The sequence below is a fragment of the Streptomyces sp. NPDC001002 genome, from assembly GCF_053599215.1.
In genome coordinates this window covers 1-55,672 of record NZ_JBSFLV010000033.1, presented here as the reverse complement: position 1 = coordinate 55,672, position 55,672 = coordinate 1, and the positions used below count along the sequence as shown (strand labels likewise).

Annotated in this window: 51 protein-coding genes and 1 riboswitch (1 of these 52 cut by a window edge); of the genes, 22 read left to right on the top strand and 29 right to left on the bottom strand. The window is 71.0% G+C overall.

Annotated features, from left to right (window positions below; translation table 11 throughout):
* A protein-coding gene (locus ACWDR3_RS17425) for a sulfite oxidase (protein ID WP_450353355.1) crosses the window boundary here: on the bottom strand, positions 1-612 show its 5' portion. It extends 525 nt beyond the left edge of the window; the window shows 612 of its 1,137 coding nt (coding positions 1-612); the start codon lies at positions 610-612; its stop codon lies off the left edge, out of view.
* Between the two features lie 165 nt (positions 613-777).
* On the opposite strand from ACWDR3_RS17425, the gene sthA reads away from it, so the two are divergent.
* The 3 genes from sthA (at position 778) to ACWDR3_RS17410 (ending at position 4,937) form a co-directional block, all read left to right on the top strand.
* Complete coding sequence (gene sthA, locus ACWDR3_RS17420; protein WP_450353354.1) at positions 778-2,181, top strand: Si-specific NAD(P)(+) transhydrogenase; 1,404 nt, start codon at positions 778-780, stop codon at positions 2,179-2,181.
* Positions 2,182-2,491: 310 nt separating this feature from the next.
* Positions 2,492-3,964: an APC family permease gene (locus ACWDR3_RS17415; RefSeq protein ID WP_450353353.1), complete on the top strand. Its 1,473-nt coding sequence runs from the start codon at positions 2,492-2,494 to the stop codon at positions 3,962-3,964.
* Between the two features lie 10 nt (positions 3,965-3,974).
* The gene (locus ACWDR3_RS17410; protein WP_450353352.1) at positions 3,975-4,937 is read left to right on the top strand and encodes a hypothetical protein; all 963 of its coding nucleotides are present in this window, start codon (positions 3,975-3,977) and stop codon (positions 4,935-4,937) included.
* A gap of 42 nt (positions 4,938-4,979) precedes the next feature.
* On the opposite strand, the gene ACWDR3_RS17405 is transcribed toward ACWDR3_RS17410, so the two are convergent.
* From ACWDR3_RS17405 to ACWDR3_RS17390, 4 genes are all read right to left on the bottom strand, one after another.
* On the bottom strand, positions 4,980-6,140 hold the full coding sequence (locus ACWDR3_RS17405; protein WP_450353351.1) for a HoxN/HupN/NixA family nickel/cobalt transporter: 1,161 nt from the start codon (positions 6,138-6,140) through the stop codon (positions 4,980-4,982).
* Positions 6,141-6,273: 133 nt separating this feature from the next.
* Positions 6,274-7,128, bottom strand: coding sequence for a proteasome subunit beta (prcB, locus tag ACWDR3_RS17400; protein WP_450353350.1), 855 nt, complete (start codon positions 7,126-7,128; stop codon positions 6,274-6,276).
* Positions 7,129-7,207: 79 nt separating this feature from the next.
* Positions 7,208-8,158 (bottom strand): lysylphosphatidylglycerol synthase domain-containing protein, encoded by a 951-nt coding sequence (locus ACWDR3_RS17395; RefSeq protein ID WP_450353349.1) that lies wholly within the window; start codon positions 8,156-8,158, stop codon positions 7,208-7,210.
* A 129-nt stretch (positions 8,159-8,287) separates the two neighbouring features.
* Positions 8,288-8,683, bottom strand: coding sequence for a YybH family protein (locus ACWDR3_RS17390; RefSeq protein WP_450353348.1), 396 nt, complete (start codon positions 8,681-8,683; stop codon positions 8,288-8,290).
* 104 nt (positions 8,684-8,787) lie between these two features.
* On the opposite strand from ACWDR3_RS17390, the gene ACWDR3_RS17385 reads away from it, so the two are divergent.
* Positions 8,788-9,468: a nucleoside/nucleotide kinase family protein gene (locus ACWDR3_RS17385; RefSeq protein ID WP_450353347.1), complete on the top strand. Its 681-nt coding sequence runs from the start codon at positions 8,788-8,790 to the stop codon at positions 9,466-9,468.
* 6 nt (positions 9,469-9,474) lie between these two features.
* Here ACWDR3_RS17385 and ACWDR3_RS17380 read toward each other — a convergent pair whose 3' ends face one another.
* The 6 genes from ACWDR3_RS17380 to ACWDR3_RS17355 form a co-directional block, all read right to left on the bottom strand.
* Complete coding sequence (locus ACWDR3_RS17380; RefSeq protein WP_450353346.1) at positions 9,475-11,304, bottom strand: hypothetical protein; 1,830 nt, start codon at positions 11,302-11,304, stop codon at positions 9,475-9,477.
* A gap of 51 nt (positions 11,305-11,355) precedes the next feature.
* A complete protein-coding gene (locus tag ACWDR3_RS17375) occupies positions 11,356-13,074 on the bottom strand; it encodes a hypothetical protein (protein WP_450353345.1) in 1,719 nt (572 codons plus the stop codon).
* A 7-nt stretch (positions 13,075-13,081) separates the two neighbouring features.
* Entirely contained in the window at positions 13,082-13,984 is a 903-nt protein-coding gene (locus ACWDR3_RS17370; protein WP_450353344.1) for a carbohydrate ABC transporter permease, read from the bottom strand.
* The gene (locus ACWDR3_RS17365; RefSeq protein ID WP_450353343.1) at positions 13,981-14,892 is read right to left on the bottom strand and encodes a carbohydrate ABC transporter permease; all 912 of its coding nucleotides are present in this window, start codon (positions 14,890-14,892) and stop codon (positions 13,981-13,983) included. Before ACWDR3_RS17365 ends, ACWDR3_RS17370 begins: the two co-directional genes overlap by 4 nt.
* A gap of 122 nt (positions 14,893-15,014) precedes the next feature.
* Complete coding sequence (locus ACWDR3_RS17360) at positions 15,015-16,337, bottom strand: ABC transporter substrate-binding protein (protein ID WP_450353342.1); 1,323 nt, start codon at positions 16,335-16,337, stop codon at positions 15,015-15,017.
* 277 nt (positions 16,338-16,614) lie between these two features.
* Positions 16,615-17,748 (bottom strand): ROK family transcriptional regulator, encoded by a 1,134-nt coding sequence (locus tag ACWDR3_RS17355; protein ID WP_450353341.1) that lies wholly within the window; start codon positions 17,746-17,748, stop codon positions 16,615-16,617.
* Positions 17,749-18,044: 296 nt separating this feature from the next.
* On the opposite strand from ACWDR3_RS17355, the gene ACWDR3_RS17350 reads away from it, so the two are divergent.
* The 5 genes from ACWDR3_RS17350 (at position 18,045) to ACWDR3_RS17330 (ending at position 24,749) form a co-directional block, all read left to right on the top strand.
* Complete coding sequence (locus tag ACWDR3_RS17350; protein ID WP_450353339.1) at positions 18,045-18,968, top strand: N-acetylglucosamine kinase; 924 nt, start codon at positions 18,045-18,047, stop codon at positions 18,966-18,968.
* 187 nt (positions 18,969-19,155) lie between these two features.
* Positions 19,156-21,087 (top strand): phosphatase PAP2 family protein, encoded by a 1,932-nt coding sequence (locus ACWDR3_RS17345; protein WP_450353338.1) that lies wholly within the window; start codon positions 19,156-19,158, stop codon positions 21,085-21,087.
* 94 nt (positions 21,088-21,181) lie between these two features.
* The gene (locus tag ACWDR3_RS17340) at positions 21,182-22,873 is read left to right on the top strand and encodes an ArnT family glycosyltransferase (protein WP_450353337.1); all 1,692 of its coding nucleotides are present in this window, start codon (positions 21,182-21,184) and stop codon (positions 22,871-22,873) included.
* Positions 22,874-22,997: 124 nt separating this feature from the next.
* A complete protein-coding gene (locus ACWDR3_RS17335; protein ID WP_185145949.1) occupies positions 22,998-23,921 on the top strand; it encodes a MurR/RpiR family transcriptional regulator in 924 nt (307 codons plus the stop codon).
* A gap of 459 nt (positions 23,922-24,380) precedes the next feature.
* The gene (locus ACWDR3_RS17330) at positions 24,381-24,749 is read left to right on the top strand and encodes a hypothetical protein (protein WP_450353376.1); all 369 of its coding nucleotides are present in this window, start codon (positions 24,381-24,383) and stop codon (positions 24,747-24,749) included.
* A 300-nt stretch (positions 24,750-25,049) separates the two neighbouring features.
* Here ACWDR3_RS17330 and ACWDR3_RS17325 read toward each other — a convergent pair whose 3' ends face one another.
* Positions 25,050-25,790, bottom strand: a complete 741-nt coding sequence (locus ACWDR3_RS17325) for a peptidoglycan-binding domain-containing protein (protein ID WP_450353336.1) — start codon at positions 25,788-25,790, stop codon at positions 25,050-25,052.
* A 75-nt stretch (positions 25,791-25,865) separates the two neighbouring features.
* Positions 25,866-26,693, bottom strand: coding sequence for a hypothetical protein (locus ACWDR3_RS17320; protein ID WP_450353335.1), 828 nt, complete (start codon positions 26,691-26,693; stop codon positions 25,866-25,868).
* A 114-nt stretch (positions 26,694-26,807) separates the two neighbouring features.
* On the opposite strand from ACWDR3_RS17320, the gene ACWDR3_RS17315 reads away from it, so the two are divergent.
* Both ACWDR3_RS17315 and ACWDR3_RS17310 read left to right on the top strand, forming a co-directional pair.
* Positions 26,808-27,545 (top strand): TetR family transcriptional regulator, encoded by a 738-nt coding sequence (locus ACWDR3_RS17315; protein WP_450353334.1) that lies wholly within the window; start codon positions 26,808-26,810, stop codon positions 27,543-27,545.
* Positions 27,546-27,737: 192 nt separating this feature from the next.
* On the top strand, positions 27,738-28,154 hold the full coding sequence (locus ACWDR3_RS17310) for a Zn-ribbon domain-containing OB-fold protein (protein ID WP_450353375.1): 417 nt from the start codon (positions 27,738-27,740) through the stop codon (positions 28,152-28,154).
* A 51-nt stretch (positions 28,155-28,205) separates the two neighbouring features.
* Here the strand turns inward: ACWDR3_RS17310 and ACWDR3_RS17305 are convergent, their stop codons facing one another.
* Positions 28,206-29,552: a Gfo/Idh/MocA family protein gene (locus tag ACWDR3_RS17305; protein WP_450353333.1), complete on the bottom strand. Its 1,347-nt coding sequence runs from the start codon at positions 29,550-29,552 to the stop codon at positions 28,206-28,208.
* A 196-nt stretch (positions 29,553-29,748) separates the two neighbouring features.
* Between ACWDR3_RS17305 and ACWDR3_RS17300 the strand changes: the two genes are divergently transcribed.
* Positions 29,749-32,526: an alpha/beta hydrolase family protein gene (locus ACWDR3_RS17300; protein WP_450353332.1), complete on the top strand. Its 2,778-nt coding sequence runs from the start codon at positions 29,749-29,751 to the stop codon at positions 32,524-32,526.
* Positions 32,527-32,599: 73 nt separating this feature from the next.
* Here ACWDR3_RS17300 and ACWDR3_RS17295 read toward each other — a convergent pair whose 3' ends face one another.
* From ACWDR3_RS17295 to ACWDR3_RS17285, 3 genes are read right to left on the bottom strand one after another with little or no spacing between them, the layout of a single operon-like run.
* Positions 32,600-33,010: a PPOX class F420-dependent oxidoreductase gene (locus ACWDR3_RS17295; protein ID WP_450353331.1), complete on the bottom strand. Its 411-nt coding sequence runs from the start codon at positions 33,008-33,010 to the stop codon at positions 32,600-32,602.
* 10 nt (positions 33,011-33,020) lie between these two features.
* Complete coding sequence (locus ACWDR3_RS17290; RefSeq protein WP_450353330.1) at positions 33,021-33,779, bottom strand: type 1 glutamine amidotransferase domain-containing protein; 759 nt, start codon at positions 33,777-33,779, stop codon at positions 33,021-33,023.
* Between the two features lie 52 nt (positions 33,780-33,831).
* The gene (locus ACWDR3_RS17285) at positions 33,832-35,010 is read right to left on the bottom strand and encodes a MalY/PatB family protein (RefSeq protein WP_450353329.1); all 1,179 of its coding nucleotides are present in this window, start codon (positions 35,008-35,010) and stop codon (positions 33,832-33,834) included.
* A 24-nt stretch (positions 35,011-35,034) separates the two neighbouring features.
* On the opposite strand from ACWDR3_RS17285, the gene ACWDR3_RS17280 reads away from it, so the two are divergent.
* The 3 genes from ACWDR3_RS17280 to ACWDR3_RS17270 all read left to right on the top strand — a co-directional run bounded on the left by ACWDR3_RS17280 (position 35,035) and on the right by ACWDR3_RS17270 (position 38,504).
* Positions 35,035-36,096 (top strand): DUF3800 domain-containing protein, encoded by a 1,062-nt coding sequence (locus ACWDR3_RS17280; protein WP_450353328.1) that lies wholly within the window; start codon positions 35,035-35,037, stop codon positions 36,094-36,096.
* Between the two features lie 53 nt (positions 36,097-36,149).
* Positions 36,150-36,980 carry an SAM-dependent methyltransferase gene (locus tag ACWDR3_RS17275; protein WP_450353327.1) on the top strand — a complete coding sequence of 277 codons (831 nt, stop codon included), beginning with the start codon at positions 36,150-36,152 and terminating at the stop codon, positions 36,978-36,980.
* Between the two features lie 141 nt (positions 36,981-37,121).
* A complete protein-coding gene (locus ACWDR3_RS17270; RefSeq protein WP_450353326.1) occupies positions 37,122-38,504 on the top strand; it encodes a S1 family peptidase in 1,383 nt (460 codons plus the stop codon).
* A 108-nt stretch (positions 38,505-38,612) separates the two neighbouring features.
* Here the strand turns inward: ACWDR3_RS17270 and ACWDR3_RS17265 are convergent, their stop codons facing one another.
* Together ACWDR3_RS17265 and ACWDR3_RS17260 are read right to left on the bottom strand one after the other, a co-directional pair.
* On the bottom strand, positions 38,613-38,798 hold the full coding sequence (locus tag ACWDR3_RS17265) for a hypothetical protein (RefSeq protein WP_450353325.1): 186 nt from the start codon (positions 38,796-38,798) through the stop codon (positions 38,613-38,615).
* 100 nt (positions 38,799-38,898) lie between these two features.
* Positions 38,899-40,074 (bottom strand): ROK family protein, encoded by a 1,176-nt coding sequence (locus ACWDR3_RS17260; protein ID WP_450353324.1) that lies wholly within the window; start codon positions 40,072-40,074, stop codon positions 38,899-38,901.
* A gap of 177 nt (positions 40,075-40,251) precedes the next feature.
* On the opposite strand from ACWDR3_RS17260, the gene ACWDR3_RS17255 reads away from it, so the two are divergent.
* A complete protein-coding gene (locus ACWDR3_RS17255) occupies positions 40,252-41,454 on the top strand; it encodes a Gfo/Idh/MocA family protein (RefSeq protein ID WP_450353323.1) in 1,203 nt (400 codons plus the stop codon).
* A 31-nt stretch (positions 41,455-41,485) separates the two neighbouring features.
* Here the strand turns inward: ACWDR3_RS17255 and ACWDR3_RS17250 are convergent, their stop codons facing one another.
* Positions 41,486-42,184 carry a L,D-transpeptidase family protein gene (locus ACWDR3_RS17250; RefSeq protein ID WP_402343672.1) on the bottom strand — a complete coding sequence of 233 codons (699 nt, stop codon included), beginning with the start codon at positions 42,182-42,184 and terminating at the stop codon, positions 41,486-41,488.
* A gap of 161 nt (positions 42,185-42,345) precedes the next feature.
* On the bottom strand, positions 42,346-43,137 hold the full coding sequence (locus ACWDR3_RS17245) for an SDR family NAD(P)-dependent oxidoreductase (protein WP_450353322.1): 792 nt from the start codon (positions 43,135-43,137) through the stop codon (positions 42,346-42,348).
* A gap of 49 nt (positions 43,138-43,186) precedes the next feature.
* On the opposite strand from ACWDR3_RS17245, the gene ACWDR3_RS17240 reads away from it, so the two are divergent.
* Positions 43,187-43,723: a hypothetical protein gene (locus ACWDR3_RS17240; protein WP_450353321.1), complete on the top strand. Its 537-nt coding sequence runs from the start codon at positions 43,187-43,189 to the stop codon at positions 43,721-43,723.
* A gap of 2 nt (positions 43,724-43,725) precedes the next feature.
* Here ACWDR3_RS17240 and ACWDR3_RS17235 read toward each other — a convergent pair whose 3' ends face one another.
* The 4 genes from ACWDR3_RS17235 to ACWDR3_RS17220 all read right to left on the bottom strand — a co-directional run bounded on the left by ACWDR3_RS17235 (position 43,726) and on the right by ACWDR3_RS17220 (position 46,900).
* Positions 43,726-44,658, bottom strand: coding sequence for an SDR family oxidoreductase (locus tag ACWDR3_RS17235; protein WP_450353320.1), 933 nt, complete (start codon positions 44,656-44,658; stop codon positions 43,726-43,728).
* Between the two features lie 125 nt (positions 44,659-44,783).
* Positions 44,784-45,158, bottom strand: a complete 375-nt coding sequence (locus tag ACWDR3_RS17230; protein ID WP_450353319.1) for a DUF4180 domain-containing protein — start codon at positions 45,156-45,158, stop codon at positions 44,784-44,786.
* A 27-nt stretch (positions 45,159-45,185) separates the two neighbouring features.
* The gene (locus ACWDR3_RS17225; protein ID WP_450353318.1) at positions 45,186-45,815 is read right to left on the bottom strand and encodes an MBL fold metallo-hydrolase; all 630 of its coding nucleotides are present in this window, start codon (positions 45,813-45,815) and stop codon (positions 45,186-45,188) included.
* Complete coding sequence (locus ACWDR3_RS17220; protein WP_450353317.1) at positions 45,815-46,900, bottom strand: S-(hydroxymethyl)mycothiol dehydrogenase; 1,086 nt, start codon at positions 46,898-46,900, stop codon at positions 45,815-45,817. Before ACWDR3_RS17220 ends, ACWDR3_RS17225 begins: the two co-directional genes overlap by 1 nt.
* A 226-nt stretch (positions 46,901-47,126) precedes the next feature.
* Here ACWDR3_RS17220 and ACWDR3_RS17215 point away from each other — a divergent pair, with 226 nt between their 5' ends.
* On the top strand, positions 47,127-48,473 hold the full coding sequence (locus ACWDR3_RS17215; protein ID WP_450353316.1) for an FAD-binding protein: 1,347 nt from the start codon (positions 47,127-47,129) through the stop codon (positions 48,471-48,473).
* Between the two features lie 80 nt (positions 48,474-48,553).
* On the top strand, positions 48,554-50,308 hold the full coding sequence (locus ACWDR3_RS17210) for an ABC transporter ATP-binding protein (RefSeq protein ID WP_450353315.1): 1,755 nt from the start codon (positions 48,554-48,556) through the stop codon (positions 50,306-50,308).
* Between the two features lie 17 nt (positions 50,309-50,325).
* On the opposite strand, the gene ACWDR3_RS17205 is transcribed toward ACWDR3_RS17210, so the two are convergent.
* Together ACWDR3_RS17205 and ACWDR3_RS17200 are read right to left on the bottom strand one after the other, a co-directional pair.
* Positions 50,326-51,786 (bottom strand): aldehyde dehydrogenase family protein, encoded by a 1,461-nt coding sequence (locus ACWDR3_RS17205; RefSeq protein WP_450353314.1) that lies wholly within the window; start codon positions 51,784-51,786, stop codon positions 50,326-50,328.
* Between the two features lie 134 nt (positions 51,787-51,920).
* Entirely contained in the window at positions 51,921-52,214 is a 294-nt protein-coding gene (locus tag ACWDR3_RS17200; RefSeq protein WP_123996178.1) for a hypothetical protein, read from the bottom strand.
* A 172-nt stretch (positions 52,215-52,386) separates the two neighbouring features.
* Between ACWDR3_RS17200 and ACWDR3_RS17195 the strand changes: the two genes are divergently transcribed.
* Positions 52,387-52,752 (top strand): nuclear transport factor 2 family protein, encoded by a 366-nt coding sequence (locus ACWDR3_RS17195; RefSeq protein ID WP_450353313.1) that lies wholly within the window; start codon positions 52,387-52,389, stop codon positions 52,750-52,752.
* A gap of 204 nt (positions 52,753-52,956) precedes the next feature.
* Positions 52,957-53,040: riboswitch (ZMP/ZTP riboswitch) on the top strand.
* Between the two features lie 22 nt (positions 53,041-53,062).
* The gene (locus ACWDR3_RS17190) at positions 53,063-53,911 is read left to right on the top strand and encodes a bifunctional 5,10-methylenetetrahydrofolate dehydrogenase/5,10-methenyltetrahydrofolate cyclohydrolase (RefSeq protein ID WP_450353312.1); all 849 of its coding nucleotides are present in this window, start codon (positions 53,063-53,065) and stop codon (positions 53,909-53,911) included.
* Here ACWDR3_RS17190 and ACWDR3_RS17185 read toward each other — a convergent pair whose 3' ends face one another.
* Both ACWDR3_RS17185 and ACWDR3_RS17180 read right to left on the bottom strand, forming a co-directional pair.
* Positions 53,912-54,889 carry a CU044_5270 family protein gene (locus tag ACWDR3_RS17185; protein ID WP_450353311.1) on the bottom strand — a complete coding sequence of 326 codons (978 nt, stop codon included), beginning with the start codon at positions 54,887-54,889 and terminating at the stop codon, positions 53,912-53,914.
* Positions 54,882-55,448 (bottom strand): RNA polymerase sigma factor, encoded by a 567-nt coding sequence (locus ACWDR3_RS17180; RefSeq protein WP_450353310.1) that lies wholly within the window; start codon positions 55,446-55,448, stop codon positions 54,882-54,884. Before ACWDR3_RS17180 ends, ACWDR3_RS17185 begins: the two co-directional genes overlap by 8 nt.
* Between ACWDR3_RS17180 and ACWDR3_RS17175 the strand changes: the two genes are divergently transcribed.
* A partial coding sequence (locus ACWDR3_RS17175) for a hypothetical protein (RefSeq protein ID WP_450353309.1) occupies positions 55,447-55,672 on the top strand: 226 nt, incomplete at its 3' end. The genes ACWDR3_RS17180 and ACWDR3_RS17175 overlap by 2 nt on opposite strands.

Here is a 55,672-nt window from a genome sequence, read left to right as displayed (position 1 = left end):
CACGACCAGCCGCAGCGGGTGTCCGTGCTGCGGAGGCAGCGGGCCGCCGTTCATCGCGTAGGCGACCAGCACCTCGGGCTCGGTCCCGGTGGCGACGTCGATGGGCAGGGAGCGCTGGTAGTCCTGTTCGACGCCGCGCTCCACGCCGTGGTCCGCGCCGGAGAACACGACGTCGACGGCGTCGGGTTCCACACCGGCCTCGGCCAGCAGCAGCCTGAGCGGTACGCCCGTCCATTCGGCGGTGCCGACCGCCTCGACGAGCCAGGGCTGGCTGACCGGGCGGGGCGTCAGCAGGGCCCGGCCGTTGCCCGCACACTCCAGCGTCACCCGCGTGGTGACCTCGGGGAAGGCGCGCAGAGCGGCCAGGTCCAGCTCCAGCGGACGGCGGACGCGGCCCCCGACGGTCAGCTGCCAGGGCGGGTCCTGGGCGACGTAGGGGATGTCGTAGTGCGTCAGTACGTAGTGCAGGCCGGGCGGGGTGACGTCGTAGCGCAGCGCCTCCAGTGGCAGACCGTGGTTGCGGGTGGCGAGCGCCAGTTCGTCCCGGCCGATGCCCTCGTCGGGGGCGGCCAGCCGGGCGGGGGCACTCGCGTCGGCGAGTCGATGGCCCATGTCCGCATTATCACCCCTTGTCGCCCGCCGGGACCGGTCGTGGGCACGGAAGCGGTCACCGGCCGGAACTTCACGTCACTCCCGGGCACTTCGGACGGGCTCACGACAGGGCCGCTGCCCGTTCACCCTTTCGAAGAGGGGCTTCGGGCTGACAGACTCGGGTAGGTGCGCGACTTCGACATGCTCGTCATCGGATCAGGACCGGGTGGCCAGAAGGCCGCCATCGCCGCGGCCAAGCTTGGCCGCCGGGTCGCCGTCATCGACCGCCCCGACATGGTCGGCGGGGTCTCCATCCACACCGGCACCATTCCCTCCAAGACCCTGCGCGAGGCGGTGCTGTACCTGACCGGTCTCACCCAGCGCGACCTCTACGGGCAGAACTACCGGCTCAAGGAGGACATCACCATCGCCGACCTCACCACGCGCACCCAGCACGTGGTCAGCCGCGAGGTCGAGGTCATCCGCAACCAGCTCTCCCGCAACCACGTGGCGCTGTACGCCGGCACCGGCCACTTCGTCGATCCCCACACCGTCGCCCTGAGCGAAGTCAACGGCCAGGAACGGCTGTTGAGCGCGGACAACATCATCATCGCCACCGGCACCCGGCCGGCCCGCCCGGACAGCGTCGAGTTCGACGGGCAGACCATCATGGACTCCGACAACGTCCTGTCCGTGGAACGCGTCCCGCGCTCCATGGTCATCGTCGGCGCCGGGGTGATCGGCATGGAGTACGCCTCGATGTTCGCGGCGCTCGGCAGCAAGGTGACGGTGGTCGAGAAGCGCGCCGGGATGCTCGACATGTGCGACGTCGAGGTCATCGAGTCGCTCAAGTACCACCTGCGGGACCTCGCCGTGACCTTCCGGTTCGGCGAGACCGTCGCGGCCGTGGAGCGGCACGCGCGGGGCACGTTGACCATTCTGGAGAGCGGCAAGAAGATCCCGGCCGACACGGTGATGTACTCGGCGGGCCGGCAGGGTCTCACCGACGACCTCGACCTCGTCAAGGCGGGCCTGTCCGCGGACAAGCGCGGCCGGATCACCGTCGACGAGCACTACCGCACCGAGGTGCCGCACATCTACGCCGTCGGTGACGTCATCGGCTTCCCGGCGCTGGCCGCCACGTCGATGGAGCAGGGCCGGGCGGCGGCCTACCACACCTGCGGGGAACCGGTCGGGCAGATGCAGAACCTCCAGCCGATCGGCATCTACACCATCCCCGAGATCAGCTTCGTGGGCCGCACCGAGGACCAACTCACCGAGGAGTGCGTGCCGTTCGAGGTCGGCATCTCCCGCTACCGGGAGCTGGCCCGCGGGCAGATCATCGGCGACTCGCACGGCATGCTGAAACTGCTGGTCTCGCCCGTGGACCGCACGCTGCTCGGGGTGCACTGCTTCGGCACCGGCGCCACCGAGCTCATCCACATCGGCCAGGCCGTGATGGGCTGCGGCGGCACGGTCGACTACCTGGTCGACGCCGTCTTCAACTACCCGACGCTGGCGGAGTCCTACAAGGTCGCGGCTCTCGACGCGACGAACAAACTCCGGCAGATCGACCACATCGGCGACTGACCCGCCCGGGGCGGACCGTCTCCGGTCCGCCCCGCGCCAACTTCCCCCACATCTACCCGCGTTGCGTTTCCGCGCTGCTGTCTGTTACCGCTCGGTCGATCCTGAACGCCCGACGCGTGGGGCTATCATCGCTCGCACACACGGTGTGACCACCCTGCGACGCAACCGCCGAGCGGTACCCGCCACCCCACTTCACCGCCCCTGCCCCGAGGCCAACCCTCGCCGGTCCGGGGCGGTTTCACCCCCCACCTCCGCTACGCCGTCGGGGCCGGTCGACCTCGCGTCGTGCAAGACGGAAAGCAGCGCAACGATGAACAACAACAGGGGCAGAGGGCTTCAGCCCAACGCCCTCGGTACGTTCGACACCGTGGTGATGGCCATCGCGGGCAGCGCTCCGGCCTACTCGGTCGCCGCGAGCACCGCGGTCCTCGTCGGCGCGGTCGGTCTGGCCAGTCCCGCCGCGCTGCTCTACTGCGCCTTACCGATGATGGGCATCGCCCTGGCCTTCAACTACCTCGGCCGCATCGACGTGAACGCGGGCGCCAGTTACTCCTGGGTGGGGCGTACGCTGCACCCCTTTCTCGGTTTCATCAGCGGCTGGGCGCTGGTCGTCTCGGCGACCATCTTCATGGTGGCCGGTTCGCTGCCCGCCGGTTCGATGACGCTCGCCCTGTTCGACCAGGGCCTCGCCGACGACACCGCGCTGGCCACGGTGGTCGGGGCCGCCTGGTTCGTCGCCATGCTGCTGGTGGTCCTCGGCGGTGCCCGGCTCACCGTCCGCGCGCAACTGGCCATGTCCGGTGTCGAACTCGCCGTACTGGCGCTGTTCGCCGTGCTCGCCCTCTTCCACACGGGCAACGCCCACGCCTTCGACTGGTCCTGGCTCGGGTTCGACCACTTCGAGGGAACGGCAGGCTTCGCCGCGGGCGCGCTGGTCGCCGCCTTCTACTACTGGGGCTGGGACGTCACCAGCAACCTCAGCGAGGAGACCCGCAACAGCCGTCGTACGACGGGACTCGCGGGTCTGATCGGCCTGGGCGTCGTCTTCCTGCTGTTCGAGGTGTTCACCATCGCGGTGAACGTCATCCTCTCCTCGAAGCAGATCGACGAGAACGAAGCGAACGTGCTGGGCGTGCTCGGCCAGGAGGTCTGGCCCGGCACCGGCGGCAAGCTGCTCGTCGTGGCTGTGATGCTGTCCACCATCGCCACCCTGGAGACGACGCTCATCCAGGTCACGCGCTCGCTGTTCGCGATGGGCCGCGACCGTACGATGCCGTCCGCCCTCGGCCGGGTGCACCCCCGCTGGAACACGCCGTGGGTGGCCATCACCGTGGTAGGCGGGGTGGCGCTCGCGATGTTCATCGCGGCCAACTCCCTCGGCTCGGTGGGCGACATCCTCTCCGACGCGATCTCGGCGATCGGTCTGCAGATCGCCGTGTACTACGGTCTCGCCGGGCTCGCGGCGGTCGTCGCCTACCGCAAGACGCTGCTGAGATCGGCGGGCGACTTCGTGCTCGGCGGGGTGTGGCCGCTGTTCGGCGCCCTGTTCATGTTCTGGATCTTCTTCGAGTCGCTGGGCGAACTGAACACCGCGGCCCTCGCGATCGGCATCGGCGGACTCGCCGTCGGCCTGGTCCCGATGCTCTGGTACTGGAGACGGGGCAGCGACTACTACCGGCCCGCCCGGCTCGACGCCTCACGGACCATCGAGGCCGAGTACGTACCCATCGGCGCCGCCCCGTTGGGCACCCGTGTCCACGAGGGTCTCTCCACGGACTTCTGAGGAGAACCCGATGGCTCGCAACCGATACGCCCCCGACTTCGATCCCGACTGCGGGGACACCTCCCTCAGTTCCGCCCGCCACGACATCGTCATCGGCCGCTGGCAGGGCGTGCGGGACCTGATGCGCGCCACCGGCCCGGACTGGCTCGCCCGCGGCCACCGGGTGCGGACGCTCGCCCAGGCCTGCACCGGCAGTTCGACGGCCGAGTCCTGGCTGGCCGCCGAACCCTACAGCGCCGACGCCCTGTTGCTGCGGGCCGCGACGGAGACCGCCCGGGCGTTCAACCTGGCCATCACGGCAGGGCGGGGCGTGCCGATCGACCACGAACGCGTCGACGCGGCGGTGACGGCGTGTCTCCAGGCGGCCGAGGCGTATCTGGACGATCCGACACCCTGGATCTCTCTGATCTCCGTGTCCCGGCTCTACTCGGCGGGGGTCCGCCGACAGGAACTGGCGCGCTGGTGGGACGAGTTGCACCAGCGCGACCCGTACAACGTAGAGGGCCACCTGCAGATACTCCACTACTACTCGGCCCGCTGGCACGGTACGCACGGCCTCATGTACGACTTCGCCCGCGACGCGGCCGGCGTGGCACCGCCGGGCTGCGGGCTCCCGGTGCTGGTGCAGTACGCGCGCGTGGAGGAGTACCGCTACGCGCTCGACACCGCCCAGGGCAACCGGGCCTCGGTGAGCCTCGGGCAGCACTGGAACAGCGACGGCGCGGTGAACGACGTACGCCGCACCTATCAGCGCTGGATCATGGGCCGTCCGGAGGGCGAGGACATCGAGCCCGGCGAGCTGCGCGACCTCAACTACCTGGCGCACGGCGCCTGCAACGCGGGCGTCGAGGACATCGCTGTCGCGCTGCTGCGCATGGTGGGGCCGCGGGCGACCCGAACTCCCTGGTCGTACACGGGAGATCCGGAGCACCAGCTCGTCAAGTGGCGCAAGGATCTGCGGCTGCGCTCGTGAGACGTGGCCGACGGGGTGTCGCCGATGGACCTGCGATCGCCCCTACTCGGCGGGCTGTTCCGCGGGCCGGGCCAGGCCCGCGGACCACTTCTCCTCGATGCGGCCGAACTTCCACACCAGCAAAGCGATGACCCAGGTGGCGAAGAACAGGCCGACGATCACGAAGCCGATGATGTTCAGGTCGAGGCCGGCCACCCAGTCCCAGAAGAAGCCGTGCAGGTCGAGCTTCTCGGCGAGCAGGCCGAGGAGTTCGACGGTGCCGATGACGAGGGCGACGGCGACCGAGAGGCCGGTGATGGTGAGGTTGTAGTAGACCTTGCGGACCGGCTTGGAGAAGGCCCAGTCGTAGGCGAAGTTCATGAACGAGCCGTCGATGGTGTCGAGCAGCGACATGCCGGCCGCGAACAGCACCGGCAGGCACAGGATCGCGTACCAGGGCAGTCCGGAGGCGGCGCCCGAGCCGGCCAGCACGAGCAGGGCGATCTCGGTGGCGGTGTCGAAGCCGAGGCCGAACAGCAGGCCCAGCGGGTACATCTGCCATGGCTTGGTGATCGACTTCATCACGCGGCCCAGGAGCCGGTTCATGAACCCGCGGTTGTTCAGCTGCTCTTCGAGGGCGGCCTCGTCGAAGTGGCCCGAGCGCATCCGGCGGAAGACCTTCCAGATGCCCGCCAGGATCACGAGGTTGATGATCGCGATGACGTAGAGGAAGACGCCGGAGACGGTCGTGCCGATCAGGCCGGTGACGTCGTGGAGTTGTGAGTCGTCGTCGCGGACGGGGCCGGCCACGGCCTTCACGCCCAGGGAGAGCAGGAAGGCCAGGGCGAAGACGACGCTGGAGTGGCCGAGCGAGAACCAGAAGCCGACCGACAGCGGCCGCTGTCCCTCGCCCATCAGCTTGCGGGTGGTGTTGTCGATCGCGGCGATGTGGTCGGCGTCGAAGGCGTGCCGCATGCCGAGCGTGTAGGCGGTCACGCCGATGCCGATGCCGAAGGACTTGGTGCCGATGCTGTAGTGCTCGGGGGCGACGATCGCGATCAGCGTGAACCAGCCGATGATGTGCAGCGCCAGCACGAAGGCGGCCATCCCGCCGACCCTGATCCACTCCTGCCGCGTCATGGAGCCACGGACGCGGTGCCAGGCCGAGCGCTTGGCCTCGGCCGGGGCGGGGAGGGGCGGAGCGGAACCAGGGGCGGCCGTCATCGGGAGGGTCTTTCCGTCGGTGGAACACGAACGGCCGCACAAGGCAGCCTTGTGCCATGCTCCCGTACTTGCAACTCATGTGCAGTAAAGGCCGAGGCAGGCCTTTCCCATGTGCGGGGAAAGTGGCTGCTCCTCAGGCCGTGGCGTTCGGTCCGTCCGGGCGGTCGCGCCGTTGGTCGACCATCTCGCGGCTGAGCTCCTCCGTCTCCGTCTCGGGCAGCCGCTCGAAGCCGTCCTCGGTGATCACCGACACCAGCGGGAAGATCCGGCGGTTGATGTCGGGTCCGCCGGTCGCGGAGTCGTCGTCCGCCGCGTCGTAGAGCGCCTGGAGCGCGGCGAGGGCCGCCTCGCGTCGGGACATGTCCGGGTGGAAGAGCTTCTTCAGCGCGCCCCTGGCGTACGGCGAGCCGGAGCCCTCGGCGTGGAAGTCGGACTTCTCGTAGGGGCCGCCGGTGACGTCGAAGCTGAAGATGCGGCCGCGCCCGCCCGCGGGGGCCGACGGGTCGTAGCCGACCAGGAGCGGGACGACGGCGAGGCCTTGCATGGCCTGGCCGAGGTTCTGCCGGATCATGCCGGCGAGCCGGGTCGCCTTCGCGTTGAGGGTCATCGGGATGCCCTCGATCTTCTCGAAGTGCGTGAGTTCGACCTGGTAGAGCTTGATCATGTCGAGGGCGAGGCCGACGGTGCCGGCGAAGGCGACGGCCGTGTGGTCGTCGGCGGGGTGCACCTTCTCCAGATCGCGCTGCGCGATGAGGTTGCCCATCGTGGCCCTGCGGTCGCCGGCGATCATCACGCCGTCGCGGTAGGCGAGGGCCAACACCGTGGTGCCGTGCGGGAACCGACCGGGTGCGGCGCGCACGCCGGGCGGCAACTGCGGGCTCATGGGCAGCAGTTGGGGCCGGTGCGCGGTCAGGAACTCGGTGAACGACGAGCTCCCGGGGACGAAGAACTCCTCCCCTAAACGGCCTTCGGACTCGCTGCCTGTCATCCAACTCCCCCTCCGCACCGGGCCGGTAGTCAACAACCGAGTCCTACCTGAAGCGGGCGGACGCAAAACGCGGGGCCGCTCACAGCGCCTTGCGGCGGACGAGCACCCCGAGCACCGCGAGTCCCGGCAGCAGCGGCAGCCACACGGTCAGCAGCCGGTAGCCGAGCACGACGGAGGCGGCCGCGGCCACAGGCGCCCCGGCCGCCGTGAGCGCGAAGGCCAGAGCAGCGTCGAGGGAGCCGAGCCCGCCGGGGGTGGGCAGCAGCGCCGCCGCACTGCTGGCGGCGAGGTAGAGCAGCGCCACCCTGGCCGGGGCCAGGGGCAGTTCCACGGCCCGGGTGACGGCGATCAGGACGAGGGAGTGCAGCGCGGCGAACGCCAGCGAACCGCCCCACAGTGCGGCGGCCCGATGCGGCCGCGCGTGCACGGCCCGGATGTCCGCGAGCACCGCCGTGAGGACCTTGCGGCAGCGTGGCCACAGCGGGCAGCCGACCAGGACGACCGCCACCGCGGCCACGGCGGGCACGAGGGCCACCAGCCAGCCGGGGACGGGCGGCAGCCGCAGGACTCCGGGACAGGCGAGGGCGAGTACGGCGATCAGGGCGCAGCGGACGGCGCCTGCCGCGGTCGTCTTGACGGCCAGGGCGGTGGCGGAGCGCCCGGCGGACAGGCCGCAGCGCATGAGGAAGCGCAGGTTCACCGCGCCGGCGCCCAGTCCCGCCGGCAACAGGTGATTGGCGGCGGTGGCGGCGAACTGCGCGGCCACCAACCGGCCACCGGGTAGCCGCTCCCGCACCGCGCCCTGCTGGGCCAGCGCCGCACACGCCCAGGTGGCCGCGGCGGCACCGGCCCCCACCAGCAACCAGCCCTCGTCGGCGACGGCCAGCCGGCCCGCTCCGGTGACGACCGCGGGCCAGTGCGGCAGGGCCAGACAAGTGGCGCAGACCAGCAGTGCGAGGGCGAGCACCGACTGCCAGTACACCCGTCGGCGGGTGGGTGCGGCGAGGGCGGCGTGCGTGCTGTCGGCCATGCGCCCCTCCCCGTCGCCCCCGGTTCGTCGGGCCACAGCCGAGAGCGCGGGAAAAGTCACGAAAACACGGACAAACTAACCCATATCCAATACGGGGACGTCATGAGGTACCGCCGGGCGGATGACCGGTCAGTCGTGCGGGAACGAGTGGTGCTCATGGGCGACCACCCAGCGGCCGTCGTCCTTGCGCAGGCCGAGCGTGAGCCGCAGCCGCATGGTGGGGTGGTGGGCGAGTTCGTCGGGGGTGCCGCAGCGCAGCAGGGCATGGGCGTAGGCGACGTCGGTGTCCGCCGTGACGTCGAGGGTGTCGATCTCGAAGCAGGCACCCTGCGCCTGCCAGGCGAAGAACGGCGGCCAGGCCGCACCGTAGGCGGCGAGCCCGTGCAGCCCTTCGTACGGCGGTGGCACGTCGTACATGACGAGGTCCTCCGCGTGATCGGCGAGTACGGCGGCCAGGTCGCCGCGGTGGACCGCGTCGGCCCACCGGATGATCAGGGCACGGATCCGCGCCTCGTCGTCGGGCATGGCGGGCGCTCCTTTCCTCTACGGGAGCGACTCCCCTGGCAGGGGCTCGTCACTCCCCGATCTGTTCGAGCAGTTCGATCTCTTCGAGTGTCACACTCGGCCCTGTGCCGCTGACGTTCGACGACCTCCTCGTCCGTGCCCGCGCCCTGCTCCCGGACGGCCCGCCCCGCGCGATCCTCGGCATCGCCGGCAGCCCGGGTGCCGGCAAGACGACGCTGGCCGAGCGTCTCGTACGGGAACTCAACGGCACCGGCGAGCCCTGGGCCGCGCACGTCCCGATGGACGGCTTCCATCTGGCGGACGTCGAACTGGACCGCCTCGGCCGCCGCGACCGCAAGGGCGCCCCCGACACCTTCGACGCGGCGGGGTACGCGGCGCTGCTGCGGCGGCTGCGCGAGGAGACGGACGAGATCGTGTACGCACCCGGTTTCGAGCGCGTGCTGGAGCAGCCGATCGCGGGGGCGATCCCGGTGGAGCCTGGCATCCGGCTCGTCGTCACGGAGGGCAACTACCTGTTGGTGGACGCCGGTTCGTGGGTACGGGTGCGCGCCGCGCTGGACGAGGTGTGGTTCTGCGAACTGGCCGAGCAGGAGCGGATCCGTCGACTGGTCGCCCGGCACGAGGAGTTCGGCAAGGACCACGAGTCGGCGGTGGCCTGGGTGCTGAGCACGGACCAGCGCAACGCCGACCTGGTGGCGACGACCCGGCACCGGGCCGACCTGATCGTCCCGGTCGATGCGCTGCCCGCGCCGGAGATCGACTCGGCGGCGCGGGCAGGCGGTTGAGGGCGCTCAGGCGCGCAGGGTCAGCTCCGGCTCGGCTCCGGCGTCACCCGTCGGGTCGCCGATCACCGCGGTGAAGGCCTCGGTGCGCACGATCAGGCCGTTGTCGCTCAGCTCGAAGGCGGGCACGAACGGACCGTCGCCGCCGTAGCGCACGGCGAACACGTGCAGGTCCTCAGGCGCTCCGGGGGCCGGCTCCGCCTCCACAGCGCTGGAGGACACCAGGTGCCGCCAGCCCTCGTCAGGGTTCCCGTAGCCGCGCGGGTCGGCGGCCAACGCGAAGGCCGCCAGCTCCTGGGTCAGTTCCGCGCGGGCGTCGAAGTGGTCGACACCCTCCGACTCCGGGTGGGTCAGGCGCAGTTCACCGGCCGACGTCACCTTCGCGTCCGCGGTCCTGCGCACCCGGTCGCCGTCGTCCGCGGCGTAGGGCAGCCCTGCCAGCAGGTACGGGGTGCCGGGCAGGCGTTCCACGGCGACCGTCGTCCACAGGGCCCGGCCGTCGGTGACGTACAGCGAGCGGACGTGCCGCAGGACATGGTCGCGGCCGACGACCGGCTTGGTGACCAGCTTGGCGGTCAGTCCGTCGGCGCGCACGTCCCGGACCCGTACCTCGCCCATCGGGCGGCTGAACAGGAATCCGTCGAGCACCGGGCCGAAGCCGTGCTGCCGGTTGACCGCCGCGGGCAGGTAGTACGTGCCGGCGGCCTCGACCAGTGACGGGGTCATCTTGCTGTCGAAGGCCACCGACACGGCGCCGGCGCGGAGTTGATGGCGGGCCGGTCCCGTCGAGGGTGTCCGGTGCCAGCGCGTAGTGTCCTGGATCTGCCACACCAGCATCCAGGCGAAGTGACCGTCCACTCCCCCGTCCGGCTTGACCGCGTGCCGGCCCCAGCGGGTGTCGCCCCGGTAGCGGCCGATGTCCGAGCCGATACGGCTGCCGAAGTAGCGCAGGCCGAGGACCGACTCGAAGCCGGAGTGCTGTTCGCTGTAGCGGGGGCCGCCGTTGTCGAAGCCGCCGCCCGTGAGGCGTGCGTCGATGTAGCAGGCCAGCGCCTCGCCGTCCTCCGCGAAGACGTCCTCGCCGCTGACGATGTGGGCCTTGGCGAGGAACGACAGGGAGATGGGGCCGTAGTTGTTGTCGTACGCTCCGCCGTGCTCGGGCGGGAGGAGTGCGCCACGGTCGCTCACGCGGTGGGCGCGGATCTCGTCGGCGTAGATGGCCAGCGCGCGTTCGCGCACCAACTCTCCTTCTGCTGGCGGGAGATGCTGGGCCAGCATCAGACCGCCGACCACGCAGCCGATGGCCTGGTTGCCGGCTTCCTGCGGGTTGAAGAAGGTCGCCTCGGTGAGCCAGCGCCAGTATCCGTGCGCCAACTCGACCAGTGCGGTGCGCTGTTCGTCGTCGACGAGTCCGTCCGTCGCGTCCAGGATGTTGAGCGTCTGGAGCAGCGCCCACGTCGTGCTCGGCCAGTCGCCGATGGGGTGGCCGCCCGTCTCCAGGACGTAACGGGCGTACGGGAGGCCGGAGTTGCGGACCTTCAGGTTCGGGTAGCCGGGGTTGTCCTCGGTGTAGACGCGCTCCTGGAGGTGGAAGGCGAGGCTGCGCAGTACCGCCTCGGGCAGCCGTGGGTCCTTGCCGCGCTGCCAGGCGAAGGCCAGCAGCGAGGTGATCCCGAGCGAGGTGTCCCCGATGTCGTCGAGCGCGTCGGGGTGTTCGAGATTGCCCTCCGGCGTGATGCGCCGCAGGGCCTGCTCGACGACGTCGGCGAGGACGGCGTCGTAGGCCTCCGGAGTGTCCGGGAGGTCGTGCAACGGGCCGCGCTGGTGGAGGAGGTGCACGGGTGGGTCAGCCCTTCATGCCTGAGGTGGCCATCGCGTGGGTCGTCGGGGTCAGAAGACGGGTGCGGGGCGGTGGGCGCGCAGTGCGAGGCTCAGGGTCTGCGGGCCGTTTCCACCGAGGTAGACGCGGTTCCCGGTCGTCGCGTCGGTGCCGCCCGCCACGGTGTAGTCCTGCCCCGGGTCGTACCGTAGTACGTCGCCGCGGTCCGGTCCGGCGAGGGGTTCGCCCGCCTCGACGGCGACCTCGACGCGGATCTCGTCGTCGCCGACCCGGTAGGTCATCGGTCCCGAAGCAAGGCACCAGCGTCCGTCGCCGATCGGTACGGCCCCCTCCGCAACTCCCCCTGGCCGGAAGGTCAGTTCGAGGGCCCAGGGCACGCGTGGGCCGCTGATGTCGATGCGCAGGTCGGCACCGTCCTCCCGCAGCTCCACTTCGACGCGGGTCGTCTGGGAGACCTCGTCCCGAGGCCGGTCGGCGAAGGCCATCGCGGCCGAGAAACGTCCCTCGTCCGCGAGGCGGTAGGCACCGTCGTCGCATCGCCAGTCCGGCGGGAGCGGTTGGTAGTAGGCGGCCGCGAGGGTCTCGGTGAGCCGGTAGCGGTTGTCGGCCAGTTGGTGCATGCCGGCGGCGCGGAACGGGCCGAGGTCGAAGAAGCCCCGGGAGAGGCGGACCGCGTCGAGGACGGCGTCGCCCGCGAACAGGCGCAGGAAGGTGGGATTGCAGGCCAGGCCCGAGCGGATGCGCCGGTGTTCGGGCACGTCCGAGCCGCCGTACAGGACGCTGTGCGCGGTGGCGGAGGCACGGGAGGCGAGGCGTGCCGTGGTGAAGTACCGGTCGCGGGAAAGGGGTTCCGGCTCCGGTGTCGGCAGCGGGCGGCACAGGTCGGGGGTGAGGACGGTCTCGGCGAGCAGGTTGGGGTCGTCGATGCCGTCGGCCGCCGCGCGATGCGCCGCTCGGGCGAGGTCGCCCCGGCCGGTGCGGATCGCCAGCAGCCGGTAGTGGGCCAGGTAGTGCGCCAGCGGGAACGTATGCCTCTGGTCCTGCCGCCGCGAGTGGACGGTCTCCACCGTGCCGTCCGGTCTGATGAGGTCCAGGGTCGCCGTGAGGTTGCGTTCGACGGCGTCCCGCAGGTCGGGGCGGTCGAGGACGTCGGCCAGGAGCAGCAGCGACGGGTTGGACACGTGGGAGGCGTAGACGGCGCTCCGCTCCGAGTACAGGCCCTCCGCGTCGATGTCGACGCCCTCGGCGAGCCACTCCTCGACGCGGTCGAGCAGCCGGTCGTCCGGGAACGACCGGTGCAGGCGGGCCAGCGCCGCGCTCAGTTCCCAGCGGTGGTTCGGCGTGTGCACCCCGCCCGCCCGGAGGCTCTCGGCCGCCGCGCCCGCGATCTCCGCGAGAGCGGCGGTGACCTTGCGCAGTTCCGGACCCGCGCCCGCGGCGAGGACGTGCGCGTCGCACACGTCGTTGACCGTGAACGCGGAGTCCGGCGGTGACTGCACGTTGTCGCCGCCGGCGAAGAGGCCGGTGGCGGTCTGCGCGGCCCGCAGGGCGGCGAGGTGGGTCAGCGCGGCGGTGACGGCCTGCTCGCTGCCGTGCAGTGCCGAGTCCGGGGAACGGTACGCCGCGACCAGGGTCTTGACCCGGCGTGCCAGAGCGCGGTGGGTGACACCGGTCGGCTCCTTGTCGGGGCCGACCGCCAGCGGGGCGGCCAGCCCGTCGGCGGCGCCGGCCGCCGCGCGGACGAACTCGTGGTCGAGCGGGGTGGGCACGGTCGGGTCAGTCCTTCAGTCCGGCGTTGATGTCGGCGCTCATGACGTACCGCTGGAACACCAGGAAGACGAGGATCAGCGGGATCATGGAGATGACCGAACCGCCGAGCAGCACCGACCAGTTGATGTTCTGCGCGCCGACGAGGCTCTGGATGCCGATCTGCACGGTGAACTTGTTGGGGTCGTTGAGCATCAGCAGCGGCCAGATGTAGTCGTTCCAACGCCACTGGAACGACAGGATGGCGAGGGTCAGCATGATGGGCCGGGAGATCGGCACCATGATCCGCAGGAAGATCGACAGTTCACGCGCGCCGTCGATGCGGGCGGCCTCGACGAGTTCGTCGGGGACCGTCAGGAAGAACTGGCGGAACATGAAGCAGCCGGTCGCGGTGAGCACGGCCGGGAGGATGATGCCGCCGAAGGAGTTGTAGAGGCCGAGGTCGCGGACGACCAGGAACTCGGGGGCGAGCATGACCTCGGACGGCAGCATCGTGGTGGCCAGGATGCAGATGAAGAAGAACTTCAGCCACTTGTTGTTGTACTTGGCCAGCGCGTAGCCGGTGCAGCAGCTGACGCCCACCGTGAGGATCGTCGTGATCACGCACACGATGGCCGTGTTGATGAAGTACTGGGAGAAGTTGGCGCTGTCCCACGCGGCCTTGTAGCCGGACAGGGTGGGGTTGTGCGGAAGCACGGTCAGCGGCAGGGAGAACAGGTCGCCGGCCGGCTTGAAGGAGCTGAGGACGAACCACAGCACCGGCAGCCCGTAGATGGCGGCCAGGATCCACAGCAGTGTCGTCGCGGGTACCGCCTGCCGGAGCCCACCACTGCGCGCACCGCGGGACCGCTTCTTGGCAGCGGTCCGCCCGGGACCGGAGTCGACCGGACGCGGCGTGTCTGTGGTTGTCATCGGTTCTCCATCCGCCGGTTGGCGATCAGCTGGATGATCGCGACGGCCATCAGGATGAGCATGAGCACGAAGGACGCGGCGCTCGCGTAGCCGATCTGGCCCCGGTTGAATCCGGTCTGATAGATGTACTGGACAAGCAGGTTGTTCGAGGTGCCGGGTCCGCCGTTGTTGAGGGAGACGAACAGCGGGTACTCCTTCATCGCGTTGATCGTGTTGAGCAGGATCACGATGAACGAGGTGGGCGCGATGCTCGGCAGCGTGATGCTGATGAACTGGCGCCAGGGACCGGCGCCGTCGAGCGAGGCGGCCTCGTAGTACGAGGTGGGCACGTTCTTGATCGCCGCGATGAACAGCAGCATCGAGAAGGCCGTTCCCCACCAGGCGCCCGCCATCACGACCACGCCCAGGGACAGGTCCGCGTTCGACTGCCAGGCGATCGCGTTCCCGCCGAGCTTCTCGATGACGTAGTTGATCAGGCCGAAGTTCTCACCGAACAGCCACCGCCACAGGACACCCACGACGATGGGCGAGATGAGCCACGGGATGAAGAAGAGGACACGGGCGACCGACGCGCCCTTGGCCTGCTTGCTCACCACCAGGTTGGCGATGAGGAGCGAGAGCACGAAGTTCAGCGGGACGACGAGCACGGTGTAGAGCAGCGTCCGGAACAGCGCGTCGTAGAAGGTGGAGTCCCCGAACAGGTTCTGGTAGTTGTCCAGTCCGATGAACTGGAACGCCCCCACGCCTGTGTAGTTGGTGAAGGAGTAGACGAGCCCGATCACCGCCGGCCACACGAAGAACAGTGCGAAGAGCACGACGTTGGCCGCGATGAGGACGAGCGGCGCGACGGTGTAGGTGTTGCGTCGCCTGGGCGGGCTCCCGGACACGTCCGAGGCGCGTTTTGTCATCTTCCTGACTCCGTGCTGGTGGATTGGATTGCTGTCGGCTCACGCCGTGAGCCCGGCATCGAGCGGGCGCCCGGGGCCGGGCGGCGGTGGCTGGACCCCGCCGCCCGGCAGCTGGCCCACGATCAGCCGCCGACCGCCGTGTTGTAGCCGTCCACGATGTTCTGCAGGGCCTTGTCGGCCGACTGCTGGCCGTTGATCGCCTTGCCGAGCTCCGTCTTGGTCGGGTCCTCGGTGAGGCTCTTGCCCTTCAGCACCCAGTTCGTCTGCGCGCTGTTGAAGTAGCCCGAGATCGGGGCGTAGAGCGGGATCTCCTCGTTGTAGAGCTTGAACGCCGCCTGTGCCGCGTCGGAGGTGAAGGGGTACTTCGGGTTCAGTCCGCTCTCGACCGGGAGGAAGCCGGAGGCCTGGACCAGCTCGGTGTAGTTCTTCGGCTCGTACACCCAGGACATGAACTTCTCGGCGGCGGTGGCCGCGGCGCCGTTGTTGTTGAAGCCCACCATCAGGCCGCCGCTGTTGACGTCACTGGCCTGCACCGGCTGGGCGGGGGTCGGGACGCTCGCCCACTCGAACTTCTTGATGCTCTCCGCGAAGGCGGCCACCTGCCACACGCCGGACCAGTAGGCGACCACGTCACCGCTCTGGAACATGGCCGACGGGTCGGCGCCGCTGGTCCACACCGACTTCGGCATGACCTTGTCGTCGTTCCAGCCGACGAAGGTGTTCACGGCCTTCTTGGTGGCGGCGTCCACCGAGAACTTGCCGGAGGAGTCCGCGTGGACGTACTTCCCGCCCATCTCGTACACCATGGCGCGGAGTCGGGAGGGCGACTGGTCGAACGTCAGGGAGTACTTGGCGCCGGTCTTCTCGCGGACCTTGTTGGCGGCCGCGATGAACTCGGTCCAGGTCCAGGTCTTCTCGGGCGAGGCCGGGACGGAGACGCCGGCCTTCTCGAACAGCGACTTGTTGATGAACAGCCCGGACGCGGTGATGTCCGAGGGAATGGCCAGCACCTTCCCGGACGAGTCCTTGGCGATGAAGTTCTGGTTGATCTTGTTGGTCTTGTTGTCGGAGATGGACTTGAGGTCGATCAGCTTGCTCGACCAGATCGGGTCCAGCGCCGGCACGGCCGCCACGTCCGGCAGGGAGTTCGCCTGCGCGGCGTTGTGCAGCTTCGTGGTGTAGCCGTCGTAGGGGACGTTGACGAGCTTGACGCTGACGCCCTGCTCCTTCTTGTACTGCGCCACCAGCTTCTTCCAGCCCGCGTCCTGCCCCGGAACCGTGGAGATCCAGAACGTCAGGGACTTGGAGGTCCCGCCCGAGCCGGAGCCCGACCCGCAGGCGGAGAGCAACAGGGCTCCTGCCGTGGCTACGGCAGCGAGAGGAACCAGGCGGCGCATGCCGCCGCGGCCGAGTCGGCGGGAGCGCCGCACACCCACAGTGGTCATCTTGGATCCCATTTCGTCGTAAGGGACGGAGCACGGCGCCGACTGGAGCGGCACGGGTGCATTTTGCTGGAAAAGTCGCATTCCGGGGGCGCGGCCTCGCCCGGCCGCATCATCCACGCGGGGTAGAGATCCCCGGCCGTCCTGGCCGTCACCGCACGGGCACGCCCTCGTGCGGTTGCCGTACGTCGTGTACGGGCTGGGAGGCTCACCCCAAGTCGGCGTCCCGACCGACTTAGAAAGCGCTTGTCCGGACATTGGCAGACCGAGTCCGAGGCCGTCAATCCTTCACCCACGCGGCTTCGGTCACGGTTTGGACTCCTCTGGCCACCGCGAGCCGGGCCGCACCGACCACCGTGCCGCGGTCCCCGACCGTGCTGCTGACCACCTCGGTGGGCCAGCTCAGCCGACCCAGCTCGGCCCGCACACCGGGCAGGAGCTGCGGATACGCGCCGGTGCTGCCACCCAGCACGATCAGCCCCGGGTCCAGTACGGCGGCCACGGCGGCGGCGAGCCGGCCCACGTCGGCGGCATGCCGGTCGACGAGGACGCGAGCCGTCTCCCGGCCCGCCGAGGCGAGGGCGAAGAGCTGGTCGGCGCTGTCCGGGACCGGGCCCTCGGCGTCCCGCCAGGCCGCCGCGGCCCGTCTCAGCAGGGACTGGGCGCCGACGTACTCCTCCAGAGCCTCCTGGCGCGGCTCACGGTCGTCGTCCCACGGGTAGGGCAGCCGCGCGAGCTCACCGGCCGCGCCGTTGGCCCCGCGCAGCACCTGGCCGCCGATGACGATGCCGAGGCCGATACCCACGCCGATCCGCAGATAGCCGAAGGTGCGCCGGCCCAGGGCGGCGCCCTCGTGCAGCTCGGCGAGGGCGGCGCAGTTGACGTTGTTCTCCAGGTGGACCGGCACTCCGGGCGGCAGCGCGACCGACACGGCGTCGAAGACGGGCCCCGCCTTGGCGGTCGCGGGCCGCATGCGGCCACCGGCGCCGTCCGGCGCGGTCACATCACCGACCGCCACGACGATGGTGCGCAGCGGGGCGCCGGCGGGCAGGGCGGCCAGCGCCTCGCGCACGGCGTCGACGGCGTCCTCCCTGGTGGCGGTCGCCTCGGCGAGCAGGGTGCCGTCCAGGGCGCAGCCGCGCACCAGGGTCCGGGCGGGACCGAGGTCGACGGCGAGCACGGCGCCGGAGGCGGGCCCCAGGCCGTATACGGCGGCGGAGCGGCCGGTGCCGCCGGAGGCGGTGCCGGAGTGGGTGGCCAGCCGGACGGCCTCCAGCTCGGCGACGGCGGAGGAGACCGTCGGCTTGGACAGCCCCGCCAGACTCGCCAGCTGGGGCCGGGTCGCGCTGCCGGCCTGCGCCAGCACCGCGAAGACCGCGCTCGCGCTCTCGGTCAGGCGGGGGGTCTCCGCCACGACGTGTTCCACAGTTCCCCCATGGGTCAGGGGCCGCGCTCCCCGGGTGTCGCGGGATGCGGCGTTGAGACGACCTTGCGTCACGCGTCCCCGCCACACAGCGGCCCGGAAGGTCGTTCCAGTGATCGAGTTCGCGATGACTCTTGACGCACTGTACTTCGTTAGTTAACTTCCTAACGAAGTACACGGTACTCGCCTGCCGTGATCCGCACGAGGCCCGTCCCGGGGCTTCCCTACTTCTCCAATTCCTCTTCGGCCAGGCACGGTTCGTCCACCGTCCCCGGGCCGGCGGAACGATGAAAGAGGAGTCCGTGCAGGACGCACCCCCCTCGAACCCTCTTGTGGTCGGTATCGACGTGGGCGGCACCAAGACGCACCTCCGCGCCTTCGCGGGGGACGCCGAGGTCGCCGATCACGTCCGGACGAGCAGCGGCTGGCGGCCGCACGATCCGGTCGCCGCCGCCGCGTGGCTCGCCGCCCTGGTCGTGGACGCCCTGCCCACCGGCGCGCGTCCGTCCGCCCTGGCTCTGGGCGGACACGCCTGCGAGACCCCGCGCCAGTGCGCGCAGATCCGTACCGCCCTGCAACTCCACTTCGACGCGCCCGCGCTGGTCGTGGGCGACGCCGAACTCCTCGTGCCCGCGGCGGGCCTGGACAAGGGCGTCGGCCTGGTGGCCGGCACCGGTTCCGTGGCCGTGGGCCGACTGCCCGACGGCACCCCCGTTCAGGTCGGGGGCTGGGGCGCGGTGCTCGGCGACGAGGGCGGCGCCGCCGGTCTCGTCCGGGAGGCCGCGCGTGCCGTGTGGGCGGCCCACGACCGGGGCGAGGCACCCGACGCGCTGGCCCTCGGCCTCGTCGAGGCGTTCGGCGTCGCCGAAGTCCCGGCGCTGGGCGACGCGTTGGAGAGCGCCAAGGACGTCTCCGCCGAGTGGGGCAGGCGCGCACCCTTCGTGTTCGCCGCCGCCGACGCGGGCTCCGCACTCGCCCGAACCGTGATCGCCGAGGCCGGCCGCTCCCTCGCCGCGCTCGTCGGCCGGCTCGCCGCGCGCGGGGTCCCGGTGGACGACGTGGTGGTCGCGGGCAGCACCGTCCTCGCCCAGCCCTCGCTGTACGGGGCGTTCGCCGCAGCCCTCGCGGAATCCGTGCCCGGAGCACGCCCGCAGCCGTTGCGGGTGTCCCCGGTCGAGGGCGCCGTGCGGCTGGCGCGTTCGATCCTCTGAACCACGGTCGGACCGCGTTCACGCAGCCGCCATGCCGCGGTCGCCGGGCCACCCCTGACGGGACAACGCCCGGCCATAGATCTTCACTCAGGCACCAACAGGACGCGCCGGACCCACAGTTCCCTCGCGTCCCGCGCACGATCTCCCTCCCGGCCGCAGGGCCGAAGAACTCAAGAGAGGCACACGCATGCCGTCACCAGTCGGGCACCGCTCCCCCTCCATCGGTCAACTCGCCGTCGACCGGCGGGGGTTCCTCAAGAGCTCGCTGGGTGTCTCGGCCGGAGCGCTGGCCGCGCCGACCCTGGTGACCTGGCTGGCCGCCGCCGACGCCAAGGCCGCGACCGCGCCCCTGCCGTTCGTCGACGACTACAAGACCAACGTCATCGCGAACCTGACGCCCGAGACCAACGCGGTCGTGCGGATCCTCGGCGGCTTCGCGAAGGTGTGGAAGACCGGCGGCGCCTGGAACACCGGCACCCCGCTCCGGCCCGAGGTCCTGCGCGCCAACATGCGCTACTGCGCGAAGATCACCCGCACGCGCACGGACGCCCAGGCGAAGGAAGCCTTCATCTACGACCGCCAGCACCAGAGTTACGCGATGATCGCGGCCCTGGGTCCGCTGGCCGACCTCTACAAGTCCGGTGCCCTGGCTGTCACTTCGATCACCAGCGCGCCCGACGGCACGCCCGCCACCAAGATCGACGACGCCGTCCCGGCCGGCGCGCCCGCCGGCTCCGCGCTCGGCGCCGGTTCGCACGACTCCGCGCTCGGCAAGGTCGCCGAACTGGTCGACACCGTGCGCGGCCCGTACGCCTCCGGCAACCCCGGCAAGTACGCCTACCAGTACCCGCGTCCGTGGCGCATGAACGAGGACAGCGAGGTCGTCGACACCGGCACCACCGACGCGCTCGGCTTCCCCGTGTACGACTCCGAGGTGGTCGTCGCCCCGCAGCTGCTCCGCCAGCGCAGCACCTCCCCGACGGACGACGCGGGCTACCCGAGCGGCCACACCAACGCCTTCCACCTGGCGGGCCTGGCCTACGCGTACGCCGTGCCCGAGCGCTTCCAGGAACTGGTGACCCGGACCCTGGAGCTGAGCCACACCCGGATCGTGGCCGGCATGCACAACACGGTCGACGTCATCGGCGGCCGCATCATGGCCACCGCGCTCGCCGCCGCCACCCTCGCCGACCCGGCGAACGCGGCCCTCAAGAGCGCGGCCCGCGCCCAGGCCCTGGCCTACTTCGAGGCGAAGACCGGCACCACCGCCGACACCCTGTACGCCTACGCGCACTCCGCCGGCACCGACACCGACAAGTACGCCGACCGGGAGGCCAACGCCCGTGTCGTGGAGCCCAAGTTCACGTACGTGCTGACCCGCCAGGGCCGCAGCATGCCCCTGACCGTGCCGAAGGGCGCGGAGGTGCTCCTGGAGACGCGGCTGCCGTACCTGGACGCGGCCCAGCGGCGCGAGGTGCTGCGCACGACGGCGCTGCCCTCGGGGTACGTGCTGCTGGACGGCTTCGAGCAGTGGGGCCGGCTCAACCTGTTCGCGGCGGCGGACGGGTACGGCGCCTTCGACTGCGACGTCACCGTCACGCTGGACGCGGCGGCCGGGGGCTTCGGCGCGGCCGACAGCTGGCGCAACGACATCGACGGCGACGGCGGCCTGACCAAGCGCGGCACCGGGACGCTGACGCTGACGGGCCACAACAAGTACACGGGCGGCACCACGGTGACCGCCGGCGTCCTGGCGACCGCTTCTTCGCACGCCCTGGGCCACGGCGACGTACGCGTGACCGGCGGCACCCTGCGCCTGGGCGAGCCCGTCCAGGTGCACGGCCAGTACGCGCAGGAGTCGGCCACGCTGGAGCTGCCGCTGCGCTCGGGCCACTCGCCCGCCCTGGAGATCACCCGGCGCGCGACCCTCGGCCGGGGCAGCGTGCTGTCGCTGCGGCTGGACACGCACAAGCCGCCGACCGCGGGCAGCACGGTCCGCGTCCTGTCCGCATCGGCGCTGCGCGGACAATTCGACCGCGTCGAGCTGAACTCCGACCGGCTGCGGGCCGTACCCGTCTACACGACGGACGGTCTGTCGGTACGACTCCTGAAGCGGTAACGCCCTCGGTGGCGGGAGCTGATGCGAAGGTAGGGCCCATGAGAAGGGTCCGGATCACTCCCGCCGCCTCGCGGTCGGTGTCACCGCGGGGCGGATGATGGCGCAGGAACAGCACTCGGTGCTCGAACCCGGGACTCTCGACGACGCGGACACCCCGCCGGAGCCGAAGGCCACGACGCCCGCACGGCTCCCGGCCAGGCGTTGGCTGGTGCCGCTCCTCGTGGTCCTGCTGCTCGGGCAGTTGGCCGCCGCGATGGCGACCACCGCGGTCCAGCAGACACCGACCATCGACGAGCCGGTGTACGTCGGCACGGCCGCCGACTACCTCCACGAGCACCGCATCCGCTTCAACCCCGAACACCCGCCGCTCGGCAAGCTGGTGATCGCTGCCGGGGTGGCGGTCGCCGACCCGCACGTGGACACCAACTACAAGGGCGACCAAGGGGAGTTCGGGCGGCATCTGCTGTACGAGTCGGGCAACGATCCCTGGCAGCTGATGTTCTGGGCGCGGCTGCCGGTGATGGTGCTGACGCTGCTGTTCGGGCTCGTCGTGTTCGCCTTCGCGCGTGAACTGGCGGGCGCCGTCGCGGGGTTGGCCGCTCTCGCCCTGTACGCCTTCTCCCCCGACATCGTCGCCCACGGCTCGCTGGCCACCCTCGATGTGCCGGCGGCCGGGTTCGTGCTGACGTCCGCGTGGCTGCTGTGGCGGGCACGCCAACGGCCGCGCCTGTACGTGCCGTTGGCCGGGATCGCGCTCGGCGCGGGCCTGGCCACGAAGATGAGCGTGCTGCCGGTCGTGCCGGTGCTGTTGGCACTGGCCGCGTGGTCGGTGTGGCACGGCGGTTCGGTGGACCGGCGCAAGGCGGTGCTGCGGGCGCTCGCAGGTGCGGCCGTCGTGGCGGGGGTCGCCGTGGCCGTCGTATGGGCGTCGTATCTCGTGGTGGATCCACGGCTGCGTGCGTCGTCCATGGACCCGGTCCCGGCCGTGCACGGGCTGAAGGGGCTGGTGGTGGATCTGCTGCCGCTGCCCGGGTCGTACAAGGACGGGATGCGGCTCCAGTTCGGGATGGAGGCCTACCCGTGGCAGGGGTTCCTCTTCGGGCATGTGTACACGGGCTCGCTCTGGTACTACCTGCCGGTCGCGCTGCTGGTGAAGACGCCGCTGGGCATGCTCGCGCTGTGGGCCGCCGGGGCGGTCGTGCTGGTCGCGGTACCGCGGCTGCAGCCCTCGGCGCCGTACGTGCTCGTGCCCGCCGCGGTGCTGCTGGCCGCGGCCATGACGGGGTCGCGGGACTTCGGGACGCGGTACGCGGTGTTCGTGCCGATGTTCCTCGCGGTGGCCGCAGGGTGCGTGCTCGCGGTGCGGTGGCGGTGGGCGCCCCTGGTGACGGGGGTGCTGGTGGCGTTCGTCGCGGTCAGTTCGGTGCGGACGTATCCCTACTATCTGCCGTACTCCAACGAGGCGTTCGGCGGGCCGGCGAAGACGCATCTGCGGCTGCACGACTCCAACGTGGACTGGGGCCAGGACCTGGGGCGGCTCGCCGACCGGCTGCGTGAGCGGTACGCGGGCGAGCGGATCTGGCTGGTCTACAAGGGCAGTGGGGTGCCGTCCTACTACGGGATCGACGCGGCCGACCCGCGTGACGTGCCGGAATCCGAGGTGCACGGGCTGCTGGTGGTGTCGGACTCGTCGGTGGCCAAGGCGCGCGGACGGCTGGCCGAACTGATCGACAGCAGTCGCGCGGTCGACGAGGTCGGTCATTCGATCACCATCTACCGGCGGTGACTCCGCGTCCGGCGGCGTGACCTGAGCATCCGTTCTCCGTACGGCATATGCCCTCTCACAAACCCCTGTGGTGACAGCGTGTGAGCTATGTTGAGGCACTGTGGGAGACAAAGGAGGCGCACCGGTGCCATCGCCGCAGCAGGCACGCGCACAGGCATCCGCCATCACCTCGGGCAAGACCGCACCGGAGGTCGAGGCCGCCCCGGCCTCCCAGCTCAGGACCCTCTTCGACCGGCCCCGGCTCTCCCCGGGCCAGCGCCGCATCGCCCAGTACCTGATCGAGCACATCACCGAGGCCGCGTTCCTCTCCATCACCGACCTCGCCGAACGTGTCGGCGTGAGCCAGCCCTCCGTGACGCGCTTCGCCGCGGCCGTGGGCTTCAGCGGCTACCCGGCGCTGCGCGAGAAGCTCCAGTCCATCGCGCTCGGCACGCTGGCCGGCGGGCCCGCGGCGACCGAGGAGAACGGCAGCAACGAACTCCAGTCGGCGGTCGACGCCGAGATCGAGAACCTGGAGAACCTGCGGCGCGACTTCGCCGACCCCGACCAGCTCATCGAGATGGGCCGCAAGCTGTCGGAGTCGACCCCGCTGACCATCCTCGGGCTGCGCATCTCGGCCTCGCTCGCCGAGTATTTCGCCTACGCCGCGCGCCGTATCCACCCGGACGTGCGGCTGGTGACGCGGGGTGGCAGCGTCGCGTACGACGCGCTGCTGCAGTCGCGCGAGGCGGGCGGCACCTGGGTGCTGGCGTTCTCGATGCCCCGGCACGCCCACGAGACCCTCACGGCGGTCCGGGTCGCGCGCAGCGCCGGGCTGCTGGTCGCCCTCGTCACGGACCTGGCGCTCGGTCCGGTGGCCGACGAGGCCGACGTCACCTTCGCCACCGCGACCGGCTCCCGCCTGGTCTTCGACTCCTATGCCGCACCCGGTGTGATGGCCGCCGCGCTGCTGCAGGCCATGACCGACGCGGACCCCGAGCGCACCCAGGCGCGCCTGGAGGAGTACGAGCAGATCTCCGACCAGCACCAGTTCTTCCTCAGGGACTGAACTCAGAGGGTCCCGCTATCGCCGGGGGTGTACCCCGCGGCCATGTCGGCCACTTCGGTCATTTCGTGGCACGGACGGATCATCCGCCATATATCACGCATGAATGTTTTCATGCGCCTTGCAAAGCGGACGGCATATATAAATACTGCTCACGGATCGCGCTCCGGCTCACTCCGGAACACGTCCGCGCCCCCGTCCCCGCCGCCCCATCCGCCCGCAGAAAGCCGACGGTCCGCCCATGCGCACGCCGCTCCTCTCGTCGCGCCGGCACCGCCTGCCCTCGCGGGCTCCTGTACGAGCACCCGGGGCCGCCGTCTCCTACCCGCGTCGGCGCCCGGGGTGTTCGGTAGGGCCTCGCCCGTGCGAGGACCCGTGGCGGCCCCGGTCATCCCCTAGACCGGGGCCGCCCGTCACCGTCGGACCACCCTCCACGACGCCGCACATCCTGGAGCGATGACCATGCAGATGACGACCACCCGCGTCAGCCCGGACTGGCCGTGCCAGGTCAAGTCGCCCGGCAGCTACGACTGGGAGCGCTCGGCGACCAAGTGGCTGCGCGAGCTGGTGCCGGCGCGGTACGCCAGCTACCCGGCGCTGATCCGCCACCCCGTGCTGCTCGCCCGGCACGCGCAGATCCAGGTCCAGCACGAGATCCGGGTCGCGCGCACCGCCCTGCAGACCGCCCGCGCGGACCTGCCCGCCCTGGGCCTGCCCGAGTCGGTCATCGAGCACACGATCAAGCTGTACGCGGCGGAGGTGATGCAGCTCCAGCACATCGCGCGCAGCGTGCGGGCGGTCACTCAGGCGCTGGTCGAATCGGCACGCTGACGTCGGGCGCGCCGGCCTGCGGGGCACCAACCTCCGGAGCGCGGCCCGTCGTTCACTCGTCGCCCCGGTGCCGCCAGTACCAGAACAGGCCCACGACGAGGGCCAGCAGGAAGACCATGGGCAGGATCAGGCCCGGGATGCGAGTGCCGTTCATGGGTGGTGCCTTCGGCTCGGGACGGGCCGGGCGTCTCGCACGCCGGCCATGAGCCCATGGTGCCGGGCACGCGATACCCGTCCACCTGCCTTTTCCCCACCCGTTGCCCGGCGTTCGAGACCGTGCGGGACAACACCCCGGCCAGGTCAGCCGGTTCCGGCCGCCGTCCGCGATTCGAGGGCCTGGCGGGTGTCGTTGCCGTAGACGCCGGTCTCGTCGCCCCGGATGCCGTACCAGAGCTGGAAGCGGGCCACCGCCTCGGTGAGGGTGGTGTCGTAACTGCCGTTGGTGGAGCCGTCCTTGTAGACGTCCGGGATGCGCAGCAGGCGCTGCTGGAGGTCGGTCACCGCGGCGCCGCTGTCACCCTCGCGGAGGGTGCCCGCGCCGTCGGGGTCGCCCGTGCCCGGGTCCGAGGCGGCCGGGGTCGGGTCGGCGGACGCGGTCGCCGGTGGCGCCGCCGTCGCGGCGTCGGTGCGGCCGGGGAGCAGAAGGGCGCAGCCGAAGCCGACGACGGCAGCCGCGCCGACCCCGATCACCACGGCGGCACGACGGTGTCCCGGGCCGAAGCCGAGGCGACCGACGGCACGCGGCGGGCGTGGGGGCACGGCGGCCGGCCTGGCGGCGGATCGTGCGGCCGGCCTGGCAGCTGGTCTTGCGGCTGTTCCGGTCGTGAACTCGTCGGCAACGGGCGGGAGTTCCTCCGTCTCCTCGTCGGTCCACGCGTACGGGTCCCGTACGGCCACGGCCTCACGGTCGCGGTAGTCCTTGTCCTGGCGTATGTCCTTCAGTAACTGCGCCAGCGCGTCGGTGCGGCGCGGGCGCAGTACGCGCACGGGCTCCAGCGGTGGGCGGTCGTCCGGTGACCCGGATCCGGGCGGTGTCGGCACAGCGCACTCCTTCCGTCCCTGACAGGGACCTCCGCCGTCCCTCGGGGAGTGATACGCACCGCCCGCCCCGGGAGTTCAGCGACCGAGGAACCCGCGAAGGGACTCCTTGAAGGCCGCCACGAAGCTGTCCCGGCGTGCCTCGTCGAGGACGTCCAGGGACAGGTACGGGTTGAGGTCCTCCAACTCGACCAGCAGCAGCTCGCCACCCGGGGCGCGGCAGGCGTCGACCCGCTGGATGCCGTGCTCGACGGTGTTCCAGTCGATGAAGCCACGGGCGAACTCCAGGTCCTCGCCGGTGGGTTCGTACGGTTCCAGGTCCCAGCGCCGGTCGGTGTGCGGGGCGTTGAGGGCGTACTGGAAGCCGTGGTCGACGAAGTAGAAGGAGACCTCATAGACGAAGTCGATGCGCGGCTGGACCAGGACGGTGCCGTCCACCAGCGGGGGCAGGCGGTCGGCGGGCACGATCGACAGGCCGACCGAGTCGGCGCCGAACTTGGGCTTGACCACGTACTCGGCCGTCTCGGGCAGCCGGTGCAGGTCCGCCACGCGGTCGACAGTGGGGATGACCGGGCGGCCGGCGGCGCTCAGGTCGAGCAGGTACTGCTTGCCTGCCATGTCGGCGCGGCCCGTGAGCTGGTTGTAGACCCGCGTCCCGCTCGCGGCCGCCTTCGCGCGGAAGGCGTCGTACTCCGCCTGGTAGCCGAGGACCGGACCGCTGTTGCGGACGACGACGCCGTCGAAGGCGTCCATCAGCGCGGCGGCGTCCCGCGGGTGGCACAGCGCGACGTCGAAGTCCTCGCGCAGGCGCGAGGTCAGGAATATGTCCTCGTCGCAGTATCGGCGCCCGCGCGCCGGGTACGCCAGGTCACTGACGTACAGGAGACGGGATCTGAGGGAAGGCATGCAGGGAGGCTATGCGAGGGGCACGCGGACGCCCGGGCAGGGGTGAAGCACTCAGTTCCCCGAAAGGGGCGCACTGAGTGCCATCGACGCCGCCCGGGTGTTACGTTCCCGTCCATGAGCTCCAGCGGTGCGGCGACGGGTCGCGGTGAGAAGGCGCGGCCGGGCGTACGACCGCCCATGCGGGACGCCCTGGTCGCGGCGGCCTTCCAACTGTTCCTGGAACGCGGCTACGAGCAGACGACGGTCGACGACATCGTGGCGCTCGCGGGCGTCGGACGGCGCTCGTTCTTCCGGTACTTCCCCTCCAAGGAGGACGTGGTCTTCCCCGACCACGAGGGCTGTCTCGCGGACATGACGACGTATCTCGCCGACAGCGCGGACGAGGACGAGCCGGTGCGGCGGGTGTGCGACGCGGCCCGGCTGGTGCTGAAGATGTACGCCGAGAACCCGACCTTCTCCGTGCAGCGCTACCGCCTCACCAAGAAGGTGCCGGGGCTGCGGGCCTACGAGCTGTCCGTGGTGTGGCGCTACGAGCGGGCCCTCGCCGAGTACCTGCGCGCGCGTTTCGCCGGCCGGCCCGACGGGACACTGCAGGCCGACGTGATCGCGGCCGCCGTGGTGGCGGCACACAACAACGCCCTGCGCTCCTGGCTGCGTTCGGACGGACAGGGGGACGCGAGCGCCACGGTGGACCACGCGCTGGGGTACGTCCAGTCCGCGTTCGGCGTCGGTGCTCCGCCCGTCCGGCCCGTCGGGGAGCAGCCGGAGGACGTGGTGGTCGTCGTCTCCCGGCGCGGGGCTCCGCTGTGGCGGGTCGTGCGGGAGATCGAGACGGCGCTCGACCGGGACTGACCGGCGCCCGCCCGAATTCATCGAGGGAACTTCATTGAGGGAACCTCGGGAACCTCATTGCGGGAACCCGAAATTATTGAGGGAACCGAGTGCCTTTACCGCTGACACTCAGTGCCATACGCTGAATCCGTGCACGGTCGCACCGCGAACCGCGCACGTCGGATTCCGGCCGAGCGCAGGGGGTTGACCAGCGTGTACCACCACTCAGCGAGCGTCGTTCGTCAGACAGCCGGCTCCTCGGCGGGCCTACTCGATCCCGCGGCGGCGCCGGCCTCGGACGCCGTCCTCTTCCAGCGCTGCACCTGGTGCGGGACGGCCATGTACCACCGGCTGCTGTGCCCGGTCTGCCAGGGCAGCGACCTCAGGACGGAACGCAGCGAGGGCACCGGCACGGTCCGCCACTCCACGATCGTGCACCGCAACACCCCGGCCGCGCGCAATGTGTCGCTCGTCGAGATGGCCGAGGGGTTCGTTGTGCGCGGCCGGGTCATGGGCCCGCCGATCGGCATCCACAGCGGCGACCGGGTGCGACTGTCCACGGCGAAGGACCCGGTGCGCGGCGAGCCGGTCTTCCAGCTCGTCGACGAGCCCTACCGCGCCTGGACCTGACGGCCCGTCACGTAAGGCGGGAGTGGCCGGCCGGGAACACCTAGATCCCCCTCACCGCTCCCACACCCCCGGCACCAACTCCCGTACCGCCACCGGCCGTCCGGTCTCGAAGCACCGGTTCGCCGCGAGCCCCACGGCCAGCGCGAGGGCACCGTCGCGCTCGGTGGCCGTCGGATGCGCGACCCCCTCGGCCTGCGGCAGACGCCCTACGTCCACGGGACCGAAGAGCGCGTCGAGCATCCGCGGGTCTCCCCCGCCGTGGGCCTCGTGCGAGGCATCCAGTGGGATGTCGACCGGGGCCTGCCACAGCGGACGCAGCGTGAGACGCGCGCCGCCCGCGTGCTCGGCCGCCGTGTCCCCGTGCAGGGCCCCGCTGTCCGACGCGACCCGCGTCCGGGGCCGCGTCCAGCCGCTCTCCTCGACCTCCAACTCCAGCCGCCCCGCACTGCCGTTGAACATGACCCGGTAGCCCTCCCACGGGGAGTAGGCCGTGAGGTGGTACGTCATCGTCGCGCCCCGCGTGTAGCGGACCAGGAGCGCCATGTCGTCCTCGATGGTGACGGGGCCGCCGAAGACGTTGCGGTCCCGGAGGTATCCGTCGTCACCCTCGGCGTCGAGATAGAGGGCACGCAGGGTGTCGTTGTCGGCGAGGTCCAGCGCGAAGGGGTCGTCGGCGGCGGGGGCGGCGCCGTGGGCGCGGTCGTAGTCCCGGCGCAGTCCGTGGCGGGCGCCCGCTTCGGGGCCGTAGAAGCCGAGCCGTCCGTAGCCGAAGACGTCCGAAGGCTCGTCGGCGAGCCACCAGTTGACCAGGTCGAAGTGGTGGCTCGACTTGTGCACCATCAGTCCGCCGCTGTGCCGCTTCTCGCGGTGCCAGCGACGGAAGTAGTCCGCGCCATGGCGCACGTCGAGAAGCCACTCGAAGTGGACGGACAGGACCTCGCCGATCGCGCCGTCGGCGAGCAGCGCCCGCACCCGTTCGTGCACCGGGTTGAAACGGTAGTTGAAGGCGACGGTGAGGGAGTTGCCGGTGGCGCGGACCGTGTCGAGGATGCGGGCGCAGCGGTCGGCGTCGACGGTCATCGGCTTCTCGGTGACCACACGGCAACCGGCCTTCAGGGCCGGGACGATGTAGCGGTCGTGGGCCGCGTCGACGGTGGTGACGACGACCTCGTCGATGCCCTCCTCCGTCAGCAGGTCGGCGAAGCGGTCGGGGTTCCACTCGGTGGCGGCGGGTTCGCCGGCGTCGGTCAGCAGGCGGTTGTGGAAGGCCATCCGGGTCGGGTTCGGGTCGCACAGGGCGGCCACGCGGTGGCCGGGGCGGTCGGCGAGGCCTCGGGTGAAGGTCTGGGCACGGTGGCCGGTGCCGACGACGGCGGCACGCAACGGGGTTCGGCTCATTCCCAGTGCCCTTCCCGGACTCCGGGCACCCATGCCCGTCGGCTTCCGATGCCCTTCGCGGATTCCGGGCACCCATGCCCTTCGGCCGAATTCCTGATCACAGGCAACCCACAGGCGCCCTCGCCCGTCCTCCGGTACGCGAGAGGCCTCCGCTGACCAACGGGGCGCCTGAGCTGAGAACTTGAGGAGGGCAACCTTGATCCGTGCCCGGCGAATATGGGTGACCGCCGCGACGGTGCTCGCGGTGGCGGGGGGATCGCCAGGCTTGGCGCAGGCGGCTCCGCCGTCCGACGCCAGACCGATCACGACGGCGGCCGACAGTGACGGCGGACTGCCGCCGGGCTGGCGGATCGCCGGCGGGGGTGACGACCGGCAACTGGTGTGGCGTTCCACCAAGCCGGTACCGATGGGAGACGCCCGCGTCGACTTCTACGCGGGGGACCGACTGCTCGGCCACCCCGCGCCTGGGAAGGACGGGCGCACTTTCCGTCTCGATCTCCAACAGGCCGATCCAAAAGCTGATTTGACGGACCTTCAGGTGAGGTCCGGTGGGCGGGAGTTGAACGCGGCAGGACGCGTCGAGACCCCGAGCGGCAAGCGGTCCGCTGCGGCCACGCCGCCCGCCCCGCTCCCGGCGAACTCCGTGGACCCGGGCAAGCCGGGCTCCTACCGCACGAGCACCGGCGAGTACGACCTCGACCCGGTCAAGCTCCCCGGCTTCCCCGAACCGGTCGAGATGCAGGCCGTGGTGGTCGCGCCGAAGGGCGCCACCGGCAAGCGTCCGCTCGCCCTGTTCCTGCACGGCCGGCACCCCACCTGCTACGCCGGTGAGGACATCGAGGGCGACTGGCCCTGCCCGCAGGGCACCAAGCCGATCCCCAGCTACCGGGGTTACCTGCGCGACCAGCAACTCCTCGCCTCCCAGGGCTACGTGACCGTGTCGATCTCCGCGAACGGCATCAACGGGCAGGACTGGGCGGCCGAGGACGGCGGCGCCCAGGCCCGCTCCTCGCTGGTGCGCCAGCACCTCGCCCGCTGGGCCGACTGGGCCGCCAACCCGGCCTCGGCGCCCGCGGTCGTCCGCGACGCGCCCAAGGCCGACCTCTCGCGCGTGCTGCTCGTGGGCCACTCGCGAGGCGGCGAGGGCGTCAACCGCGCGGCCATGGACAGCCTCTACCCGCCGCCGGCCGCACAGGACGGCTACCACGGCCGGGTGCGCTGGCACATCCGCGGCACCGTCCTCATCGGCCCGACGATCTTCGGCCAGAACCCGGTCGCGGACGTGCCCTCGGCGACGATCCTGCCGGGCTGCGACGGCGATGTCTCCGACCTCCAGGGCGAGGTCTACGTCGACGGCACCCGCAGTGTCAGCCGCGGCGCGGCTCTGCACAGCGCGGTCTACGTGGTCGGCGCAGACCACAACTTCTTCAACTCGGAGTGGACGCCCGGACAGGCCGAGGCGCCCGCCTGGGACGACTTCTACGAGGACCCGGACCAGCGGGACGCGGTCTGCTCGCCGGGCACCGCGACCCGGCTGACCGCCGACCAGCAGCACAAGGCGGGCAGCACCTACATCGCGGCGGCGGCCCGGCTGTTCGTCGCCGGTGACGACCGGGTACGGCCGCTGCTCGACGGCTCGGGCAAGCGGGCCCCGTCGGCCGACCCCGCGCGGGTGCTCACGCACGCGGTCGGCGCCAAGCGGGCCGGCGGTTTCCTGCCGGACGGCAAGATGTCGGTGACCGGCGGCAAGCTGTGCGCGGTCGTGGACCCGTCTCCCGCCAAGGCGTGCCTGGGTGCGGACACCAACGGGAGTTCGCCGCACTTCGCCCAGTGGGACACCACGCATGAGGTCGGCCGCCGCGCGGTCGCGCTGAAGTGGTCCGCGGCCGGATCGGCCGTGAAGGTGCGCCCCGGCACGCCGGTCTCGCTCAACGGTGCCAAGGACCTGTCCCTGCGGGTGATCGTGCCGCCCAACTCGACCGGCACCCGCCTCGACGTCGCCCTCACCGACACCCACGGCAAGCGCGCCACGCTCGGTGGCGTCAAGGTCGACGGGCTGCCGGGCACCGAACGGACCAGCTCCTACTGGGCCCGCGAGGTACGCGTCCCGCTGACCGCCGCCACCCGCGCCGGTCTCGACCTCAAGCACATCAAGTCCCTTGACCTGACGCCGCGTTCAGGCTCAGGACAGGCCTGGCTGATGGACGCCTGGGGCTGGCGCACCGGCACTCCCGCGGTCACGGCACCCGCGCTGCCCCGCGTCGACATCGGCCGATTGACCGTCAAGGAGGGCGACTCGGGCGTGCGCACCTACAAGGTGCCGGTGCAGGTGTCCGGTCGCGGTTCCGGCCAGGTGCGTCTCTACGTCCTCGACCCGGTCACCGGCGGGGAGAAGGAAAGCCTGGTGACGGTCCACCCGGGCGGCAACGACATCAACGTGTCGGTGAAGGTGGAGGGCAACACGCGCTTCTCCTACGGCACGCAGGACGACGTGGTCGTGAAGGCCGTACGAGGTGCGGTCGTCGGCGCCCATCGCGGGGGTGTCCTCGTCGAGGACGACGATCCCCAGCCGACGGTCACGGTGACGCCGGTGGCCGACCGGGTGACCGAGGGGCAGCCGCTGCGCTGGAAGATGACGCTGTCCGAGACGGCCGACGTGGACCTGGGGGTGTCGTTCGGCATCCTGCCGGTCACCGACGGCCCGGAGCTGTCGACGAAGGACGTGGACCCGCAGTGGCTCGCCGAGAACACGGGCGAGGAGCCCGATCCGGAGCGTCCCCTGTCCTCGCTGCAGTACCTCTCCCTGTTCGGCTACGTGCCCGCGGGTGAGCTGAGCGCGGAGGTGTCCCTGCCCACGATCACCGACCAGGTGACGGAGCCGACCGAGTCCGTCCGGTTCCAGCAGCTGAACGACAACGGGGAACCGCAGGAGGGCGGCGCGATCCTCAACGGCACGGTGCTCGACGCGTCGTAGCCGATCCTCCCGCCGATACACGAGCCGCGCGGCACTCCCCCGAAAGCCGGCAACCGGAGTGCCGCGCGGTTCGTCATTCGGCGGCGGTGCCGGGCTCGGGGCCGACCAGGCGCACGCGGATGCCGACGGTCCCGTCGAGCCCGCGTCGCAGCCTGCTGCCGAGGAGCGTGAGCCGGCCCATGATGCCGTACTTGCGGGTCAGGAGCTTGCGGTAGTGGGCGACGGTGGCCGCGTCGGTGATCTCGGCGGTGGCCGGGATCGAGTCGCCGGTCGGGTTGCCGCGTACGTCGCAGGGGCCGACGAGGACATCGCCCCGGGCCCGGATCCGCTTGACCTTCCAGGAGTCGGCCACCGTCCACACACCGAGGGTGTCCCCGTCGCGCACCACCCAGACCGGGGTGGCGACCGTGGTGCCGTTCTTGCGGTAGCTGGTGACCAGCAGGTACTTGCCCGCGGCGAGCCGGTCCAGCGTGGAGTCGTCCATGGCGCGCAGTCTATGCACCGGCGGTGGAACCCAGGAGTCCGAGGTAGCGACGGGCGAAGAGATACGCGTCGCCGGGCCAGCGCGCGGACAGATAGGTGCCGTCCTCGACGACGAAGGCATGCGTGTCGTCGCTCGCCGTGCCGCGCCGCGTCAGCTCCCGGGGACCGCGTTCGAACTGCGCGCCCGGGTCGCCGAGCGCGCCCCGCACCTCGTCCTCGACGTACTCCGGGTAGGTGCGGTAGTAGCGGCCCAGCCGCCAGGCGGTGCTCAAGTAGGCGCCGCGTTCCATGTACTTGGGCAGACAGGTCGTCCGACGGTCCGTCAGAACACCGCGTCCCGTGGCCGGATCCGCGGTACGGGCCAGCACCAGGACGCCGTGGCAGATGGCGCCGACGGGCCGGCCCAGTGCCCAGAACAGCCCGACCTGGCGCCGCAGTTCGGCCGAGCCGAGGTACTGCCGCATACCGGGCGCGTGCCCGCCGGGCAGCAACAGCCCGTCGTACGCCGTCACATCGAGGTCGGCCCAGGCGACCGTGTCGCTGAACTCCGGTGCCCGGGTGAGCTGTTCGTAGAACCGCTTGGGTTCGTCGGCCGCGCCGAGCTGCCCGAAGATCACGCCGGTCAGCAGGCGCGGGTCGGCGGCGGGCCGGGTGCCGGCGCGTTCGGTGGCGAAGACGACCTCGTGCCCCGCGTCGGTGAGCACCCGCCAGGGCACGGCCACCTCGGTGACGTCGAAGTCGCGGTCGGGAAGCGGCATCAGCACACGCATGTGCTCATGATGGCAGCCGACGTCGCGTGTGCATGACACCCCCGGCGGCCGCTCAGCCGAGCGCCGCCGCCATCCGCCGTACGCCCTCCTCGATCACCTCCGGCGAGGTCGCCAGATTCAGGCGTACGTGACCCGCCCCGCCGGTGCCGAAGCGGGCACCGGGGCTAAGTGCCACCCGTCCCCGCTCCAGGAAGACGTCGGCAGGGTCGTCGCCGAGACCGAGTGCGCGGCAGTCGAGCCAGGCGAGGTAAGTCGCCTCGCCCGGACGGCAGTTGACGGCCGGGAGGTGTGCGGCGAGCAGGTCGGTGAGCAGCCGCCGGTTCTCGTCGAGCCCGGCGCACAGCGCGTCGAGCCAGTCGGTTCCGTCCCGCAGGGCCGCGGTGTGGGCGATGGCGCCGAGGTGGCTGGGCCCGTGACTGACCTCTTCGGGCAGTCGGGCGAGGTCGGCCGCGGCCGCGGGGCCCGCCACGGCGAGCGCGGCCTTCAGCCCTGCCAGGTTCCAGCCCTTGGAGGCGGACATGAGCGACAGGCCGCACTCGGCGTCTGGCACGCTCAGATACGGCACGAAGTCCACGCCCGAGGCGGTCAGCGGGGCGTGGATCTCGTCGACGACCACGCGCACGCCGTAGCGGTCGGCGAGAGCGGCGACCGCGGCCAGCTCGTCGGCGGTGTGCACCGTGCCGGTCGGGTTCTGCGGGCTGCACAGCAGATAGGCGGCCCGCCCGCCGCCCGCGACCGCCTGCCGGAAGGCGTCCTGCAGCACGTCGAGGTCGATGCGCAGGTCGGGGCCGAGCGGTGCCTCGACCACGCGTCGGTCCATGTGCTCGATGAACTGGAAGAACGGCGGATACACCGGCGGGTTCACCACCACCGGATCGCCGTTCCCGGTGACCAGCCTCAACATCTCAACGATGCCCATCATCACGTCGGGCACGATCGCGGTGCGCTCCACCGCGCACCCGTCCCAGCCCCACCGCTTCTCGGCGAACTCGGCCAGCGCCTCGGCGTAGGCGGTGCCGGCCGGGTATCCGGTGTCGCCGAGCGCGAGGGCGTCGGTGAGCGCGCGCAGCACGGGTTCGGCCAGCGGCACATCCATCTCGGCCACCCACAGGGGCAGGACGTCCGGCGGGTAGGTGCGCCACTTCATGCTCGTACGACATCGCAGGCGGTCGAGGGTGAGGGCGCGCAAAGGGTTTGCGTCACCTGTGGTGTGGTGCGCGATCCTGGTCATGCGCTCAAGATAGGGGGCTGTGGTGTGACCTGGAACGACGCGTACGGGCCGCGGGTGGTGGAGGTCGCCTGCGACGAGTCGGGGTCGGACGGCGAGAATCTGACCGGCGGGAACACGGACGTGTTCGCGCACGCCGGTGTGCACCTGCCGATGGATTCCGCCGCCGCGTACGTGCAGGAGATCCGGGACCGCATCCGCTCACCCGCCAAGGAGTACAAGGCCAATCACCTGCTGCGGGAGAAACACCGGGCGGTGCTGGAGTGGCTGCTCGCGCCCGCGGGGCCGATCCACGGGAACGCGAAGGTGCATCTCACCGAGAAGACCTTCTTCGTCGTGGACCGGGTCGCCGACCTGCTGCTCGGCGGCGGTCCGGAGGGACTCGCCCTGTTCCGCGCGGGCCCGCGGGTGCTCGGCGAGGAGCCGTGGCGGGAGTTCCTCCAGGCGGCCAACCAGCTGCTGCGGATCAGGAACGACGGGGAGGCGGGCGAGCCCGTCGACGTCTTCTTCCGGACGGTGGAGGCGCTGCGACGCGCGCATCCCGGTACGGACCTCGCGCTGATCCTGGAGCGGCTCGCGGCGGCCCGCCCGCGCGCCGACGCCTATCGGGCGCGGGTCCTGTCCGGGCCGGTCCTGGTCCCCGTCCTCAATCCGCTGCTGCCGGCGATCGTGGGAACGGCCGCGTTCTGGAGCGCGGGCGGGCGCACCGTGCTGATGACGCACGACCGGCAGAACATGCTGACGCCGGAACGGATCGCCTGGATCCAGGAGACGGCGCGGCGGGCCGGAGTCGGGCTCGGCGAGGTGCGCCTGGTGCACTCGCGTCTGGACGCGCGCGTTCAGGTCGCCGACTATCTCGCCGGGATCGCCCGCAAGATCGCCTCGGACGTACTGAACCGACGGGCGGACCCAGAACTGACCGCGTTGCTGCGCCCGTACGTCGACCCGGCGTCGCCGTGGGGTGACGAGCGCAGTTGGGCACTGCTGGCGGGTGACGGCGCGGGGAACACCGGGAGCGGGACCGCGCCGGAAGGTGCCGGGAAAACAACCCACCCGGTTCCCTCGGCAGACATCAACTCGGCAGTCTAGATTGCCACTTGACACATCCGCTCCCCCCACCAGGCCCTCCAGGAGCTGACCCCGTGACGGAGAACATGCCAGCCACGGACGATCCCGCCGCGACCCTGCGCAGACGCATCGACACCCTGCGCCCGCACGCGGCCCGGATCTGGAACTACTGGCTCGGCGGCGGCGACTACTACGAGGTCGACCGGGTGGCCGGCGACCGGATCCGTGAACTGCATCCGGCCATCCACGACTACGCCCGCGCCGACCGGCAGTTCCTGGGCCGCGCCGTCAGCCACCTCGTCACCGAGGCGGGCGTCCGCCAGTTCCTCGACATAGGCACCGGGCTGCCCACGGCCGACAACACCCACGAGATCGCCCAGCGGCACGCCCCGGAGAGCAGGATCGTCTACGTCGACAACGACCCGCTCGTGATGGCCCACGCCCGCGCCCTGCTCACGAGTTCCCCGGAGGGCCGCACGGACCACCTGGACGCGGATCTGCGCGATGTCGACACGGTCCTTGAACGGGCGGCCAGGACACTGGACTTCAGCCGGCCGGTGGCCCTCATGCTGCTGGGGGTGGTCATCTTCCTGCCCGACGAGGAGGATCCGTACGCCGTCGTCCGCCGGTATCTGGACGCTCTCCCGGCCGGCAGCCACCTCGTTCTGTCCCACACCATCAGCAGCCCGGAGATCCCGGACATGGACGAGGCGGTCAGGTTCTGGAACGAGCGCGGTATCCCGACGCTCACCCAGCGCAGCCCGCAGGCCGTGAGCCGTTTCTTCGACGGACTGGAGCTGCTGGAGCCGGGGGTGGTGTCGTGCTCGCGCTGGCGGCCGGAGGGGCCGCCGGAGGCGGTGCCGCGGGAGGTGGCGATGTACTGCGGGGTGGGCCGCAAGCCGTGAGCGGAACGGCCCGCGAAACGGTAAGAAGATCACGCGTGCTCTGAACGCCTCCGCCTCCGCACCCGTTATGGAGGGAGGGCACTCAACGACCGGAGGGCCCCGCGGTGTTGAGGCCGCGCGTTCGGGGTTCGGGAGCCATTGATGAGGCACGCACGACGACGGATCGTCCGGCGGGTTACACGGCTGGCGGCAGTCGGCGGACTCCTCCTGGGAGGAGCGATGGTGACGCAGGCCGCCATGGCGAGTGAACCCTCCGGCACGTCCGCCGTCCCGTTCAGCTCCAAGGACACCGCCACGAACGAGGGTGCCCGACTCGCCGCCCGGCTCGGCACCTCGCGTACGGCGGGCAACTGGATCGGCGCTGACGGGAAGCCGGTCGTCGCCGTGACCGACGAGAAGACGGCCGCCGAGGTGGAGCGGGCCGGAGTCGTGGCGAAAGTGGTCAGCCACAGCATGAACGAGCTCAAGTCGGCCGCCTCGACGCTGCGTTCGGCACCCCGGGTGCCCGGCACGGCCTGGGTGATGGACTACCGCAACAACCAGGTGGTGGTGCAGGGCGACAGCACGGTGTCCTCCTCCGACTGGTCCAGGATGACCCAGGTCGCGGGCGACATCGGCACCTTCGTGAAGACGGAGCGCACCCAGGGCACCTTCACCACCCGGCTCAACGGCGCGCAGCCGATCCTGTCGACCGGCGGGCGCTGCTCGGCGGGCTTCAACGTGACGAACGGGCAGAGCGACTTCATTCTCACCGCCGGGCACTGCGGTCCGACCGGCTCGCTGTGGTTCGCGGACAACCAGGGCACCCAGCAGGTGGGCAAGACGGTCCAGCAGAACTTCCCCGGCGCCGACTTCTCGCTGATCCAGTACGCGAGCGGCACGGCGGGCGCGGGCGCCGACGTCGTCTCCATCGGCAACGGCAACGGCGTGCGGATCACGGGCGTGGGCGATCCGTCGGTCGGCGAGCGGGTGTTCCGCAGCGGCAGCACCAGCGGTCTGCGCGACGGGCAGGTGACGGGGCTGAACGCGACGGTGAACTACCCCGAGGGCACGGTGACCGGCCTGATCGAGACCAATGTGTGCGCCGAGCCCGGGGACAGCGGCGGCCCGATGTTCTCCGAGGGCATCGCGCTGGGCATCACCTCGGGCGGCAGCGGCGACTGCACCTCGGGAGGCACGACGTTCTTCCAGCCGGTGACCAAGGCGATGACCGCGCTGAACGTCCAGATGATCGTGTCGAAGCAGGCGGCGGCCGGGCAGAACGCCTCGCAGGCACCGACGCCGGCCGCCTCGGCGACGCACAGTGCGATCGCCCCGGGTTCGACCACTCCGGGCTCCTCGGCTCCCTCGTCGGGCATCGAGAACGGCGCGACGCTGCTGGCCCGGATCACGGACCCGCAGAACGTCGGTCCCGGTCTGCTGGTGATCGCGGGCAGCATCGTCGCGCTGGTGGCCACCCGCTTCATCCGGGCCGAGCAGGACCGCAAGGCGTATCAGCGCCAGTACCGGGCGATGTGGGGATGAGCCAAGGGAAAGGGCACCCGTCCGGTCGGATCGGGTGCCCGCGTGGGTCTTCGGAAGGTCGACGAGGTCTCGGCCCGAGGTCGGTCGAGGCTCCGGTCGGCGTGCGGGTCAGGCCGCGTGCGCCGGCTGCGGGGCCGCGGCGGCCCACTCCAGCACGAGCCGCTGGTACTCCTCGCGCTGCTCGCCGCTCAGTGTCCCGCCCGACCGGTGCCACAGGGCCCGGATCTCCTCGTTGACCTCGTCTGCCGAGCGATCGGAGGCGGGTTCAACAGTGGTGGACATGGTGTGAAGCATACGGCCCGACGGGTGAAGGCGTTGTGAGTAACCGGCAGATAAACCGGCAATTCGGACCGTGTTACTGATCACGTGTATCTGCCCACATCCAGCCCGAAGTTCACGTCTGCGCAGGTCCGAGCACCAGGACCTGGATGGCCAGCACGGCGGCGCCGCGGGCCCAGTCGTGGAAGTCCGAGACCTTTGTCTCCAGGGCGACCCGGGGAGCCAGCGGGTGCCGGTGGGTGCGGACGGTCTCCTCGACCGTGTCCCCGGCCACATCCATGAGACCGACGCCCTCGCCCGCCAGGAGGATCTTCTGCGGCATCGCGAAGTTGGCGATGTGGGCGACCAGGATGCCCAGCGCACGGGCCGCCTCGTCGATCACGCGAGCCGGTCCTGGGGTGCCGGCGGCGGCCAGGGCGAGGATCTCCTCGTAGCTGTGGTCACGGCCGGTGGCCGCGTTGATCTGGTAGCGGATGTTGCCGATGGTCAGCAGGGAGACGGCGCTGCCGCGCTCGCCGTCGGGGGTGAGCGGGCCGTCGGGGGCGAGGATCCAGTGGCGGCCGAAGCCGCGGTCCTCCTCGGCGTTCGACACCCGTCTGCCGCCCTGGACCAGGCCGTAGCCGATCCCGGCACCGATGGTGAGGACGACGAAGCGGTCCAGGCCGCGCCCTGCGCCGAACCAGGTCTCGGCCTCGACCAGCGCGGCGACGTCGTTCTCGACGACCACCGGCAACCCCGTGCGTTCCCGCACCAGTTCGGCCAGCGGGACGTCCCGCCACAGCAGGAACGGCGACTCGCGCACCACGGCACGGTCCTCGACCAGGCCGCCCACCCCGATGCCTATGCCGGCGAGACCAGGGTGCGCGCGCGTGAGCTCCTTGGTCATCTCGGCGAGCAGGTCGGCGACCCGTTCCGGTTCCCGGGAGTCCAGCGGGCGGTCGTGGCGGGCGACGATGTCGCTTCTGAGGGTGGTGACGACGCCGTAGACCATGTCGGCGGTGATCTTGAAGCCGATGAAGGAGCGGGATTCGGCGACCACGTCCAGGGGCTGCGAGGGGCGGCCCTGGCGCACCTCCGCGGAGCCGGAACCGGAGCCGGCGCCGGCCTCGGCGACCTCGACCAGGAGGCCCGACTCGATCAGCGGCTTGGTCAGCCGGGTGAGGCTGCCCGCGGAGAGGCAGAGCCGGCGGGCGAGTTCGGTGCGCGACAGCGGCCCGTGCACGAGCACCTCGATCGCCACCGAACGCTCACCCGTGCTCAGCGGGAGCCAGCTGGCGGCATGCGTGGTCATGGACGTCGTTCTCCCCATGAATTAGTTTCACCGTAGAAGCAACAGGCACACCCTAGAGCCGTGGGATGCGCAAGCAAAGATGTCAGCACATTCCCGCAGACATCTTGACGAGACGATTCTTTCGCAACAAAAGTAAGTGGTCGCGAGGATTCTCGACCAGCGAAGGACACGCCTCACATGACGTTCTCGATCGGCATCGTCGGCGCCGGGCAGTTCTCCGGCCAGTTCGCCACCCTGTTCCATGCCCATCCCGGCGTCAGCGACGTCTACGTCACCGACCTGCTGCCCGAGCGCGCCCAGCAGCTCGTCGACGCCCAGGGGCTGGCCGGCACCTTCCCGTCGTACGAGGCGATGCTGGAGTCGGCGGCCGTGGACGCGGTCGCGATCTTCACGCAGCGCTGGACGCACGGCCCGCTGGTGCTGCAGGGCCTGAACGCCGGCAAGCACGTGTACTCCGCGGTCCCCATGGCGATCACCACCGACGAGATCGCCGCGATCATCGACACGGTCCGCACCACCGGACTGACGTACATGATGGGCGAGACCAGCCAGTACAACCCGGCGACCGTGCACGCGCGCAACCAGATCGCCGAGGGCGCCTTCGGGCGGATCTTCTACGCCGAGGGCGACTACGTCCACGACATGGACCTGGGGTTCTACGAGGCGTACCAGTACAGCGGCGGCGAGAACTGGAAGGAGACCGCCAGCTATCCCCCGCTGCTGTACCCGACCCACTCGGTCGGCGGGGTGCTCGGCGCCTGGCAGACGCACGCGGTGAGCGTGTCCGCGATCGGGGTGGTGGACGAGCGCGGGGACGGGGTGTTCGACAAGGAGGTCAGCCAGTTCGGCAACGACTTCTCCAACGCCACCGCGCTGTTCGAGGTGGCCGGCGGCGGCTCGTTCCGCACGAACGAGTTCCGGCGGGTGGGCTATCCCTCGCAGATCAGGGAGTCCCGTTTCCGGTTCTTCGGGACCGACGCGAGCATGGAGCAGCTCGCGACGGTGGCCTTCTGGCAGGACAAGAAGGGGGTGCAGGACATCAGCGAGCTGCTGGAGCCCAAGCCCACCATGTCTCCTGACGATCCGTCACTTCAGCACATCGCGCCGGATCTTCGGGCCGCCTTCACCTCCGGCTCGGCGCCGGTGCACGACCGGGCGCGGCTGCCGCGGGAGTTCGACCACCTGCACAACGGCCACGAGGGCAGCCACCACTTCCTGGCGGACGACTTCGTGACCGCGGTCAACACCGGCACGCTGCCCTCGGTGAACGCGTGGGTCGCGGCCCGCTACACCCTGCCGGGCATCATCGCGCACGACTCGGCGCGGCAGGGTGGGGCCAGGCTGGACATCCCGGACTTCGGGGACGCGCCCGAGGCGTGACGAAGTCCCGTACGCCGGGCGCCCGTCGGTATCAGGTGCCCGGCTTGCGGCCGTAGACGAAGACGTCGTCGCCCTTCTTCAGCAGCGACCAGTACTTCTTGGCGGTGGTCTTGGTCATGTTGACGCAGCCGTGCGAGCCCGGCGGGTTCCACATGCTGAGGTTGACCGAGTGGAAGGCCTGGCCGCCGTCGAAGAACTGGCTGTAGGGCATGGGCACGTCGTAGATGTTCGAGACGTGGTCGATGTCGCGCCAGTAGATCTTCTTCAGACCGGTGCGGGTCTCGTAGCCGTTGCGGCCGGTACGGACCGGGACCGGGCCGTAGACCAGCCTGCTGCCGTCCTGGATCCAGCTGAGCTGGAGCGTGAGGTTGACGCAGGCGATGCGGCCCTTGTTGGTGGGGCACTTGCCGTCCCTGTTCGGGTTGTTCCCGACCGCCTTCTGCTTGTTCATCAGGTTCATCACGCCCCAGGTGACGGAGCCCGCGTAGCCGATGTTCGGCGTGATGCCGTGCTTGGTCTGGAAGGCCTTGATGGCCTTGCAGTCGGCGGTGGACTGCTTGCCGTCGACCGGCCGGCCGAGGAACTTCTCCACCTGCTTCTGATAGGGCCCGGCCTGCGTGGTGCAGTTCGTGGCCGCCTGCGCGGGCGCGGTGCCGAGCGCGAGTCCGAGCGGTACGACGAGTCCGGTGATCCCCAGTGCGACGGCGCCCCGTCTGCGTATGTCCCCCATGGTGGGCCCATTCCCCTTCTTGCGGTCCTGCGACCACTTCTCACGGTCCTGCGACCGAGTACGTTCCTGCGATCTCATCCACCTAGACCGGTGCCCCGTCCGGTTCGTTGTACGGCAGGGCACGCTGCGACGAAACGGTGACAATCGTCCGTCGCCCCATGTCACGGCCGGGGTCGGAGCCTCTCCGTGAACCCCGGGCTCACTGCTGTGATGCCGCCGTCGACCACGAGCGAGGTGCCGGTGATCCAGGACGCGTCGCGGGAGGCGAGGAAGGCGACGGCGGCGGCGATGTCGTCGGGCTCGCCGATCCGGCCCAGCGGGTAGAGGGGGCGGATCTCCGCCAGCTCGTCCTCCCGTCCCTCCCACGCCGAGGTTCGGATCGTCCCCGGCACGACCAGGTTGACGCGCACCCCTCGCGGCGCCGCGTGCCCGGCGAGGGTGCGGGTCAGCGAGCCGAGGCCCGCCTTGCCCGCGCTGTAGCCCTGGTTGCCGAAGTCCACGAGGCCGTTCACCGAGCCGATGGAGACGATGGCGCCGCGCCCGGAGGCGGCCAGGTGCGGGAGAGCGGCGCGGCAGCAGCGGTAGGTGCCGGTCAGGGTGATGTCGAGGTCGAGGTCCCACGCGTCGTCCGTTCCGTCCTCCAGAAACGGCGGGTCGGGCGTGCAGTGGGCCGCGCAGTTGACCAGGACGTCCAGCGCACCGACGGCCTCGACGGCGTGCGCGACGGCCGCCTCCACCGACGCGCGGTCGGCCACGTCGCACGCCAACGCCTCGACGCCGAACCCCTGTTCGCGCAGCACGTCCGCGGTCTTCGCCACCTCGGGCCCGTCGACGTCGGTCATCAGGACCCGCGCCCCCTCCCCCGCCAGCCGCCGGGAGATGGCGGCGCCGATGCCTCGGGCCGCGCCGGTGACCAGGACTCCGTACCCCTCGAAGCGCTTCGTGTCAGCCATGGGCCGAACCTACTCCCGGAACGATCAACTCGGCAGATACCGTGCGCGCATGTCAGCGTTCATGCAGCAACTGCCCGCGCTCATAGGTGTGGTGATCGGCGCGCTCGGTTCGTATCTGGCCGTCGTCCGGGGTGATCAGGCGCGGTACCGCCGGGAGCGGGAGGCCCGTTGGGAGGAGCGGCGGCTGGCCGTGTACAGCGACTACGCGCGCGTGCTGAAGAAGACGGTCACGCTCACCTATCGAGTGGCCTCGCACCTCGGCAACGATCCGCATCCGCATCCCTTGTCTCCCGAGGAGGCGGCCCCGCTGATCGCCGAGGCCGGGCTCGCCCGGGATCCGGCCGGGGAGACGCTGCTCCTGCTGGGCAGCCCGGAGGTGGTGGAGAAGGCCCGGGCGTGGGTCGCCACGGTGCTGGCGATGGAGCGGTTCCTGCGCGAGGGCACGCGGGATCCCGAGGCGTGGCAGGCACTGCTGGAGCGGCAGCGGGCCGGACGGCAGGGCTACTACGCCGCCGTACGCGAGGAGTTGGACCTGGGGCCGGGTCACTCGGCGCGCTGGCCGCTGCCGCAGGTGCCGGCCTCCTGAGCTCAGCGGTAGCCGGTCACGTCCGCCGGTTTGCCCGTGTCCTGCACCTCGACGAGGTAGCGCCAGGCGTCCGGGCGGCTGCCGTCCAGGTCGGTGAAGCCGTACTCCTGGGCGAGGCCGCCGCTGGAGAAGGACCGGCCGTTGCGCCGGGCCACCTCGGGGTCGGTGGCCAGGGCGGTGACGGCGCGGCCGACGTAGCGCGGGGTCTCGGAGATCGCGAAGTGCGGGGTGGTTTCGAGGGCGTCGCGCCAGTTCTCCTCGGCGACGCCGTAGTGGCCGAGCATGATCTCCGAGCGCAGCCAGCCCGGTGTGAGGGCGACGGCGGTGGCGCCGCGCGGGCCGAGTTCGTGGCCGAGGGCGAAGGCCATCCGCAGCACGGACGTCTTGGCGAGGTCGTAGAAGAAGGAGACGCGGTAGGTGTCACGGTTGTAGTCCGCGGTGCCGTCGGTGACCTCGACGACCAGTCCCCCGGGGTTGCGCAGGAGCAGGGGCAGGGCGTGGTGGCTGGTGATCGCGTGCGTCTCGACCGCGAGCCGCAGCAGTTTGAGCCCCTTGTCGAGGTCGTGCTCCCAGACGGGGGCGTCCCATGCGAAGAGGTTCTCGGCGCCCCAGATGTCGTTGACCAGGACGTCGAGCCGGCCCTGCTCGTCCGCGATGCGGTCCACGAGGGTGCGGACCTGGGCCGAGTCGAGATGGTCGGTGGGTACGGCGATGCCGTGGCCGCCGGCTTCGGTGACGAGGTCGGCGGTGTCCTCGATGGTCTCCGGGCGGTCGTACTCGGAGCGGTGCTCGCGGGTGCTGCGGCCGGTGACGTAGACGGTGGCGCCGGCCGCGCCGAGTTCCACGGCGATCCCGCGCCCTGCGCCTCGCGTGGCTCCGGCTACCAGCGCGATCTTGCCCTTGAGCGGCGCCTTGTCCTTCGTCTGCGCGGACATGTCCGACCTCCCGTTTCCCGATGCGTGTGTGCCTCTGCGTCGAGGATCTCGGGAAAGCCGGACATCTTCTGTCGCCTATGCGCGCGCGTTCGCCTGATCGCGCGGGTTCACATCATTGCGGGCGTTCACCCGGCCGGACGCAACCTCGCGTCGAGCGCGTCCTCGTCGGCGAGGAACCACACCTGGCCGCCCTGGTTGGTCTCGTGCACGAAGTCACGCAGGGCGGTGCTCTCGGAGACGTGCCGGGACACGTCTCCGACGATCACCAGGCGCTGCCGGTAGGTCACGAACTTCTGCGTGACCGCGCCCGCCACCCCGGACCGCAGCCGGAAGAACTCGTCCGCGACCCGCTCGACGGGCACCGCCACGAGTTCGGCCTCCTGGCCCATCGCGTCGCCGATCAGGTCGAGCGCGGACTGTTCACCGTCGAGCGGCGGGCCTTCGGCGGCGACGCGCAGGACGCGTACTCCGTGCAGGGTGACGAGCGTGTTGGTGGTCATGTCAGGTGATCGTAATGGCCCACCGGGTCAGTGCCCGCGCGCGATCCACTCCTCCAGGTGCGAGGCCTCGGCGCCGATGGTGGTGCCGTCGCCATGGCCGGTGAGGACCTTGGTGTCGGGCGGCAGGGTGAGCAGGCGGTCACGGATGGAGTCGATGATCGTCGGAAAGTGCGAGTAGGAGCGGCCGGTCGCGCCGGGGCCGCCCTGGAAGAGGGTGTCGCCGGTGAAGACGGTGGCCAGCGCGGGGTCGTAGAGGCAGACCGCGCCCGGTGCGTGTCCCGGGGTGTGGAGCACCCGCAGGTCGGCGCCGGCGGCCTCGATGACCTGGCCGTCCACAAGGTGCGCGTCGGGGTCCCGGTCGGGGTGGGTCTGCTTCCACAGCGGCAGATCGTCGGGGTGCAGCCAGATGGGGGCGCCGGTGCGGTCGGCCAGGGCGGGCGCCGCGTCGATGTGGTCGTTGTGGGCGTGGGTGCACACGATGGCCACGAGCCGCCGGTCGCCGACGGCTTCGAGGATGGCGTCGGCGTCGTGCGCGGCGTCGATGACGATCGCCTCGTGGTCGTCGCCGACGATCCACACGTTGTTGTCGACGTCCCAGGTGCCGCCGTCGAGGGTGAACTGCCCTGAGGTGACGAGGTGTTCGATGCGCGCGGTCATCACAGCACCACCACCGAACGCAGGACGTCGCCCTGGTGCATCCGCTCGAAGGCCTTCTCCACGTCGGTCAGTTCGATCGTCTCGGTCACGAACGCACCCAGATCCAGGCGGCCTTGGAGATGGAGATCGATGAGCAGGGGGAAGTCGCGGGAGGGCAGACAGTCCCCGTACCAGGAGGACTTCAGCGCGCCGCCGCGTCCGAAGACGTCCAGCAGCGGCAGTTCGAGCTTCATCTCCGGGGTGGGCACGCCGACCAGCACCACGGTCCCGGCGAGGTCACGGGCGTAGAACGCCTGCTTGTACGTCTCCGGGCGGCCGACCGCCTCGATGACGACGTCGGCGCCGAAGCCGCCGGTCAGCTCGCGGATCGCCTCGATCGGGTCCGTCTCCTTGGAGTTGACCGTGTGGGTGGCGCCCATGGTGCGGGCGGTCTCCAGTTTGCGGTCGTCGATGTCCACGGCGATGATCCGCGCGGCCCCGGCCAGGTTCGACCCGGCGATCGCCGCGTCGCCCACGCCACCGCAGCCGATGACCGCGACCGTGTCCCCACGGCCGACGTTCCCGGTGTTGATCGCGGCGCCGATGCCGGCCATCACTCCGCAGCCGAGCAGTCCGGCCACCTGCGGGGCGACGGACGGGTCGACCTTGGTGCACTGCCCCGCCGCGACGAGCGTCTTGTCGGCGAAGGCGCCGATGCCCAGGGCCGGGGAGAGTTCGGTGCCGTCGGTGAGCGTCATCTTCTGCTTGGCGTTGTGCGTGTTGAAGCAGTACCAGGGGCGGCCGCGCAGACAGGCCCGGCAGTTCCCGCACACGGCACGCCAGTTGAGGATCACGAAGTCGCCGGGCGCGACATCGGTGACGCCCTCGCCGACGGACTCCACGATGCCGGAGGCCTCGTGGCCGAGCAGGAACGGGAAGTCGTCGTTGATACCGCCCTGCTTGTAGTGCAGGTCGGTGTGACAGACCCCGCAGGCCTGGATCTGTACGACCGCTTCACCCGGACCCGGATCGGGCACGACGATCGTCTCCACCCGTACCGGCTCGTCCTTGCCCGGTGCGATCACGCCACGTACTTCCTGCGCCATGGTGAGGACCCCTTTCGTCGACCGACAACCGTGCTTTCGACCCTACGTGCAACTGATCAGGAGCGGCACGGTAAGGAACGGCCTCCTTGGCCCGGCTTTTCATGACCCCGGCAAGAATTCGCTATGAATCGTCCCTGCTCGCACCGGGTCTGCGTAGGTTGACGAGCGCAATTCCAGCACGGCTCTCCCCTCGGGGGCCGAACAGCCAGTCCCGCAGGAGCGCGGCATGAACAGCACGCCCGGAATCATTCCCGCGACGCCCGCCGAGGACGAGGCCCTGCGCCGCGTCTCCGCCGACTTCGGCCATATCGTGGGCTCCCGTCCCCGTGGCGTCCTCGCGGCCCGGTCCGCCGGCGCCGTCCGCGAACTCGTCGCCTTCGCCGGACCGCGCGGCCTCGCGGTGTCCGCGCGCGGCGCCGGCCAGTCCCTGTACGGCGAGAGCCAGGCCGACGACGGCTACGTGGTCGACATGACGGCGCTCGACGAGGTGCGTTGCATGCCCGCCGAGCGGACGCTGGCCGCCGGCGCGGGCGCCCTGTGGCGGGATGTCGTACGTGCCACGCTCGCCGAGGGTCTCGCGCCGCCGGTGCTCCCTGACCACCTGGGCAGCAGCGTCGGCGGGGTGCTGAGCACCGGCGGTCTCGGCGGCTCCAGCCACCGCTTCGGCCTGGTCGCCGACTGGGTGCGGGAGCTGGAGGTCGTCACCGGTACCGGCGAGTGCGTGGTGTGCTCGCCCGAGGTCGAACCGGAGCTGTTCCACGCCGTGCTCGCGGGGCTCGGCCAGTGCGCGCTGATCGTCCGGGCCACGCTCCGGCTGGTGCCCGCGCCGCCCCAGGTGCGCCGCTACCGTCTCCACCACCCCACCCCCGGCACGTTCTTCGCCGACCAGCGACGGCTGGCCCGGGACGCCCGCTTCAGCCAGGTCGTGGGCGAGGCCCGGCCCGCGCCCGACGGCGGCTGGCGGTACATGATCGAGGCGGTGGCCCCGCACGACGGCCAACTCCCCCTCGACGACGGGCTGTTCGTCGGCGACCTGGACCACGAGCAGGACACGGCGGAGATGGAGGACCTCCCTTACGCGGAGTACCTGTACCGCCTCGACCGCGACGAACGGCTGCTGCGCGCCACCGGCGAGTGGCAGCACCCGCACCCGTGGCTCACGTTGCTGCTCCCTGAGGAGGCCGCGGTCTCCTTCGTCCCGTCCGTGCTCGCGGAGAGCGCGCAGGACGGGCTGCGCGGCGGCGGAACCGTCCAACTCCGCCCCCTCACCGGCAGCGCCCTGCACACTCCGCTGCTGCGCCGGCCGCCTGGCGAACTCCTCTGCCTGCTCTCGCTGATGCGCACGGCACCGCCCGAACGCCCTGACGTGGTGGGCGAGTTGCTCACCGCGAACCGAGCCGTCTACGAGCGGGCCAGGGCCGTCGGCGGAGTCCTGTACCCGGTCGGCGCGCTGCCGATGACGCCGGAGGGCTGGCGGGCCCACTACGGCCCGGTCTGGGAGGACTTGGTCCGCGCCAAGGCCCTGCACGACACGAACCGCATCCTGACCAGGGGGTACGGCATGTGGCCGTGACGGCCAACCACCGGGCGGGGCAACGGCCGAGGTGTCCGCCGACGTAGCCTGAATGCTCACCCGCCTGTCGAAGGAGCGCAGTGAGCATCGCAGAGACACGGCCCGACCCGCCCGCCTGGCGGCTGCTCCTCGCCTATGTCCGGCCGCACCGGTGGACGCTGCTCGCGGGCGCCCTGCTCTCGCTGCTCACCGGCGCCACCGGACTGCTGCTCCCGCTGGTGGCCAAGGGGTTGATCGACGACCTCTCGCACGACCGCACCATCACCGGTGCCCTGCTTGCCATGTCGGCGCTCGTGGTGGCCAACGCCGCGCTGGGCGCACTGGGTTCGTACGTACTGCGGCGCACCGCCGAGTCGGTGGTGCTCGGCGCGCGGCGCGCCCTGTCGTCGTATCTGCTGCGGCTGCGGATCACGGCCGTCGACCGCAGCGAGCCGGGCGACCTGATGGCCCGCATAACCTCCGACACCACCCTGCTGCGCGAGGTCACCACCGACTCGCTGGTGGGCCTGGGCACGGGCGGGCTGACGCTGGTGGCGACCATCGTGATGATGGGCCTGGTCGATCCGGTGCTGCTCGGGGTCACCCTGGCCGTGGTCGTCTGCGCGGGGACGGTCCTTGGCGTGATCGTCCCGCGCATCAACCGGGCGAGCCGACAGGCGCAGGACGCGGTCGGCGTGATGGGTGCCTCGTTGGAGCGGATCCTGGGCGCGCTGCGCACGATCAAGGCGTCCGGCGCCGAGGACCGCGAGGAGCGCACCCTGCACGAGGCCGCCGAGGAGTCGTGGCGGCAGAGCGTGCGGGCCGCCAAGTGGACGGCGGCGGCGGGCAATACGGCGGGACTGGCGATGCAGATCGCCTTCATCACGGTGCTCGCGGTGGGCGGGGCGCGGGTCGCGACGGGGGCCATCGACGTCGGCACCCTGGTCGCGTTCCTGCTCTACGTCTTCTATCTGATGCAGCCGATCCAGCAGGTGGTCGGCGCGGTCACCCAGTACCAGACTGGTGCCGCGGCCCTCGCCCGCATCCAGGAGGCACTGAGCCTGCCCGCCGAACCGGCGGCCGAGCCCGCCCCGTTGCCCACCACCGACGCCGAACCGGCCGCGCTCGCCTTCACCGACGTCCGCTTCCGGTACGCCGACGACCTGCCCTACGTCCACCACGGAGTGACGTTCGCCGTCCCCGCCCAGGGCATGACGGCGTTCGTCGGCCCGTCCGGCGCGGGCAAGACGACGGTGTTCTCCCTCATCGAGCGGTTCTACGACCCCGAGTCGGGCACGATCACCCTCGACGGACTCCCCCTCGACGACTGGGAGTTGCCCAGACTGCGCTCCGCGATCGGGTACGTCGAGCAGGACGCGCCGGTGCTGTCCGGCTCGCTGCGGGACAACCTGCTGCTGGGCAATCCGGAGGCGGACGGCGACGCGCTCACCAAGGTGCTGAAGACGACTCGCCTGGACGGCCTGATCGCCAAGCTGCCCATGGGAGTTGACACCCTGGTCGGCCACCGGGGCACCAAGCTCTCGGGCGGCGAACGGCAGCGCGTGGCCATCGCCCGCGCCCTGCTGCGCCGCCCCCGGCTCCTGCTGCTCGACGAGGCCACCTCGCAGCTGGACGCGGTGAACGAGGCCGCGTTGCGCGACACGGTCACCGATGTAGCCCGTACGACCACGGTGCTGGTCGTCGCGCACCGGCTGTCGACGGTGACGACGGCCGACCGGATCGTGGTGATGGACGCGGGCCGGGTACGGGCCGTGGGCACCCACCGCGAACTGGTGGCCGCCGACCCGCTGTACGCGGAGCTGGCGGCCACGCAGTTCCTGGCGACGGCGGGCTGATTCCTGGGCGTTGAGCCCTAGAAGGGGTAGTGCGCCTGCTGGGTGGCGATGGTCACCCAGCGGGTGTTGGAGAACGCCTCGATGCCCCAACGCCCGCCGAACCGCCCGTACCCGGAGGCCTTCGCGCCGCCGAAGGGGGCCTGCGGTTCGTCGGCCACCGACTGGTCGTTGATGTGCACGATGCCGGTACGGATCCGGCGTGCGACGGCCAGTCCGTGGGTGGCGTTCTCGGTGATGATTCCGCAGGTCAGTCCGTTGTCGGTGTCGTTGGCGGCGGCCACCGCGGTGGCGTCGTCGGCGAAGGTGTCGAGCACGCAGACCGGCCCGAACGCCTCCGCGTAGTACAGATCGGCGTCCTTGGGCACCTCGCTCAGTACGGTCGCCGGGTGCACGGCCTCCGCGGGCTCGCCCCCGCCGACGACGACCTTCGCGCCCTTGGCCACGGCGTCCCCGACGAGCCCGGCCACCCGCCGCGCCGCCGACGTACTCACCAACGGGCCCACCACGGTGTGCGGGTCCGACGGGTCACCGGCCTGCAGCGAGGCCACCTTCGCGGCGAACTTGGCGGTGAACTCCTCGGCCAGCGACTCGTGCACGAGGATCCGGTCGCCGGACATGCAGATCTGGCCCGCGTTCATGAACACGCTGAAGGTGACGGCGTCGACCGCGTAGTCCACGTCCGCGTCGGCGAGGACGAGCACGGCGTTCTTGCCGCCCAACTCCAGTACGGCGGGCTTGAGATGACGGGCCGCGTGCTCGCCGATGATGCGGCCGACGTTGGTGGAGCCGGTGAAGTTGACCGCCCGCACGCGCTCGTCGGCGATGAGCGCCTCGGCGATCTCGGCGGCGTCCTCGGGGGCGTTGGTGACCACGTTGAGCACGCCGTCGGGCAGCCCCGCCTCGCGCAGCACGTCGGCGACGAGGAATCCGCAGGCGAGCGGCGCGTCCTCGCTGGGCTTGACGACGACCGTGTTGCCGGCCGCGAGGGGCGCCGCGACGGCCCGTACGCCGAGGATCACCGGCGCGTTCCACGGCGCGAACGCGGCCACCACGCCGAGCGGTTCGCGCACGGCGAGCCCGAGCGCGCCCTGCTCCTGGGCGCTGAGCACCTCGCCGCGCGGTGCGGTGATCGCGGCGGCGGCCTCGCGCAGGATGTTCGCGGCCAGCGCCACGTTGAAGTACGCCCAGGGCCGGGTGCCGCCCGCCTCGTGGGCCATCAGCTCGGCGACCTGCTCACCGCGGGCGTCCAGCAGGTCGGCGGCCTTCAGGAAGATCGCCCGCCGGGCGAAGGGCGCCAGCGCCGCCCACTCCTCGAAGGCGGCGTGGGCCGCGTCCACGGCCCGCCGTACGTCCTCCGGGCTCGCGGCGGCCACGGTCGCGTACACCTCGCCGGTGTACGGATTCACATCCTCGGCGGTCCGGCCGGAGGCGGCGGGCACGTCCTTGCCGCCGATGAACAGGTCACGGGTGATGGGCATCGTACGCACCTTTGCGTTCGCCAGGTGAAATTGCATTCACATTCTGGTCGAAAGACTGCGATTCGACTCGGGCAATGTCAAGGGCCGCCCGGTGTTCCGGGCGGCCCTGACGGGGACGTACGACGTGCGTCCGACTACTCCATGCCCTCGAGCAGCCCGGTCACGGGGGCGGCGAGGTCGGTGACCTGGTGCAGCTGGTTGAGGTCGTTGAGCTTGTTCAGCTGCTGCAGCTGGCCGGACGGCCGCGGGATCGCCGACTTGTGCTGCTCCGGGATGTCGCTCACGGTGAGCGAGTCGAGCGTGGCGATCGGGTTGATTTTCCCGGCGTCCGGAGCGGCCGCCTCGGCCGCGCCCGCCATCGGCGCGGCGAGACCGGTGATACCGGCGGCGAGACCAACGGCGGCGACGATACGTCGTGTTGAGATCATGCTTTCAGCAACGCCGGTCGCCGCCCGACGGTCACGGTCGGCGCGCGTCCCTCACCCGTCAGGCCCAGCGCGCGGTTGCGCTTGCCGAGCGTGCCGGGGCGGAGGAGGCTCGGAGGTGAGGTCCTCCGCGGCCCGTACCCCTCCCGGGCCGCGGCCCTTCAGGGAGGTCACCATGGGCACGGCGGCACGCCCGGCGTTCGACACCGACACACTGCGCCGGGGCATCGAAGGACACACTCCGGAGACTCTTCTGTCTCTCTACGCGGAGGACGCGGAACTGCGCGTCGTGAACCGCAACAGTCAGCCCAGCAACCCCACGGTCCTGCACGGCCGCGACGCGATCGGCCGGATGCTCGGCGACGTCTACAGCCGCGACATGACGCACAAGCTGGAGAGGTGCGTGGTCCAGGGCGACAGCGCGGCCTACAGCGAGTCCTGCCGGTACCCGGACGGGATGCGCGTCCTGTCCGAGTCGATGATCACCTTGCGCGACGGCAGGATCTCCGAACAGATCATGATCGAGGCATGGGACGAGTAGGCGGGAGAACCGCACGGGTCCAGATCAGCTCCCGGCTGACCTGGACCTTCTCCGCACGGACCGCGCTGGGCAGGACGCGGCGTCGACGCCCGGCCGCCACGGCGGGCCGGCACGTCTCCGTCGTGGTTCTGCGGTCGGTACTGAGAGCGGCCCGGCCTCGCCACCTCCCCGCGACACCGCGCGCCGTCCGCAGACGTTAGGCTCGTGGCGGGCCGTGACTGGCGCTGAGGTGGAGCACCACCGGGGAGCGGCCTCGCGGAGCAACTGCCGTGCGCCTGGGCGATCTTGTCATCCAGCCCAGGAGTGGATCATGTCTCAGGCCCGTCTCATGGAGGGCACCTCCCTCGCCCGGCGCATCGTCGAGGACACCGCCAAGAAGGCCGCCGTCGTCACCGAGCGCACCGGCACCGCACCCTGTCTCGCGACGGTCCTGGTCGGCGAGGACCCCGCCTCCGTCACCTACGTACGGATGAAGCAGAACCGCAGCCGCAAGGCGGGCATCGAGTCCCGCCACGTGGCCCTGCCCGCCGCGACGACCACCGAGGAACTCGTCGCCACCCTGCGCGGCCTCTCGGACGACCCCGGGGTGCACGGCATCCTGTTGCAGCACCCGATGGGCGAACACATCGACGAGCGGGCCGCGTTCGAGGCGATCGCGCCTGAGAAGGACGTCGACGGCGTCACCTTCGCCTCGTTCGCGACGATGAGCTTCGGCCTGCCGGGCTTCGTGTCCTGCACACCCGGCGGCATCCTGCGGCTGCTCGACGAGTACGAGGTCGACCCGTCCGGCAAGCGGGCCGTGGTCGTCGGCCGCAGCGCGATCCTCGGCAAGCCGGTGGGCATGCTGCTGCTCGCCCGCGACGCGACGGTGACGTACTGCCACTCCCGGACGAAGGACCTCTCGGACGTGGTTCGTGAGGCGGACATCGTGGTCGCCGCCGTGGGTCGACCGAGGCTGATCCGCGGGGCGGACATCAAGCCCGGCGCCGTCGTCATCGACGCCGGCTACAACCCGGGCAACGTGGGTGACGTCGACTTCGACTCGGCCGTGGAGCGTGCCGGTCTCATCACTCCGGTGCCGGGCGGGGTCGGTCCGATGACGATCGCCACACTCCTGGAGCAGACCGTCGACGCCGCCGCCCGGCAACTGGGCGTGTGATCAGCGCATCCACGCGCTGTAGTCCGAGACCGCGCCCGCCTTCACGCCGTACTCGGGCATGGCTTCGGTGTAGACGGTCTCCAGGCCGAGGACGGCTCCGGTGGACGGGTCCATGATCAGCATGCGGCGGTAGCCGGACCCGTCGTACACGTAGGCCTGTCCGTGCCGGCCCAGGCGATCGGTCACCTGGCCGGCGGGGCGCAGTCCCTCGGCGTCGGCCAGCAACTCGGAGAGCGCCGCGGACTCGGCCGCGCCGAGCGTCCAGTTGTCGAGCAACACCCCGACCGCGTCGAGGAGTTGAGGGGTGGTCATGGTGCCGTGCGTGTACGTGGCCTCCGTCAGGTAGGCGCGCAGCTTCTCGGGGTCGTGCGGAGGTGGCGACTCGGGCGGGGCGTCGCTCCAACTGGGCGGATAGGTCTGGCGGTTGATGACGTGGCCGTCCTCGACGAGGTGCGGTTCGCCGTTCGCGTCGCTGAGGACGGGTCGGCCGGGATGGCGCGGGTCGGTCGCGACCACGAGTTCCGTGTGGCTGCCGTCCGCCTTCCAGCGCACGACGCGCTCCTGCGGGAGGGTGATCGGAGGCTTGTCGTCGCTCATGCCCAGGCTCCAGGACTGGGCGTGCGTGCCCTTGCGCAGCCGGGGCGAGTCGTCGGTCGCGATTGCCCGGGCCAGCTCGGCCAGTTGACGCAGGGACACGGGGGTGGAGTCGGCCTGGACGACCAGCGGGCGGGGGGCGGCGACCGCGGGCGCGGTGCTCGGGCCGCTGAGCAGCAAGGTCAGCGCGGTCGTGGCGACGACGGCGGCTGCCGCGAGGCTCCACAGGAGTCGGGTGCGGCGGCGCGCGGCGGGGCGTTCGTGCAGCAGTCGGTTGAGGCGGCGCTCGGCGTTGTGGTCGAGGGGGCCGTCGCCGTAGTGAGGGCCGTCGACCGGCATGGGGTTGGCGCGGCGCAGCAGGTCGAGGTCGAGGTCGTCAGCCATGGCCGTGTTCCTTGGTCAGGGTGGCGTCGGGACGGAGTGCGTCGGGGCGAGTTGCGTCGGGGCGGATGCGGTCGATCTCGGCTCTGAGCCGGCGCCGGGCCCGGTGCAGCCGCATCGCGGCGGCCCGGTTCCCGCAACCGAGGACGACGGCGACCTCGTCGATGCCCAGTTCCTCCCACGCCGTCAGGCGCAGCACCTCCCGGTCGGCCTCGGAGAGCCGGGACAGTGCCTCGTGCACCCAGGCGCCCGGGGCCTCGGTGTCGGGGCTGGCCACGACCTGACGGCCGTGCGCGGTCTCGTCGTTGCCCAGCCGGTCGACCAGCCGTCGCCTTCGTCCGTACCCGCGTACCGCGTTCGCCAGGCAGTTCCGTGCCACCCCGTACAGCCAGGGCAGCGGGGACCCGGGCAGGTCGGCCCGGCGGCGCCAGGCGACCGTGAACACCTCCGCCACCACTTCCTCCACCTCGCTGGTACGCCCGTCCAGTCGCCGCGCGACATAGCGGCTGACCGCCCAGTAGTGCTCGCGATAGGCAGCGGCGAAGAACTCGTCGTTGCTCATGTCCCGTACGTGTCCGGCACCGGCCGGAACGTCACACCCCGATTCCGTGATTCAGATCGCGTTCCCCGAGTGTGACCGGTGGGGCGGGAGCGGACACAGGCGGGTCGTGAAGAACATCCATGTCAAGAGCATCAAGTGGCTGACCACCACGGACCACAAGACCATCGGAACGCTGTATCTCGTCACGTCGTTCGCGTTCTTCCTGATCGGCGGCGTGATGGCGC

What these genes read in the sequence shown, in the direction of transcription:
- ACWDR3_RS17415 (WP_450353353.1), top strand. Translation starts at nt 2,492, where the DNA reads ATGAACAACAACAGGGGCAGAGGGCTTCAGCCCAACGCCCTCGGTACG.
- ACWDR3_RS17410 (WP_450353352.1), top strand. Translation starts at nt 3,975, where the DNA reads ATGGCTCGCAACCGATACGCCCCCGACTTCGATCCCGACTGCGGGGAC.
- ACWDR3_RS17405 (WP_450353351.1), bottom strand. Translation starts at nt 6,140, where the DNA reads ATGACGGCCGCCCCTGGTTCCGCTCCGCCCCTCCCCGCCCCGGCCGAG.
- prcB (WP_450353350.1), bottom strand. Translation starts at nt 7,128, where the DNA reads ATGACAGGCAGCGAGTCCGAAGGCCGTTTAGGGGAGGAGTTCTTCGTC.
- ACWDR3_RS17395 (WP_450353349.1), bottom strand. Translation starts at nt 8,158, where the DNA reads ATGGCCGACAGCACGCACGCCGCCCTCGCCGCACCCACCCGCCGACGG.
- ACWDR3_RS17390 (WP_450353348.1), bottom strand. Translation starts at nt 8,683, where the DNA reads ATGCCCGACGACGAGGCGCGGATCCGTGCCCTGATCATCCGGTGGGCC.
- ACWDR3_RS17370 (WP_450353344.1), bottom strand. Translation starts at nt 13,984, where the DNA reads ATGACAACCACAGACACGCCGCGTCCGGTCGACTCCGGTCCCGGGCGG.
- ACWDR3_RS17365 (WP_450353343.1), bottom strand. Translation starts at nt 14,892, where the DNA reads ATGACAAAACGCGCCTCGGACGTGTCCGGGAGCCCGCCCAGGCGACGC.
- ACWDR3_RS17360 (WP_450353342.1), bottom strand. Translation starts at nt 16,337, where the DNA reads ATGACCACTGTGGGTGTGCGGCGCTCCCGCCGACTCGGCCGCGGCGGC.
- ACWDR3_RS17350 (WP_450353339.1), top strand. Translation starts at nt 18,045, where the DNA reads ATGAAAGAGGAGTCCGTGCAGGACGCACCCCCCTCGAACCCTCTTGTG.
- ACWDR3_RS17345 (WP_450353338.1), top strand. Translation starts at nt 19,156, where the DNA reads ATGCCGTCACCAGTCGGGCACCGCTCCCCCTCCATCGGTCAACTCGCC.
- ACWDR3_RS17340 (WP_450353337.1), top strand. Translation starts at nt 21,182, where the DNA reads ATGATGGCGCAGGAACAGCACTCGGTGCTCGAACCCGGGACTCTCGAC.
- ACWDR3_RS17330 (WP_450353376.1), top strand. Translation starts at nt 24,381, where the DNA reads ATGCAGATGACGACCACCCGCGTCAGCCCGGACTGGCCGTGCCAGGTC.
- ACWDR3_RS17320 (WP_450353335.1), bottom strand. Translation starts at nt 26,693, where the DNA reads ATGCCTTCCCTCAGATCCCGTCTCCTGTACGTCAGTGACCTGGCGTAC.
- ACWDR3_RS17315 (WP_450353334.1), top strand. Translation starts at nt 26,808, where the DNA reads ATGAGCTCCAGCGGTGCGGCGACGGGTCGCGGTGAGAAGGCGCGGCCG.
- ACWDR3_RS17305 (WP_450353333.1), bottom strand. Translation starts at nt 29,552, where the DNA reads ATGAGCCGAACCCCGTTGCGTGCCGCCGTCGTCGGCACCGGCCACCGT.
- ACWDR3_RS17295 (WP_450353331.1), bottom strand. Translation starts at nt 33,010, where the DNA reads ATGGACGACTCCACGCTGGACCGGCTCGCCGCGGGCAAGTACCTGCTG.
- ACWDR3_RS17290 (WP_450353330.1), bottom strand. Translation starts at nt 33,779, where the DNA reads ATGCGTGTGCTGATGCCGCTTCCCGACCGCGACTTCGACGTCACCGAG.
- ACWDR3_RS17285 (WP_450353329.1), bottom strand. Translation starts at nt 35,010, where the DNA reads ATGACCAGGATCGCGCACCACACCACAGGTGACGCAAACCCTTTGCGC.
- ACWDR3_RS17270 (WP_450353326.1), top strand. Translation starts at nt 37,122, where the DNA reads ATGAGGCACGCACGACGACGGATCGTCCGGCGGGTTACACGGCTGGCG.
- ACWDR3_RS17265 (WP_450353325.1), bottom strand. Translation starts at nt 38,798, where the DNA reads ATGCTTCACACCATGTCCACCACTGTTGAACCCGCCTCCGATCGCTCG.
- ACWDR3_RS17260 (WP_450353324.1), bottom strand. Translation starts at nt 40,074, where the DNA reads ATGACCACGCATGCCGCCAGCTGGCTCCCGCTGAGCACGGGTGAGCGT.
- ACWDR3_RS17255 (WP_450353323.1), top strand. Translation starts at nt 40,252, where the DNA reads ATGACGTTCTCGATCGGCATCGTCGGCGCCGGGCAGTTCTCCGGCCAG.
- ACWDR3_RS17250 (WP_402343672.1), bottom strand. Translation starts at nt 42,184, where the DNA reads ATGGGGGACATACGCAGACGGGGCGCCGTCGCACTGGGGATCACCGGA.
- ACWDR3_RS17245 (WP_450353322.1), bottom strand. Translation starts at nt 43,137, where the DNA reads ATGGCTGACACGAAGCGCTTCGAGGGGTACGGAGTCCTGGTCACCGGC.
- ACWDR3_RS17240 (WP_450353321.1), top strand. Translation starts at nt 43,187, where the DNA reads ATGTCAGCGTTCATGCAGCAACTGCCCGCGCTCATAGGTGTGGTGATC.
- ACWDR3_RS17235 (WP_450353320.1), bottom strand. Translation starts at nt 44,658, where the DNA reads ATGTCCGCGCAGACGAAGGACAAGGCGCCGCTCAAGGGCAAGATCGCG.
- ACWDR3_RS17230 (WP_450353319.1), bottom strand. Translation starts at nt 45,158, where the DNA reads ATGACCACCAACACGCTCGTCACCCTGCACGGAGTACGCGTCCTGCGC.
- ACWDR3_RS17225 (WP_450353318.1), bottom strand. Translation starts at nt 45,815, where the DNA reads ATGACCGCGCGCATCGAACACCTCGTCACCTCAGGGCAGTTCACCCTC.
- ACWDR3_RS17220 (WP_450353317.1), bottom strand. Translation starts at nt 46,900, where the DNA reads ATGGCGCAGGAAGTACGTGGCGTGATCGCACCGGGCAAGGACGAGCCG.
- ACWDR3_RS17215 (WP_450353316.1), top strand. Translation starts at nt 47,127, where the DNA reads ATGAACAGCACGCCCGGAATCATTCCCGCGACGCCCGCCGAGGACGAG.
- ACWDR3_RS17205 (WP_450353314.1), bottom strand. Translation starts at nt 51,786, where the DNA reads ATGCCCATCACCCGTGACCTGTTCATCGGCGGCAAGGACGTGCCCGCC.
- ACWDR3_RS17200 (WP_123996178.1), bottom strand. Translation starts at nt 52,214, where the DNA reads ATGATCTCAACACGACGTATCGTCGCCGCCGTTGGTCTCGCCGCCGGT.
- ACWDR3_RS17195 (WP_450353313.1), top strand. Translation starts at nt 52,387, where the DNA reads ATGGGCACGGCGGCACGCCCGGCGTTCGACACCGACACACTGCGCCGG.
- ACWDR3_RS17190 (WP_450353312.1), top strand. Translation starts at nt 53,063, where the DNA reads ATGTCTCAGGCCCGTCTCATGGAGGGCACCTCCCTCGCCCGGCGCATC.
- ACWDR3_RS17185 (WP_450353311.1), bottom strand. Translation starts at nt 54,889, where the DNA reads ATGGCTGACGACCTCGACCTCGACCTGCTGCGCCGCGCCAACCCCATG.
- ACWDR3_RS17180 (WP_450353310.1), bottom strand. Translation starts at nt 55,448, where the DNA reads ATGAGCAACGACGAGTTCTTCGCCGCTGCCTATCGCGAGCACTACTGG.